The sequence below is a fragment of the Streptomyces sp. NPDC045846 genome, from assembly GCF_056431605.1.
The window spans coordinates 1-42,696 of sequence record NZ_JBWKKJ010000030.1 but is presented as its reverse complement, the minus strand read 5'-3'; the positions used below and the strand labels follow the sequence as shown (position 1 = coordinate 42,696).

General features: G+C 68.5%; 37 protein-coding genes and 2 pseudogenes. 22 read left to right on the top strand and 17 right to left on the bottom strand.

What is annotated here, in order from left to right; translation table 11 throughout:
- Window positions 1-36 precede the first annotated feature (36 nt).
- Both AC07F3_RS40590 and AC07F3_RS40585 read right to left on the bottom strand, forming a co-directional pair.
- The gene (locus AC07F3_RS40590) at window positions 37-1,689 is read right to left on the bottom strand and encodes a PfkB family carbohydrate kinase (RefSeq protein ID WP_479120018.1); all 1,653 of its coding nucleotides are present in this window, start codon (window positions 1,687-1,689) and stop codon (window positions 37-39) included.
- Entirely contained in the window at window positions 1,686-2,117 is a 432-nt protein-coding gene (locus tag AC07F3_RS40585; protein ID WP_479120017.1) for a VOC family protein, read from the bottom strand. The genes AC07F3_RS40590 and AC07F3_RS40585 overlap by 4 nt, the downstream gene beginning before the upstream one ends.
- Window positions 2,118-3,561: 1,444 nt before the next feature.
- Between AC07F3_RS40585 and AC07F3_RS40580 the strand changes: the two genes are divergently transcribed.
- Genes AC07F3_RS40580 through AC07F3_RS40560 form a run of 5 tightly spaced genes read left to right on the top strand, consistent with a single transcriptional unit; the run spans window position 3,562 to window position 8,230 of the window.
- Complete coding sequence (locus AC07F3_RS40580; protein WP_479120015.1) at window positions 3,562-5,058, top strand: GMC family oxidoreductase; 1,497 nt, start codon at window positions 3,562-3,564, stop codon at window positions 5,056-5,058.
- Window positions 5,055-5,783, top strand: coding sequence for an SDR family NAD(P)-dependent oxidoreductase (locus tag AC07F3_RS40575; RefSeq protein WP_479120014.1), 729 nt, complete (start codon window positions 5,055-5,057; stop codon window positions 5,781-5,783). Before AC07F3_RS40580 ends, AC07F3_RS40575 begins: the two co-directional genes overlap by 4 nt.
- Complete coding sequence (locus AC07F3_RS40570; RefSeq protein WP_479120013.1) at window positions 5,773-7,017, top strand: beta-ketoacyl-[acyl-carrier-protein] synthase family protein; 1,245 nt, start codon at window positions 5,773-5,775, stop codon at window positions 7,015-7,017. Before AC07F3_RS40575 ends, AC07F3_RS40570 begins: the two co-directional genes overlap by 11 nt.
- A 15-nt stretch (window positions 7,018-7,032) precedes the next feature.
- Window positions 7,033-7,947: an acyl-ACP desaturase gene (locus AC07F3_RS40565; RefSeq protein WP_479120012.1), complete on the top strand. Its 915-nt coding sequence runs from the start codon at window positions 7,033-7,035 to the stop codon at window positions 7,945-7,947.
- A gap of 31 nt (window positions 7,948-7,978) precedes the next feature.
- A complete protein-coding gene (locus AC07F3_RS40560) occupies window positions 7,979-8,230 on the top strand; it encodes an acyl carrier protein (RefSeq protein WP_479120011.1) in 252 nt (83 codons plus the stop codon).
- 179 nt (window positions 8,231-8,409) lie between these two features.
- Here AC07F3_RS40560 and AC07F3_RS40555 read toward each other — a convergent pair whose 3' ends face one another.
- Together AC07F3_RS40555 and AC07F3_RS40550 are read right to left on the bottom strand one after the other, a co-directional pair.
- Complete coding sequence (locus AC07F3_RS40555; protein ID WP_479120009.1) at window positions 8,410-9,249, bottom strand: AraC family transcriptional regulator; 840 nt, start codon at window positions 9,247-9,249, stop codon at window positions 8,410-8,412.
- Between the two features lie 867 nt (window positions 9,250-10,116).
- Window positions 10,117-10,665 (bottom strand): sigma-70 family RNA polymerase sigma factor, encoded by a 549-nt coding sequence (locus AC07F3_RS40550; RefSeq protein ID WP_479120007.1) that lies wholly within the window; start codon window positions 10,663-10,665, stop codon window positions 10,117-10,119.
- 739 nt (window positions 10,666-11,404) lie between these two features.
- Between AC07F3_RS40550 and AC07F3_RS40545 the strand changes: the two genes are divergently transcribed.
- From AC07F3_RS40545 to AC07F3_RS40525, 5 genes are all read left to right on the top strand, one after another.
- Window positions 11,405-12,166: a DeoR/GlpR family DNA-binding transcription regulator gene (locus AC07F3_RS40545; RefSeq protein ID WP_479120006.1), complete on the top strand. Its 762-nt coding sequence runs from the start codon at window positions 11,405-11,407 to the stop codon at window positions 12,164-12,166.
- A gap of 91 nt (window positions 12,167-12,257) precedes the next feature.
- Window positions 12,258-13,610, top strand: a complete 1,353-nt coding sequence (locus AC07F3_RS40540) for an ABC transporter substrate-binding protein (RefSeq protein WP_479120004.1) — start codon at window positions 12,258-12,260, stop codon at window positions 13,608-13,610.
- A gap of 1 nt (window position 13,611) precedes the next feature.
- Window positions 13,612-14,568 (top strand): carbohydrate ABC transporter permease, encoded by a 957-nt coding sequence (locus AC07F3_RS40535; RefSeq protein ID WP_479120003.1) that lies wholly within the window; start codon window positions 13,612-13,614, stop codon window positions 14,566-14,568.
- Window positions 14,565-15,401 (top strand): carbohydrate ABC transporter permease, encoded by an 837-nt coding sequence (locus AC07F3_RS40530; RefSeq protein ID WP_479120001.1) that lies wholly within the window; start codon window positions 14,565-14,567, stop codon window positions 15,399-15,401. Before AC07F3_RS40535 ends, AC07F3_RS40530 begins: the two co-directional genes overlap by 4 nt.
- Window positions 15,398-16,387 (top strand): zinc-dependent alcohol dehydrogenase family protein, encoded by a 990-nt coding sequence (locus tag AC07F3_RS40525; RefSeq protein ID WP_479120000.1) that lies wholly within the window; start codon window positions 15,398-15,400, stop codon window positions 16,385-16,387. The genes AC07F3_RS40530 and AC07F3_RS40525 overlap by 4 nt, the downstream gene beginning before the upstream one ends.
- Before the next feature lie 151 nt (window positions 16,388-16,538).
- On the opposite strand, the gene AC07F3_RS40520 is transcribed toward AC07F3_RS40525, so the two are convergent.
- Both AC07F3_RS40520 and AC07F3_RS40515 read right to left on the bottom strand, forming a co-directional pair.
- Window positions 16,539-17,294 (bottom strand): MBL fold metallo-hydrolase, encoded by a 756-nt coding sequence (locus AC07F3_RS40520; protein ID WP_479119998.1) that lies wholly within the window; start codon window positions 17,292-17,294, stop codon window positions 16,539-16,541.
- Between the two features lie 32 nt (window positions 17,295-17,326).
- Window positions 17,327-18,124, bottom strand: coding sequence for an alpha/beta fold hydrolase (locus AC07F3_RS40515; protein ID WP_479119996.1), 798 nt, complete (start codon window positions 18,122-18,124; stop codon window positions 17,327-17,329).
- 111 nt (window positions 18,125-18,235) lie between these two features.
- Between AC07F3_RS40515 and AC07F3_RS40510 the strand changes: the two genes are divergently transcribed.
- Both AC07F3_RS40510 and AC07F3_RS40505 read left to right on the top strand, forming a co-directional pair.
- A complete protein-coding gene (locus tag AC07F3_RS40510; protein WP_479119995.1) occupies window positions 18,236-18,658 on the top strand; it encodes a MarR family winged helix-turn-helix transcriptional regulator in 423 nt (140 codons plus the stop codon).
- Window positions 18,659-18,740: 82 nt separating this feature from the next.
- Window positions 18,741-18,866: a hypothetical protein gene (locus AC07F3_RS40505; RefSeq protein ID WP_479119993.1), complete on the top strand. Its 126-nt coding sequence runs from the start codon at window positions 18,741-18,743 to the stop codon at window positions 18,864-18,866.
- Between the two features lie 118 nt (window positions 18,867-18,984).
- On the opposite strand, the gene AC07F3_RS40500 is transcribed toward AC07F3_RS40505, so the two are convergent.
- Entirely contained in the window at window positions 18,985-19,548 is a 564-nt protein-coding gene (locus AC07F3_RS40500) for a ricin-type beta-trefoil lectin domain protein (RefSeq protein ID WP_479119991.1), read from the bottom strand.
- A 197-nt stretch (window positions 19,549-19,745) separates the two neighbouring features.
- Complete coding sequence (locus tag AC07F3_RS40495) at window positions 19,746-20,798, bottom strand: helix-turn-helix domain-containing protein (protein ID WP_479119989.1); 1,053 nt, start codon at window positions 20,796-20,798, stop codon at window positions 19,746-19,748.
- A 1,656-nt stretch (window positions 20,799-22,454) separates the two neighbouring features.
- On the opposite strand from AC07F3_RS40495, the gene AC07F3_RS40490 reads away from it, so the two are divergent.
- On the top strand, window positions 22,455-22,607 hold the full coding sequence (locus tag AC07F3_RS40490; RefSeq protein WP_479119987.1) for an alpha/beta fold hydrolase: 153 nt from the start codon (window positions 22,455-22,457) through the stop codon (window positions 22,605-22,607).
- Window positions 22,608-22,682: 75 nt separating this feature from the next.
- On the opposite strand, the gene AC07F3_RS40485 is transcribed toward AC07F3_RS40490, so the two are convergent.
- Entirely contained in the window at window positions 22,683-23,162 is a 480-nt protein-coding gene (locus tag AC07F3_RS40485) for a CGNR zinc finger domain-containing protein (protein ID WP_479119986.1), read from the bottom strand.
- Between the two features lie 106 nt (window positions 23,163-23,268).
- On the opposite strand from AC07F3_RS40485, the gene AC07F3_RS40480 reads away from it, so the two are divergent.
- Window positions 23,269-24,135 (top strand): alpha/beta fold hydrolase, encoded by an 867-nt coding sequence (locus AC07F3_RS40480; RefSeq protein ID WP_479119984.1) that lies wholly within the window; start codon window positions 23,269-23,271, stop codon window positions 24,133-24,135.
- A 1,368-nt stretch (window positions 24,136-25,503) separates the two neighbouring features.
- Here the strand turns inward: AC07F3_RS40480 and AC07F3_RS40475 are convergent.
- A complete protein-coding gene (locus AC07F3_RS40475; RefSeq protein ID WP_479119982.1) occupies window positions 25,504-25,938 on the bottom strand; it encodes a MarR family winged helix-turn-helix transcriptional regulator in 435 nt (144 codons plus the stop codon).
- Between the two features lie 87 nt (window positions 25,939-26,025).
- On the opposite strand from AC07F3_RS40475, the gene AC07F3_RS40470 reads away from it, so the two are divergent.
- Both AC07F3_RS40470 and AC07F3_RS40465 read left to right on the top strand, forming a co-directional pair.
- On the top strand, window positions 26,026-27,564 hold the full coding sequence (locus AC07F3_RS40470) for an MFS transporter (RefSeq protein WP_479119981.1): 1,539 nt from the start codon (window positions 26,026-26,028) through the stop codon (window positions 27,562-27,564).
- 393 nt (window positions 27,565-27,957) lie between these two features.
- The gene (locus tag AC07F3_RS40465; protein ID WP_479119979.1) at window positions 27,958-28,539 is read left to right on the top strand and encodes a fasciclin domain-containing protein; all 582 of its coding nucleotides are present in this window, start codon (window positions 27,958-27,960) and stop codon (window positions 28,537-28,539) included.
- Between the two features lie 1,332 nt (window positions 28,540-29,871).
- Here AC07F3_RS40465 and AC07F3_RS40460 read toward each other — a convergent pair.
- The 3 genes from AC07F3_RS40460 to AC07F3_RS40450 form a co-directional block, all read right to left on the bottom strand.
- Window positions 29,872-31,032, bottom strand: coding sequence for an acyltransferase family protein (locus tag AC07F3_RS40460; RefSeq protein ID WP_479119977.1), 1,161 nt, complete (start codon window positions 31,030-31,032; stop codon window positions 29,872-29,874).
- Between the two features lie 303 nt (window positions 31,033-31,335).
- Entirely contained in the window at window positions 31,336-32,238 is a 903-nt protein-coding gene (locus tag AC07F3_RS40455; RefSeq protein WP_479119975.1) for a hypothetical protein, read from the bottom strand.
- Window positions 32,235-32,573: a PadR family transcriptional regulator gene (locus AC07F3_RS40450; protein WP_479119973.1), complete on the bottom strand. Its 339-nt coding sequence runs from the start codon at window positions 32,571-32,573 to the stop codon at window positions 32,235-32,237. Before AC07F3_RS40450 ends, AC07F3_RS40455 begins: the two co-directional genes overlap by 4 nt.
- 285 nt (window positions 32,574-32,858) lie before the next feature.
- Between AC07F3_RS40450 and AC07F3_RS40445 the strand changes: the two are divergent.
- A pseudogene (locus AC07F3_RS40445) lies at window positions 32,859-33,424 on the top strand (YbaK/EbsC family protein).
- A gap of 908 nt (window positions 33,425-34,332) precedes the next feature.
- Window positions 34,333-34,662 carry a hypothetical protein gene (locus AC07F3_RS40440; protein WP_479119972.1) on the top strand — a complete coding sequence of 110 codons (330 nt, stop codon included), beginning with the start codon at window positions 34,333-34,335 and terminating at the stop codon, window positions 34,660-34,662.
- A 173-nt stretch (window positions 34,663-34,835) separates the two neighbouring features.
- Here AC07F3_RS40440 and AC07F3_RS40435 read toward each other — a convergent pair whose 3' ends face one another.
- Entirely contained in the window at window positions 34,836-35,012 is a 177-nt protein-coding gene (locus tag AC07F3_RS40435) for an N-acetyltransferase family protein (protein ID WP_479119971.1), read from the bottom strand.
- Between the two features lie 11 nt (window positions 35,013-35,023).
- Between AC07F3_RS40435 and AC07F3_RS40430 the strand changes: the two genes are divergently transcribed.
- Complete coding sequence (locus AC07F3_RS40430) at window positions 35,024-35,227, top strand: hypothetical protein (RefSeq protein ID WP_479119970.1); 204 nt, start codon at window positions 35,024-35,026, stop codon at window positions 35,225-35,227.
- 247 nt (window positions 35,228-35,474) lie between these two features.
- Here AC07F3_RS40430 and AC07F3_RS40425 read toward each other — a convergent pair whose 3' ends face one another.
- Window positions 35,475-36,116, bottom strand: coding sequence for a transglycosylase family protein (locus tag AC07F3_RS40425; protein ID WP_479119969.1), 642 nt, complete (start codon window positions 36,114-36,116; stop codon window positions 35,475-35,477).
- A 993-nt stretch (window positions 36,117-37,109) separates the two neighbouring features.
- On the opposite strand from AC07F3_RS40425, the gene AC07F3_RS40420 reads away from it, so the two are divergent.
- The 3 genes and pseudogenes from AC07F3_RS40420 to AC07F3_RS40410 all read left to right on the top strand — a co-directional run.
- Window positions 37,110-37,436 (top strand): hypothetical protein, encoded by a 327-nt coding sequence (locus tag AC07F3_RS40420; RefSeq protein WP_479119967.1) that lies wholly within the window; start codon window positions 37,110-37,112, stop codon window positions 37,434-37,436.
- Between the two features lie 259 nt (window positions 37,437-37,695).
- Window positions 37,696-38,013 carry a hypothetical protein gene (locus tag AC07F3_RS40415; protein ID WP_479119965.1) on the top strand — a complete coding sequence of 106 codons (318 nt, stop codon included), beginning with the start codon at window positions 37,696-37,698 and terminating at the stop codon, window positions 38,011-38,013.
- Window positions 38,014-38,357: 344 nt separating this feature from the next.
- Window positions 38,358-38,900 (top strand): annotated as a pseudogene (locus tag AC07F3_RS40410) (TipAS antibiotic-recognition domain-containing protein); the annotation flags it as partial.
- A 42-nt stretch (window positions 38,901-38,942) separates the two neighbouring features.
- Here the strand turns inward: AC07F3_RS40410 and AC07F3_RS40405 are convergent.
- Complete coding sequence (locus AC07F3_RS40405; RefSeq protein WP_479119964.1) at window positions 38,943-39,716, bottom strand: hypothetical protein; 774 nt, start codon at window positions 39,714-39,716, stop codon at window positions 38,943-38,945.
- 215 nt (window positions 39,717-39,931) lie between these two features.
- Window positions 39,932-42,145 carry a hypothetical protein gene (locus AC07F3_RS40400; protein ID WP_479119963.1) on the bottom strand — a complete coding sequence of 738 codons (2,214 nt, stop codon included), beginning with the start codon at window positions 42,143-42,145 and terminating at the stop codon, window positions 39,932-39,934.
- Window positions 42,146-42,696: the final 551 nt, after the last annotated feature.

Here is a 42,696-nt window from a genome sequence, read left to right as displayed (position 1 = left end):
AAACGCTCGGCTGGGAAACCCCAGCCGAGCGCCTCGCTAAGCTGCTCGCGGCTTGATCAACTCACCACGTGTTGCAACGACCCCTGGAATTCGCCGTGTGCTGTTGCTGTGGGGGCGGTCCAGGGACCGCGGGCCGCCGGCCGCGACGTACGCCGAGGCTGCCTCCACCGCCGACGCCACCGCCTCGCTGGGTAACTGGCCGCGGGCCAGCATGATGGCGAGGTGGCCGGCGAAGAAGTCGCCGGCCCCGCAGGGGTCGGCCTTCCCGCCCGCGGCAACCTTGGTGGGCACGACCAGCGGCGGCAGGTCCGCGTCGGCGAGCAGGACAGCGCCGTGCTCGTGCCGGGTGAGCGCCACCTGGACCGGCCCCCACGTGCGCCCTACCGCTCGTGCCGCTTCGACGTCGTCGGACAGGGTGTCGCCGCCCGTGAGGGAGGTGATCACGCGGGCTTCCCTGCTGTTGGGCGTCACCACGGTGGTGTGGGGGACCGGCGCCGCACCGCGCGGATGCGGGTCCCAGACCAGTGGGGATCGACGGGCGGCCTCGGCCAGTACGGTGCGTAGGCCGCTGTGCGCGGTAACGCCTCGACCGTAGTCGGACACCAGGACGCCGCCAGCCGCCATCAACACGCGCTGTGCCGCCTCCAGTGCGCTGTTGCCCTTGTGCCCGACCGGCAGGCAGACGTCCTGCTCGTCCAGCATCATCATGGTCCGGCCGGCGGCGCGGATCCGCGTTTTCACCGCGGTCGATCCGTCCAGGCCGAGATCGACCACCTCGACTCGGGCTTCGTCGAGCAGCGTGCGCAGCTGGTCGGCGACCGCGTCCTGGCCGAGCGCGGTGACGAGGGTGACGGGGGCGCCCTGCCGCGCGCTCAGGACAGCGGCGAGCGCGGCACCGCCGGGGCGCACGTGCGTGGTGCCACCGGACACGACCAGCGCGGGCTCGTCGGACGCCACCCGCTCCACACGGCCGAGGTGGTCGCGGTCGAGGAACGCGTCGCCGACCACCACCAGGTTCGTGCGGTCTCCGCGTGCCCCATCGGGCCGGCATTCCCCCTCCGGCTGCGGTGGCGAGGCAAAGGAGTTCGCCCCAACGGATGGGACGGAATCAGTGGCGTCCCTGGCGGCGACGACGGCGTCCATGGCAGCACACATCAGGTGGATCACCACGAGGTGGCATTCCTGCACCGTGGACACCGTTTTCGCCGCCACGGTGACCGCTTCGTCCACCAGCGTGGCCAGCGGGTTGGGTGCCGGTCCCGTCAGTGCCCAGGTCGCCGCGCCGACCTCACGCGCGGCCTCCGCGGCGCGCAACAGGTTGGCGCTGCGGCCGGAGCCGGACATGAGGAGCACGATGTCGCCCGGGCGCGCGTGCGCCCGGACCTGCCGGGCGAAGACCTGCTCGTAGCCATAGTCGTTGCTGATCGCGGTGACCGAGGACGTCTCGGCGTGCAGCGACAACGCGGATATCGGCGGGCGCTCCGTCTGGAATCGACCCACGAGCTCGGCCGTCAGGTGCTGGGCCTGCGCCGCGGACCCGCCGTTGCCGGCCACCAGCAGACGGCGGCCGTCGCTGCCCAGCTGAGCCAGCCGTGCCCCCCAGCCGGTGACCCGAGGCAGGTTGAGCTCGGGCAGGGCCGTAGTAAGCTGCTTCAGATACTCCGTAGCGGTTGAGGTGTCGGCCGTCATGCCGGTGCTCCTACTGTCGGGCGCCCCAGAAAGTCGTTGAGTTCGATGGTGTGGCGATCGGGGTCGGCGACGAACGCCACCGTCTCCTGCTTGATTCGGTGGGGCTCGGTGACCACTCGGTAGCCGAGGGCGCGTATGTGTTCCACCAGAGCCGGAACGTCGGCGACGCGAAACGCGACATGGTGAGTGGGGTGCGGGGCCGGCACGAGGTTTCGCTCCTGCCACAGTTCCACGCCGGCTGGTCTGCCGTCCGGCGCCATCTGCAGGATGACGCGATCGGCCAGCTCGTAGCGCACGACGGGGGACAGCCCGAGCGCGTCAGAATAGAACCGTTCGGCGGCGTCGATGTCCGCTACGTCCAGCCTGATGTGATCGAAGGCCGTGACCGAGGTCGCTGCGGTCACACGGTCCGGCGATGCGCTGCCCAAGCCGCGGTCCCCCTTGAGGAGTGACGGAGTTTCTCCACCTGATAGGGCCACATCCGCTTTCACGGATCCCGGTTTCTCGGAGTCCAAGGCGTCCCTCAGATACAGGCTGACTGGAGTAAAAAGACGACAGCCCCACGGGTGACCGCGTGCCGTGCGGATGCATCGGTCACCGCGGCGGTATCCCTGGGGGTATTCGGGTCGGCAGGCCGGATTCGGCTGTGACCGGACCCGGTGGAAAGAGTGGATTCCTTTTGCCATGTCAGCAGTCGGATAGAGGCGTCAGTGCACATCGCTTGATCCGGCGTTGCGTTGTTGAATCCTCCGATGCGGTGCCATGCCTGTCAACCGTGGCAGGCGAGCCCTTTGTCCGTTGCTGAGCGACAACTCTATGGGCTCAAGTGGTGTGCAGTTGACCGGACTTGCGCAGTCCATGACCGATGTTGCGTGTGCTGCTGTGGAGCCGTTCGAGAAATCGGATCTGTGCGTGCGAGGTTGAGTTGGTGATCCAGGTTGAGGTGCGCGAAATGTGCTCGCCGGCGCGACTGCTGGGGATGGCCTCCTGCGGGCCTAGCTGGTCATGGGGACCGTGTGCAGGGTGGCGGCGCTGGCGCTGCCGGTGGCGGTACCCCTTCACCTGGCCCGTGTGTCCCGCCCGTGGCTGTCGGTTGCGGTGTCAGTCATGTGGCGTGAGGCAGTGGCATCTCGGCGGACGATCCGCGCCACCTCTCGCAACATTTGCCATGGACTGCGCAAGTCCGGTCAACCGCGCTCCACTTGAGTCCCTAGGGTGAGGGGGCTGCGCCTGCGCTGGTGTTGTGGCGAGGAGTTCCCGTCGGGGAATTGGGCGGATTTCCCGCCGTCTCATCCGTACACGACACAGCCGGGTGACAGGAACAACGGAAGGCAAAGGGAATCGTAAGAGAAAGGCGATCGGGCGGGGTTGACAGGTAGGGCGCCGCATCGGAGGATTCCCGCAACACCACGCCGGATCAAGGGTATACGTAAACGCCGTCCTCACAACGTTGACGTAGAAAAGGTGCCCGTCCTGCGTCAAGGCTGATCTTCAGCCCTTCGTGTCCATCCGCAGAACCGGGGCAGGCTCGATATGTACCGCTTCACCTTTCTTTCGCGCCCTCAGGTGGAGAAAGCGCGTCCAGCCTGAAGCAATTTACGGCTACTCCAGCTCACCGCATTGCCACGGGCCTGCGTCACTCGCGACACAGTGCTGGCTGGGGACAGAGCGCCTTGCGCCTCAGGACTCTTTTGGAGGCGATCGGCGAGGCCCCATGCGTTCCGTTCGCCCAGCGGCCCTGATCCGCACGCCGCAACCCGGACCCGACGAACTCAATGGAGAACCACCGTGTCGACAGCCGATCGCCTCCCAGATCCCGCCCCATGGCAGTGGCCCGCGGCTCCGGACACCGATGACCCGCACTGTCGGGTGGTGATCGTCGGAGGAGGGCTCGCCGGCCTCGAAGTGGCCCGGCACCTGGCGGCCCTCGGTGTCGACGACGTTGTGGTCACCGAAGCTGGGCCCGCACAGGATCTGTTGCACATCAATGCCGCGCACGATCCTGATCAAGCGCTGCGCACCTTCCTCGATCCCGCTGGCGACCCGCACTTCCAGCGTTGCTGGACATCGGCATCCGCCCCGCATTACGCCGCCCATGCCGGCCTGCGCAAGCGCCTCGGCGGACGTTCGCTGTACTGGTACGGCGCATCGCTGCCGGTTGAGGACTGGGCACTGGGTGACTGGCCGGAGCCGATCGTGACCGACCTGCGCGACTCGTGGCAGGAGGGCGCACCCCTTTACGCGCAGGTCGCAGCAGACCTCGGGGTGAATCCGAACCGGCTCGACTCGCAGCAAACGGTGCTCAAGGTCGCAGGTTTCCGTCTGGTCCGCACTCCGCAGGCCGAAACCCGCTTTGGTGACGACGGCCGCTGGTACGCCTACTCCCCGCTGGATCATTGGCGTCACCCGGTGACGGGCGCCGCGCTGGACGGCCCGCGCGGCATCCGGTTCCTGTGCGGCACGGAAGTCCTTTCGGTCGAGATCCAGGGCGGGCGGGCCCGAGGCGTCCAGGTCCGGGGAACCGGCCCGAACGTCAGGGCCCGCCGGATTGCCGCGGACGCGGTGGTTCTGGCAGCCGGAACCATCGAAAGCAGCCGACTGGCAATCCAGGCGCTGCGCGAGATCGACCCCGGCCGCCCGCCCCGGCTGGACGGGCTGACCGACCACATCGTCCAGGGCTTCTTCCTGCGCGTGCGGGACTCGGACGATGCCGTGGCAAGGCGTGGCTTGTCGGATGTCGTTCCGGGCTCGTATGTGACCGCGTGCGAGGACAGTGTCCGGTCGAACCTGTTCATCACAGTCGAGCGGCCCGAACCCGGCGTCCTCCAGTTCGATGTTCGGCTCACCGGGGAGCAGGCGCCCGGCACCGGCAGTCACGTCACGTGCGAGCCGGCCCGCGAGTACCCGTGGCGCACCACCGTGACAGCGGATCTGGCCCCAGCCGACCGGCTCGTCATCGGACGTCAGCGCCAGGTGCTGGAGGAGGTATGGAGAGAGCTGGCCGCCGAGTTCGGTCTCACCGCGACGCCCCTGGACTTCGACGACTTCGACCGCCCGGTGCGCACCAACGCGTTCGTGCTGCCGGAGTCGATCGGCGCGGAGACGTCCGAAGGGCCCTTCACCTGGTCGAGCCCGCTGGGTACCGAGGACCACGAAGGCTGCACGCTACCGCTGGGGGACGTCCTCAACGACCGACACGAGTTCACCGTCATCCCCGACCTCTACGCCTGCGGGCCGGCGACCTTTCCCCGCATGGGCGCCGCCAACCCCTCGCTGACGACCCTGGCTCTGGCGCGACGACTGGCCCACGTCCTGGCCACCGCCCAGGGGCGCTTGGCACATCCGGCGGCATCGGAGGTGGAGGCATGACGCTCACCGACAAGCGTGTCCTGGTCACCGGAGCCTCGAAGGACATCGGCCGCGGCATCGCGCTTGACCTGGCCCGGCAGGGAGCAACCGTCGTCGGCACGTACAACACCGGCGTGGACGACGCGGAGGAACTCCTTGCCCTCGGCGTGAAGGAGATGGTCCATCTCAATCACCTGCACCGGGAGGAATCAGCGGCCACGCTCAGCCAACTGGCCGCCAGCGGCCCGTTCCACGGCATCGTGAACAACGCCGCGGTGATCGAGTTCACCTCCTGGGAGTCCAGTTTGGACTCCTGGGACAGGGTGTTGGACGTCAACCTGCGAGGTCCCCTGGCCACCACGATCGCGCTCGCCCCCGCCATGCCACCCGACAGCTCCATCATCAACATCTCCAGCACAGCGGGGACGCTGGGCTCCTTCGACTCACTCGCCTACGCGGCGAGCAAGTCCGCGCTCACCAACCTGACGAAGAGCCTCGCCAACGTGCTGGGGCCATCCGGCATCCGCGTCAACGCGGTCTCTCCCTGCTTCGTCGACCTAGACGCACCCGCGGAATCGGCCGGTTTGACTCCCCTGGGGCGCAACGCGTTCCCGGACGACATCGCCGCGGTGGTGGCCTTCCTGCTCACCGACGCCGCTCGCTTTGTCACCGGCACGGACATCACTGTGGACGGTGGCTACATGGCCGCGGACGCCCTCGCGAAGCGTGCCTACGATGCGCACTGACCGATCCCCTGGCCGCACTGCGAAAAGGACCGACGTCGCGGTCACCGGAATCGGTGCCACGACCCCGCTCGGTGGCGACGCGCCGTCGACCTGGTCCGCTCTCCTGGCCGGCGAGTCCGGCATCTCCCAACTGGAGACTCCCTGGGCCGACCGGCTGCCCGTCCGTATCGCAGGCGTCCTGAGGAAGGACCCGGCCGACGTCCTGGACCGTGTCCAGAGGCGGCGGCTGGATCGCAGCCAGGAAGTCGCACTCGTCGCCGCCCGCGAGGCGTGGGCGGACGCGGGCTCCCCGGACGTCGATCCGGTCCGGCTGGCCGTGGTGATGGGTACGGCGATCGGCGGCGCCCTGACGATGCTCGATCAGGACGATCGGCTCGAAGAGCTCGGGCCGCGGCTGCTGTCGCCGTTCACGATCCCGCGTCTGATGCCCAATGGTGCGGCCGCGGTCGTGAGCCTGGAACTCGGCGCGCGAGCGGGAACGCACGCGCCGTCCAGCGCCTGTGCTGCGGGGGCGGAGGCCCTGGCCCTGGGCGCGCTGCTGATCCGGGCAGGACGTGCCGACGTCGTCGTGGCCGGGGGCACGGACGCCTGCCTGCACCCTCTCTCGCTCGGTGGGTTCGCCCGCATGGGAGCACTCTCCACCCGCAACGACACGCCTGAGCAGGCGTCCAGGCCCTTCGACAAGGACCGTGACGGCTTCGTCATGGCCGAGGGTGCCGGCGTCCTGGTACTGGAGCGAGCCGAATTCGCGGCAGCCCGGGGCGCACGGTCCCGCGCCCTGCTCGCCGGCGCCGGCATCACGTCGGACGCGTACGACATGACGACACCCCACGCGGAGGGGCAGATCCGGGCCATCGAAGAAGCCCTGCGGGACGCGGACCTCACACCCCGGGACGTCGCCCACGTCAACGCGCACGCGACGGGCACGCCCACCGGTGACAACACTGAAGCGGAATCCCTGCGCCGAGCCGTCGGCACCCACCCCCTTGTCACCGCGACCAAGTCCTCCACAGGGCACTTGCTCGGCGCGGCAGGAGCGGTCGAAGCCGTCTTCACCGTGCTCGCCCTGCAGCACGCGGTGATCCCGGCGATCAACAACCTCCGTGAGGCGGCCCCCGAGATCGGGCTCGACCTCGTCACCGGCCAAGCCCGCCGGGCAGCGTCAGCGGCCGCACTGTCAACGTCATTCGGCTTCGGCGGGCACAACGTGGTGCTGTCCTTCACGAAGTCATGAACCCAGGAGACCGGCGTGACGATCGACTTGCTGGCCGAGCTGGAACCGGTGGTCGCCCAGAACCTCGACCGCCATCTGGCCATGGCCAAGGACTGGATGCCCCACGAGTACGTGCCCTGGGAGGAGGGCCGCGACTTCAGGGAGGTGCCGTGGCACCCTGATCAGTCGAGGCTCACCCCGCAGGCGCAGACAGCCTTTGAGGTCAACCTGCTCACCGAAGACAACCTGCCGAGCTACCACCGAGAGATCGCGCATCGCTTCGGCCTGGAGAGCGCCTGGGGCACCTGGATTGGCCGCTGGACCGCCGAAGAGGCACGCCATGCCATGTGCATACGGGACTACTTGCTGGTAACTCGGGCGCTCGACCCTGACCAGTTGGAAGCCCAACGCATGGCTGTGGTGCAGGCCGGCTATCAGAGCGGCCACCAGAGCCCGCTCGAAACGCTGGCATATGTGGCATTGCAGGAGCTGGCGACACGGATCGCGCATCGCAATACCGGCCGTTTCGTGAACGATCCCATCGCCGACCTCCTGCTCGCCCGGGTCGCCGCCGACGAGAACCTGCACATGGTGTTCTATCGGTCGCTGGTGAAGGCGAGCTTGGAGATAGAACCCTCCGCCACAGTCCGGGCCATCTGTAAAGAGATCATCGAATTCGCGATGCCGGGCTCCGTGATCCCGAACTTCAGACGCAAGTCCCTGGTGATTGCCCGGGCCGGCATCTACAACCTGCACATTCATCATGAGGAAGTGGTGCGTCCGCTGCTCAAGCACTGGCAGCTGTTCGAGCTGGAGGGGCTTGACGGTCCGGCGGAGCAGGAGCGAGAGCGCCTCGTGCTCCACCTGGACGCGCTGAACCTCCAGGCGGAGAGGCAGCAGGAGCACTTTGCCGACGCCGCCGGAGCGCACGGGAAGAAGGCTCTTCGATGAAGAACACGACCAACCAGCTGCGGAGGTGCACATGAGCCAGGAGAATAGGATCTTCAAGGCGGTGGCGGACATCATCGAGGACATCAGCGGCATAGCGGCGGACCAAGTGACTCCCGGGAGGCGACTGGTGGACGACCTCGAGATCGATTCGCTCGCCCTCATCGAGATAGCCGTCGCTGTGGGAGAGACCTTTGAGCTCGACATTCCCGACGAGGAGCTCAAAGAACTACACACGGTTCAGGACGTGGTCGACCACGTGGAGAAGGCCGCGATCAACGCCTGAGCAATCATTCGGCGACCGCCTCGTTCCCCCGGACACGCTCAATCAGCTTCGGTGGTGCCGCTGTCCGGCGCTCAGCGATGGGGGGCCGGCCCTTGGCCCAGGTATCCACCTCCCGCGGCCGTACGGGGCGCTCCGGGTCGGAGGCCAATAGCCCGGAGCGCGTCACGGTCACCGGCTGGTCAGGCCGGCTGGGATCGCTGCCGGTACTGGAGGGGTGAGCAGCCCAGGTGTTTTCTGAAGACGCGGGCGAAATTCTCCGGATTGGGGAAGCCGCAGCGGCCTCCGACCTGGGATATGAGTTCGTTCCCCGTGGTGAGGAGACGGCATGCGGCCTCGATGCGTAACTCGGTCAGGTACTGCACCGGCGTTTTTCCTGTGGCGGCGGCGAACTGACGTGAGAAGTGGTAGCGGCTGAGTAGGGCTTCCTTGGCCATGTCCTCAAGGGTGATATGCGTCGCCAGGTGTTCGTGCAGGTAGTCGGTCACCGCGAGCAGTCGCTCAGGATGCAGGCCAGCGGTGTCCGGCTGGACGTCGTGGTGCGGGTGGAGCAGATGGGCGGTGAGGTAGTGCGCCGCGCTGCACGCGTAGTGCTCGCTCGCTCCCGCTTCCTGGGCGCGCAGCAGCGTCGGGGCCATGGCCGCGGCTACGGGGTCGAAAACGCGCGGGGTCTCCAGGGCCGACAGGTCACGAACGGCGACTTCCGGGTGTTCGTCCACGTAGTACCGAAAATGGCGTGTGGGCAGGGCGATGAACGCCACCTCGACGCGCTGCTTGCCCGACGGTGGCCGCCGAAGACGTAGGGCGCTCTGGCCGACAAGGCGAGAGGTGTCTCCGGAGACGAGTGTGGTCCGATGCCAGCCGGATCCGTCCGGGTACTCCACCTGGCACAAGCCTTGCAGGAGAGCCACGATGGCGAATCGGTCTTGGGGCGGCTGATAGGTCATACGTCCCTGGGCAGGAATGATTCGCCTTTCTATCGTCAACGAATTCCACAGCGGGACATCACGAGCGTCGGCCATTTCCGTGTTGCCTTTCTGGGAGGTGCTGTGTGGGGCGCCCGCCGCCCTCAGGCTTCCGTCGCACTGTGCCGGCGGGGCGGAGTGCTTGGTGGGTGGGGGAGGGGGACAGGGAAGGGGGGCAGGGAAGGGCCCCTCGTCGGCGGCGTGGTGATTCAACTCGTCACGCCGTCAAGCGGGGCCCCATGGTTTCGTCCCCCTTCCATGCTCGATATCTCCTATGAGCAGTTCATGCATGTCTGGCTCGTCCGTGCTCGTTGGCGTGAACCAGGCGCTTGGTGACGGAAGTTGGGATGCTTCAAGGGAAATCGACTCGCCCTGGCTGATCCGCGCAGGGGCGAGAAGTTCGCAGAGGCCGTCTCGGTTCGGAGTGCCAGGGGCGACCGCGTGGTGCCATGCCGACGAGATGCATGACGTCCTGGCCGTTCGGGTGCCGGGGCTTGACGAGAGGTCCTCCCGTAGAGGGTGACGGACCTTGCCCGGGGGAGGTTCAAAGATTTCCCGCCATCATCCCCGCGCTCCACCGCCCTCCATCTCACCCCGCGCCCCGGGCTGTCCGGTCGGCTGACGTTCGGCTCAGCCCGCCCCCGGCCACGGGACCGGCCGGCGGGGGACAGGGAGGAGGGGGCGCTGAGCCACATGCTCCAGTCCATCAGTCGAGCGTTTCCGCGCCAGCGGACAGGCAGGGGCTCCGTCCCACCCCCACCCTGCGACCGGACCTCTCCTAGGCGGTGCGCATGTGAAGGTTGGGCATGCGTGCTGAACGAGCTCGAGTCCCGGGCGAGGGCGTACTCGGCCTGTCCGAGGGTCACGAACGCAGGTACGGCGCCGATGCCGTGGCTGTCGGCGACCTCGTCCCGCCCTTTCGCCTCAGTTGGTGTGCATTCCACGCTCGTTGAGTCCCGCGCGTAGAGCCTTGATCGCATAGTACGTACGTGACTTGACCGTTCCGGGCGGTACGCCGAGCACGCGGGCCGTCTGACTCACGCTGCGGCCCATGTAGTAGACGTGCAGCAGGACTTCGCGCTGGAAGGGGGCGAGGTCGTGCATCGCGTCGACCACGACATGCGCGGTGAGCGCGTGGTCCAAGCCGTCGGCCACCGGATGGTGCGCGGGGTCCGGCTCCCCGGTCTCCTGCGGCCGGGCCCGCCGACCTCGGTAACCGTCGATCACCAGATTCCGTACGACCTGGAACAGCCAGGGCCGCAGCGCCTCGCCCGTGGGGGCGAGTTCGGCGGCGTGCTGCCAGGCGCGGATCGCGGCTTCCTGGAGCAGGTCCTCGGCGCGGTGCCAGTCCCAGCCGAGCATCCGTGCCGCGAAGCGCAGCAGCGCGGAGCCGTGCCGTTCGTACAGAGTGCGCAGGAATTCCTCGGTGGGCTCAGCCGCTCGGCTCGCGGTGTGGGGGAGTAGTGCGGGCATGACGATGGGCCTCCATGCACTCCTGGTGCCAGGCATTGCTCGGAACCGACGGAATCCAGCTGTCACAGGAAGCGATGGGAGAAGTTCTAAGCCCAAATGGGCACACCGTGCGGGCCCGTTGTGGACCGCATCGCGACCGACTCTGACTGCTTGGGCACCGCTCGATCCCACTGTGCCCTTGTCCAGTCCCTCTGCCGCGGGCCGTTTCCGTGCCCGCACGGCCGATACGGGCGCCCGATTGGCGCCCGTTGCACTCGGATCACCGCGGGAAGCGGGCCCGGACCTCCGCCGGCCGCGGAGACCGGCCTCGTTCGGCCACTCCGCTGGGATCACCTGACGGGCTGATGCTTCGCTCGGTGCCGACTTGGCAGGTCTGGCACGCCAGCCACCAGCCACCAGCCCCCACCTTTCGCACTGCCGGTTCAGCGCGCTCTCCTGGGGCCTTATGGCACTACGGCTGTCCGCCGTGTGGCGGACGGGGCCGCGCCCTGAAGCGGCTCATCCGGCCATTCATAGCCGACCCCTGTCTGAGACCCGCTGGGCGGGGCCGGGCACTCACATTGCGCTCCTTCGTCCGTTCGCCCTGGCCACGGAGAGATGGAGCCGGTGAGAACGGGCAGAGACGGGCGAGGCCGGGTGCGAAACGGGCAGGGGCGCCGGTGCGCGGCGGCGGTATAAATCTTGGTGGGCCCGTTCGGGCGCCGGATGCCCGAACGGGCGGCGAAGGGCGGGAGGCGGCATGCGGGCGGAAGAGCGGCACCACAGACTCCTGACGCTGGCCCGCCGGGAAGGGCGGGTCGAAGTCGCCCTGGCGGCGGTGGACTTCGGGGTGGCCCCAGAGACGATCCGGCGCGATCTGAGCGAGCTGGAGCGGCGCGGGCTGGTGCGACGCACCCACGGCGGGGCCTACCCGGTGGAGAGCGCGGGATTCGAGACGAACCTCGCCCAACGGGTCACCCGTCACGTCGAGAGCAAGCGTCGCATAGCGGCCGAGGGCGTCAAAGTGCTCGGCGGGGCGGAGACGGTCTTCGTGGACGAGGGGTACACGCCCCAGATCCTCGCGAGCCTGTTACCGACCGACAGGCCGCTGACCGTCTTGACGGCCTCCCTGTCGACGGCCGCCGCCGTCGCCGACTCCGCCCACATCACCGTCCTGCTCCTCGGCGGGCGTGTGCGTGCCCGGACACTGGCAACCGTGGGGCCGTGGGCAGCCACGATGCTCGCCGGATTCGTGATCGAGCTGGCTTACCTCGGCTCCAACGGGATCTCGCGGGAGTTCGGCCTCACCACCCCCGACCCGGCCGTCGCCGAGATCAAGGCGCAGGCCCTGGCCGTGTCCCGCAGACGCGTCTTCATGGGACACCACAGCAAGTTCGGCGCGAGCAGCTTCTGCCGCTTCGCCGAGATCTCCGACTTCGAAACGATCATCACCGACACCGGCCTCTCGACCGCCGAGGCCCACCGCTACTCCCTCCTTGGCCCCCAGGTCGTCAGGGTCTGAGCCACCCGCCCGCGCATAACCCTGTGCGGCACTCCAGCGGTGGCTCTGGCATGGGCACTACAAGCCGCTGTGCAGGAAAGGACGATCCATCATGGCGACAACCAGGCGTATAGCAACCGTGACGGCCGTTGGCCTCTGCGGAGGGCTGCTCGCCGCATGCTCGGGTGCCGGAGGCGCGGGCGGCAGCAGCGGCTCGCACTCCATCAACATACTCATGGTCAACAACCCGCAGATGACCGACCTGCAAAAGCTCACCGCCGACCACTTCACCAAGTCCACCGGCATCAAGGTCAACTTCACCGTCCTGCCCGAGAACGACGTACGCGACAAGATCAGCCAAGACTTCGCCAGCCAGGCAGGCCAGTACGACGTGGCCACCATCAGCAACTACGAGGCGCCGATCTACGCCAAGAACGGCTGGCTCTCCCCGCTCACGGGAGACGCCAAGGGCGACACCGCCTTCGACCAGAGCGACATCCTGCCCAGCATCCAGCAGGCCCTGACCGCCGACGGGCAGATCTACGCCGAGCCCTTCTACGGCGAATCGTCCTTCCTCATGTACCGCAAGGACGTTCTCGCGGCCCAACACCTCACCATGCCCGCCCACCCCACCTGGACCCAGATCGCCGACCTCGCGGCCAAGGCAGACGGGGCACAGCCCGGCATGAAGGGGATCTGCCTGCGCGGTCAGCCCGGCTGGGGCGAGGTGATGGCACCGGTCACCACCGTCGTGAACACCATGGGCGGCACGTGGTTCGAGAAGGATTGGACGCCCAAGGTGAACAGCCCCGAATTCACCAAGGCCGTCGAGTTCTACGTCAACCTGGTGCGATCGCACGGCGAGGCCGGCGCCCCGCAGGCGGGCTTCACGGAGTGCCTCAACGACATGACGCAGGGCCAGGTGGCCATGTGGTACGACGCCACATCCGCCGCCGGCGCCCTCGAAGCCGCCGGCTCACCCGTCGCCGGGAAGATCGGCTACGCGCCTGCACCGGTCGACAAGACCAAGAGCTCCGGCTGGCTCTACACCTGGGCGTGGGGCCTCCAGAAGGCGAGCCAACATCAGCAAGACGCCTGGAAGTTCATCTCCTGGGCCTCCGGCAAGGACTACGAGAACCTGGTCGGCAAGCAACTCGGCTGGTCCAGGGTCCCGGCAGGCAAGCGCACCTCTACGTACGCCAACCCCCAGTACGTTGCCGCTGCCCAAGCCTTCGCCTCCGCCACTAAGGACGCCCTGACCAGTGCCGACCCGGCCAACCCCGGAGTGCAGCCGCGGCCCGCCCCCGGCATCCAGTTCGTCGGCATCCCCGAGTTCACCGACCTCGGCACCCAGGTCTCCCAGCAGATCAGCGCCGCCATCGCGGGGAAGACCAGCGTGGCCGACGCGCTCAAGAACGGCCAAGACCGCGCCCAGGCGGTCGCCGACAAGCACTACAGGCAGTGAGATGACCGCCCCCTCCCTCGCCCGGCCGGCCCGCCGTGTCCGGCACCCCGCGCAACACACCGGCGCGCGGCCGCGCAGTGCCTGGGCCCGCCGCGCACCCCTGCTGCCCGCCCTCGTCTTCCTCGTCGTGGTCACCCAACTTCCCTTCGTGGGAACCGTGGTGATCTCCTTCATGCGCTGGAACGCGCTCGAACCGGACCGGCGCGCCTTCGGCGGCCTCGCCAACTACAAGGCCGCCTTCACCGCCCCCGACCTGCGCTCCTCCGTCGTGACCACCGTCATCCTGACCGCCGTCGTCGTCCTGGTCAGCCTGCTCCTCGGTCTTGGCCTCGCCCTGCTCCTGGACCGGAAGTTCCTCGGCCGAGGCATTGTCCGCACCATGCTGATCGCCCCGTTCCTCGTCGTGCCGGTCGCCTCCGCACTGCTGTGGAAGCACGCCCTCTACAACGCCTCGTACGGCTTCATCAACGGCTCCCTGACCTGGCTGTGGCAACTCTTCGGCAGCCACAATGCCCCCCAGCCCGACTGGATGTCGTCGACCCCCCTTATCGCCGTCGAAGTGTCGCTGATCTGGCAGTGGACCCCGTTCATGATGCTCATCCTGCTCGCCGGGCTCCAGAGCCGCCCACCGGACATCGTCGAGGCCGCCCGTGTCGACGGAGCCAACAGCCGCCAGATCTTCCGCCACCTCACCTTCCCCCACCTGCGCCGCTACCTGGAGCTCGCCGCCCTGCTCGGCAGTATCTACGTGGTGCAGAACTTCGACGCCGTCTTCACCCTCACCTCCGGCGGCCTCGGCACCGCCAACCTGCCCTACACCGTGTACGCGACCTTCTACCAGGCGCACGATTACGGGCAAGCCTCTGCGGAAGGCGTCATCGTCGTCGTCTGCACCATGGCCGTGGCCACCTTTGCCCTGCGCACGGTGTCCTCCCTGTTCCGAGAGGAGACACGATGAGCGCCCTCCCTGGAGCCGTCCGGCGCGGCGCCTGGGGCCTCGCCGCCTGGACCTGCGGACTGCTCTTCTTCCTGCCGTTCGCCTGGATGGTGCTGACGTCCCTGCACACCGAACCGGACGCCGCGACCAACCCGCCAAGCCTCGGCGCAGACCTCACCCTTCAGGGGTACCGGGAGTTCTTCGGCTCGGGCGCCGCCACCAGCCCGTGGCCAGCGCTCGTCAACTCCCTTACCGCGAGTGTGATTTCGACCGTTCTCGTGCTCGCCCTCGCGACCCCCGCCGCGTATGCCCTCTCCATCAAACCCGTCCGCAAGTGGACCGACGTGCTGTTTTTCTTCCTGTGCACCAAGATGCTGCCCGCCGTCGCCGGACTGTTGCCGGTCTATGTCATCGCTCAGAACACCGGAATGCTCGACAACATCTGGCTCCTGGTCATCCTCTACACCTCGATGAACCTGCCGATCGCCGTGTGGATGATGCGATCCTTCCTGGCCGAGGTGCCGGTCGAGATCCTGGAAGCCGCCTCCATCGACGGCGCGGGACTGCCGACCGTCCTGATCCGTATCGTCGGCCCAGTGGCAGCTCCGGGCCTCGCCGCCACGGCACTGATCTCCTTCATCTTCAGCTGGAACGAGCTGCTGTTCGCCCGGGTCCTGACCGGCGTCGTCGCCGGTACGGCCCCCGTCTTCCTCACCGGCTTCGTCACCAGCCAGGGACTGTTCCTGGCCAAAGTGTGCGCAGCCGCCGTCTGTGTCTCACTGCCGGTGCTCTTCGCCGGGTTTGCCGCCCAGGACAAACTGGTCCAGGGCCTGTCCCTTGGAGCAGTCAAGTGAAAGTCGCTCTCATCAGCGCACCCGGAGTCGTGTCGATCGAGACCGTCGACGATCCGGCGCCGGGCCCCCGGGAGGTGGTGGTCCAGGTCGCCGCGTGCGGCCTGTGCGGAACAGATCTCCACATCCTTCAGGGCGAGTTCGCGCCTTTCCTTCCCCTGGTGCCGGGCCACGAATTCGCCGGAGAAGTCGTCGCTGTCGGCACCGCCGTCCACGAGCTGTCGGTCGGAGACCGGGTCGCGGTCGACCCTTCCCTCTACTGCAACGAATGCCACTACTGCCGCTTGGGCCGCAACAACCTGTGCGAACGCTACGCGGCCATCGGCGTCACCACCTCCGGCGCGGCCGCCGAGTTCGCCGTCGCGCCCGCCGCGAACTGCGTCAAACTGCCCGACCACATACGGACCGAGGACGCGGTGCTGATCGAACCGTTGTCCTGTGCGGTGCGCGGCTACGACGTGTTGCGCACCCCGATGGCCTCCCACGTACTGATCTACGGGTCCGGCACCATGGGTCTGATGATGCTGGAGCTCGCCAAGCGCACCGGCGCCGCCACCGTCGACATACTCGACACGAACCCCCAACGCCTCGCAACGGCGAGGAAATTGGGGTGTACTCGAGCCGCCGCGACGGCCGAAGGGATCGAGCGACCGCGCGGTTGGGACGTCGTCATCGATGCCACCGGCAGCGAGCAGGCCATCCAGGACGCCATCGGCAGAGTGGCCAGAGGCGGCACCTACCTCCAGTTCGGGGTGGCCGACTACGCCGCGCGCGCCACGATCGAGCCGTACCGCATCTACAACCAGGAGATCACCATCACCGGCTCGATGGCTGTGCTCCACAGTTTCGAGCGGGCGGCTGACCTCTTCGCGACCGGCGTCCTCGACCCGGAGATCTTCATCAGCGACCGGCTCCCGCTGACCGAGTACGCCGCCGCCCTCGGTCAGTTCGCGGCCGGGCGGGGCCGCAAAGTCCTGGTGACGCCGTGACGGGCGGGGCGGTGTCGTCCCCGCCACACCGCAGCCCCGGCGCAGTGTGAGCCAGGGCCGCTAGATATACCCCCCCGCTGTGGGGGAGGCGGGGCATGAAGTGTGCCTGTCGACCGTCGGCTCGTTCCCGGATGATGGTTCGGTGCGGGGTTCAGGGGATGGTGACCGCGACGCCCGGTAGGACCAGGCGGACGTCGATGTCGGGGGCGATCCGGGCGACGGCGTCGGCGTAGTGGCGGGGATCCTGTTCGGCCTTGGTGATCATCTGGTCGCCCAGCCTGCCGCTGTGGAACGCGTAGTGGTGCGGCACGGCCAGGGTGGGCCGGAGCACGGAGGTGAGTGCGGCGGCGTCCTCGGCGTTCATGACGACCTGAGCCAGGTTCATCGGCCGGATGCACAGGCCGTTGATCGGCACGATCGCCAGGTCGATGGGGCCGAATCGGTGCGGGATGGCGTCCATTTCCGGGACTCGCAGCGAGTCGCCGCCGAAGAAGACGGTGCGGTCGCCGGCCTGGATCACGAAGGTGACCTCGTGGATGCCGTGCGCGCCCGGGGTGGCCGTCACGGTGAGGCCCGCGACCGTGGTGGACTCCCAGGCCTCGATGGCGCGGATGTCGCGGAAGCCCTTTCCCTGGGCGATGGTCGCGACGGTGCCGGGCCCGATCAGAGGTGTGGTCAGGTCGAAGCCCGCGGCAACGAGGGCGTCGAGGTCGCAGTGGTCGTAGTGCTCGTGGCTGACCACGAGCGCGTCGATCGGGCCCAGGGCGCGGGCGGCCCGGTGGAGCGGCTCGCCCGGATAGTAGGTCGCGGTCTGGGTGAACCACGGGTCGGTGAGGATCCGGAGGTTCCCGATCTCAATCAGCTGGCAGGCGTGAGCGATCCGGGTCACGGTCAGGGCAGTGCGCATGCTGGACCTTCCCTTTCCTGGGGTGGATGTCATCACCGGCCGAGGTCGAGCAGTGCGCCGAGCAGTTCCTCGGGCGTCTCGACCTGCGGCAGGTGCCCAGTGCGGGAGAGCAGGGTGAACGTCGCCATCGGGATGGCTGCGGCATAGGCGCGCCCGTAGGCGGGGGTGACGATGCGATCGCTCTCACCCCACAGCACATGGACCGGCAGGTGCAGGTCGCCAAGCCGTCCGGCGAGCGTCGGGTCCGACATCGTGGGACCGGTGTAGCCGATCAGGGCGCGCACGTCCGGACCCGGACCGCTGCCGCCGGCGTTCGGCGGGACCGGTGCCTTGTTCGGATCGTGGAAGGAGAGGGCCTGGAGCTGCGCCGGGGTCAGGCCGGTGACGTCGGCCGGCGGGTGATCCTCAACCTGGATGCCGATGCCGTCGATGATGACCGCGCCGCTGACGCGGGGGCTGCGCAGCAGGGCTATCTCGGCCGCCAGCCAGCCTCCGAAGGAGTTGCCGACCAGCGTCACGTCCTGCAGATCGAGTTGGTCCAGCAGTGCAACGTAGGCGCGGGCCAGTGCGGTGACGTCGGTCAGTGTGTCGGGCTTCGGCGTGTCGTTGAAGCCGGGGTGGGTGGGCAGAAGGACGCGGGAGTGGGTCCGCTCGGCGAGCAGGTCGGCGAAGCCCGCCATGGTCGCCGGCCCGCCTCCGCCGTGCAGGAGCAGGAAGGGCCGTGTGCGGTCGCGGTCCTGGAGTGTGATCTCGGTCGGGCCGTCTGATCCGACGTCGACGGTGCGTGTGCGGGTGGGCCGGAGGGTGCCGGCCGGTACGGGTGCGCTCATCGTTCCAACTCTCTTCGCGAGGTTCACGGGTCCACAACGAGCTATATCAGGAACCTTATATCAGGATGCTTATATAAGCAACCTGAGTTCTCCCGGGTTACGATCTCCCCTATGAAGCACCGCCCAGCAGAGGTCGCCCTGGCAGTCAAGCGCCTGCAGTACCGTCACCATCGCGCGCTCAGCCGCGCCCTGGCCCCGCTCGGACTCTCCCTCGTGCAGTGGGACACCCTTCGGCACCTGCACCAGCAGCCGGATGCCTCACTGCACGACCTGGCCGTGCTGACCTTCCAGACCGACCAGTCCTTTGGCTCCCTTGCGGCCCGTATGGCCGACCGCGGCCTGATCGAACGCGTCCCGGGGCCCGGCAGGGCGGTCAGGCACCGGCTCACCCAGGAGGGCGAGCGCTTGCGCGCAGCAGGACAGGAGGTGGCCGAGGCCATCGTCGAGTCCTCGTTCAGTGCCCTCTCGCCTGCCCAGGTCGACCAACTCGGTGACCTGCTGGACGCCGCCCTCAGCCCCGACCCCACCGCGTAGCCACGCCCTCGGCGCGCAACGGGTCGATCTGTCTGCCGTGCCCGTAGCGGACCTTGGTCGTGGTCATGCAAGGAGTTCCCCGTTGCGATCGGTCCTCGACAACAAGACGCGCTGCCAGGACCTCGGCGTCGCCTACTTCACGCGCCGTGTCCGCGAACGCGATATCCGGCAGGTGAACCCCGGCAGGCCCTCTGAGCCGCTGCGCTGAGGGCTTCGAAGCGGGCGGTGAGGCCGAGGCGATTCGCTTCCTGGGCCATCCGGCACATGCCGCGAGGCGGCGTCCGCTGCTGACGCCGCCCTTTTGCTGCGATTGATCATCCAGGGGGCTATATTGTCCCGTTGTAGCCTACGATGCTCCAGTTCTGGTTGGCGTTCCCTCCGAAGTTGCAGTCCCAGACCTGGAGTTGTGCGACTTGGCCGGACGGGTCGTCGAGGCAACGTCCGGACTGCGGGTTGTAGAGCGACTGGCCGATGATCCGCCAGACCTGCGCGCCGGTGCCGTTGCAGTCCCAGATCTGGACCGGACTGCCATTGCTCGCGTGGTCCCCGCCGACGTCTATGCAGATCGGCCGGTAGCTCACCCATCCGCTCTGGATCGTGTTGCTGCTGATCTCGTAGGACCACTGCTGGTTGTCGGCGTTGTGGCAGGGGTACGCGAGGATGGCCTCGCCGTCGGGCGCGATGTTGCCCGCGAGGTCAACGCAGTTGGCCGGGTTGTTGGCGAGGGCGTAGATTTTCCCCCATTGCGGGGCGCCCGGCGGTACCACCTCGGCGCGGGCCGGGGTCGGGATCGCGGTCAGGAGCAGCGCGGCTAGCGCCGCGAGCAGCATGACGAGCCGGCTCGCTCTGCCGCTCGGTACCGACCAGGTCATTGTTGTGAGTGCTGGCATGTGTCACCTCTTGGATTGACCCGTGGCTTGGGCGGGTGATCGGTGCGGGCGGTGGCTGGGTGTTCCAGCGCCCTGGATGTCCGCTGCTCACGGTAGGGAGCCCGGTGTCCCCGGCGCTTGAACCACCGCGCCGTGCTGATGGAATATCAGCGCCACAGCATGGGCGAGACCGTCCTGGGCCCGGTGGCTGACAGCCATCAGGTCGCGGTGCGCGACGGCCTGTGGTCCTGTGGACAGGACTGGCGTGCGAACTCGCCGGGTGTCTGGCCGTACTGGGCCTTGAAGGCCCGGATGAAGTGGCTGCTGTCGGCGAACTGCCAGTAGGCGGCGAGTGCCGAGATGCTCGGCCTGCTGCCGGCAGGGGCGAGGAGTAGGAGCCGGGCGCGTTCAAGTCTGCGGCGGCGGATGTATCCGGCGATGGTGTCCTCCGCCATGGCGAACGCACGCTGCAAGGTCCGTGCCGACACGCTGAGTTCACGGGCGAGCAGCGCCGGCGAGAGGTCGCCGTCGGCGAGCCGACTGTCCGCGAGGTCCCGCGCAGCCTGGGCCAGCGCGAGCCCCAGCGCTGGCTCGGTGCCGTCGGCCCGCTGCCGCACGACCCCGTTGACCAGCTCGACCAGGGCACCCCTGGCGGCATTCATGCCGCCAGGGGTGAGCTCCTGTGCGGTCTGCTCCACCAGGTGGACGTGAGCCATGAGCAGACGCATCTCGGCCGAGGCCGCAGAGCCGGTGAAGAGCCGGTCGCGGACCGGTGGCCCAACGGCAGTGGCGGGCAGGATCAACACTGTTGCTGCCGTGCGGCGCGCCACCTCGAGCGTCGGCGGACCGGACCGCTGGAGCATGAAGCCCCCTGCCGCAATGACGAGTTCGCCATCCCGCTGCCGGGTGAACGTCCAGGAATTGCGCCGGACCACGTGCAGCAGTATCTGGTCGTCGGCATAATCGGATGCGGCTCTGTTGGTGCCGATGAGTGATTCGGCGTGAACGTCGGCGATCACCGAGTCGTGTGCCTTGACGGCACGCACGCTGATCCTGAAGTCACCCCCGGCACCCGGCGTGAAGGCGGGTGCCGGATAGGCTTCGCCGACCTGTGCCTCCCATCCACGCCGGAAGAGGGCGAAGCCCTGCTCAGCCGGGCCCGGCGCGGTGACGTCAGAGGTGAAGGTCCCATTGGGCTGGGGCTGGTCTGTCACCGTGTAGGTCGCCTCGCTTCCCCTCACGACGCTGATCGTCCTCCGGGCCGGCACCACAGTTCAACCCTACGCACCGCCTGTCCAGCGTGGGTGGAGCCGGAGAGACGTACAAGCCTGGTAACCAGACTTCCGGCCCGGCATTCTGCGTGACGCCGCTGCCGTCCGGCCTGCCGGTGGCGATCGCGCGGCGGCAGCGTGAAGGAGGAACAGCCTGGGCGCGAAAGGATCCTGAAAGCATCTTCTTCCTGAGGCGGCGTTGACCTGGAAGGCGGCTACGCGGAACTACGTTCAGGTCTGACGGAACGGACGCGAGGCTGTAACTCCTTACCGTCGCCATATTGCTCGCGGGCCCCGCCTTCACCGCCAGCACGGTGATCGCCGCGCACTAGGGTGGTGCGGCCGCCTGCCCTGCTGTATCGCTCCTCGACGCCTCGGTCGGCCAGACCATCGTCACCCCGCAGGTCAAGCAGGACCTCAAGCGGATGGCACTGCGCTCGCCATGGCCCGGTGTGGGGTGCGGGACACCGGCGCTCTGTCTGGAATGGGGGAGTCCGTAGCGTTGCTGCCTTGTCCCGGCCGTGTTGGGGTGGATTCCTTGGGGTGGGCGGTCGCCGTTCCGCTCGGGGTGCGGTACGACATGCGGGCCAGGAGTGTGTCCTGGGGTGCCGCCGCCTCGCTCTTCGCCGTCATGAGGAGTTCACCGCCATGTATGAAACCAAGGCGCGGCTCGTCGACTCGCTGGGGAAGGCTCCGGGTAGTTACGAGTTGAGTTGGCGGTCATTCCGTTGAACAGCGCCACGGTCGCCCAAATCAAGTCGGGGGCCGGTCACACGGTCCTGCCCCTCGACCTGGGGCAGCGCATGCCGGAGGAGGACGTTCAGACCGTCATCGGGGCGCGGGCCGAGTCGGCCCCGGTGGTGGTCCAAGATGTTCTCCGCGTGCGGTGGAGCGGGAAGCACCGGTGCGTGTGCGAGAGCGATGATTTCCCGCCGCATCTCCAGTCGTCGCGGACGGCCGGGGCTGCCTGACGGTCCAGTTGCGGCACGAACGTTGACCCGGTTCGGGAATGGCCGGGCCCCCTTGTACTCCTTCGAGGCGAATGTCGCCGGCCGGTCCGGACGGGGGTCGGTCCGGTCGGCGGCCGCCGCGTCTCGCCTTGACTTGAGGGCGCGTAATTGGCGGGCCTGGTGAGTCTGGGGGCAAGTGCGCGGGAGGCAGGGGTGCAGGTGCGGCTGAGTCGCTACGGGCTGCTCGCCGAGGGGCTGGTGGTGGACCAGGAGCATGAGCCCGGGGACGATTCTTCGACGCCCGTCATCGAGTTCACCGATCAGCAGGGCCGGCCCGTCAGGTTCCGGCCCCCCACGACGGCGACGGGGCTGGCCCTCGGAGCCCATGTACCGTTCGCCTACCTGCCTGGAAGGCCGAAAGCGCACGGGTGTTCACCTGGAAGTACCGCCTACACCGGATCTTCGGCCTGTTCTTTGGAGCCGTGATCTTCCTCGACGTCGCGGCTGGGTGCCTGCTCACCCAATGAGCCTGCTCTCCCTCCTCGTTGTCACCGACGGATCCACCACCAGACCTGCCACAGGGCCCATCGGACCAGCCCTGTTGAGGCACACCGGGCATCCGACCGCCGCCGTGCGTCCCGGTCCTCGACAACGGCCGGGGCTCATCCCGGCTCGTGCGGAGTCCTGGTGGGGCTACGAGTCGGCCATGAAGCTACTCGAAGACGACTTCGAGGTGTTCGTCGTGGACCTGCGCGGCCAGGGCCGCTTCACGCGCACACCAGGGCGCTACACCCGCAACAACATGGGCAACGACCTGGTCCGGTTCACTCCGGGTGCATCCAACACTCGGTCGTCGTAAGCGGCCTTTCCCTCCGGCGGCGTCATCGCGCCCTGGCTGTCCGCGTACGCGCCGCCCCGCATGCTCCGCGGGCGGTCAGCGGGTGCGTTCGTAGTGGCGGCGTGCTTTTTCGCGGTTGCCGCAGACGGCCATGGAGCACCAGCGGGCGCGGTTGGCGCGGCTGCGGTCGAGCAGGAACAGTCGGCACTCGTCGTTGGCGCAGGGGCGTAGCCGGCCGGGCATTTGCTTCTCGGTGGCGGCCCAGGCGAGGACCATCTCGACGGCGAGCCGGGCGTGCGGGGGACTCTTGACCGTCCACTGAAGACCATCCGAAGTGATCTCCGGGATCTGACGGACTCCTTCGAGCAGCGGCTTCAGCGCGTCGGGCGCGCGTTCCCCGCATACGACGTCCCGCAGGGCGTCCCGGGCCGCGCGCAGCAGCGCCAGTTCCGCGAGGCTGCCCTCGCCGCCGTGCTCCCGTGCCCAGCGTCTGCCTGTGGCCGGGTCGTCGAGCGCGTCCCGTTCCTCGCCGTTGACCAGTGGCCTGCTGTTGAGCAGGTCCAGCAGCGTGTCCATCAGACGCCACTCTCCCTCTAACCGGATCAAGTTGTTTGACAGGTTAGCCCATTCCGTGCTTGCGTGACGAGTAGCTAACCGGATAAAATAATCGAAGGGGTTAGAAATGAGCTCGGTGCACCACCGGACCGCCACCATCGACGGCCATGAGATCTTCTACCGCGAGGCCGGACCCTCTGACGCCCCCGCGATCGTCCTGCTGCACGGCTACCCGACCAGCTCGTTCATGTTCCGCGAGCTCATCCCGCTGCTGGCCGACGACTACCACGTCGTCGCCCCGGACCACCTCGGCTTCGGCCACTCCGACACCCCCCTCGTAGGGGAGTTCACCTACACCTTCGACACCCTCGCCGAACTCACCTCCGGACTGCTCGACCAACTGGGCCTGGACCGCTACGCCCTCTACGTCCAGGACTACGGCGCCCCCATCGGATGGCGCCTCGCGCTCAAGCACCCCGGACGAATCTCCGCCCTCGTCACCCAGAATGGCAACGGCTACGAGGACGGTTTCGTCGAGTCGTTCTGGACCGACGTCTGGGCCTACGGGGCGAACCCCGGCCCCGACACCGAACCTGCCGTCCGCGCCGCGCTGAGCGTCGACGCCATCCGCTGGCAGTACCTGCACGGCGTGCCCGACCCGAGCCTGGTCAGCCCGGACACCTGGGAGCACGACTTCGCCCTCGTCTCACGCGAGGGCAACGACGAGGTCCAGCTGGCGCTGTTCCGCGACTACCAGAACAACCGCCCGCTCTACCCGCTGCTCCACGAATTCCTACGCACCAGTGAAATCCCCGTGCTCGCCGTGTGGGGCCGCAACGACGAAATCTTCGGCCCGGCCGGCGCGCGAGCCTTCGCCCGTGACGCCAAGGACGCCGAAATCCATCTGATCGACGGCGGTCACTTCCTGCTGGAGAGCCACCTGGACGTCGTCGCGGGATACATGCGCGGCTTCCTCGGGCAGGTACTGGGCTGAAGCACAGTGATCGGTGCGCGCAGAGGCTCTCGGAAGGGTGCCTGATCACTGGTGAGGGCGGGCTACCGTCCACCGTGGCGAGGACGATGACGCAGGGCTGTGAACGACGCCGGGGCGGTCTCGTCGAGCCGAGCGAGCATCCCTGCGGCGGCATCGGTGGGAAGACCAGCATCCGCGCTGGGCCGTCCCCCCGCACAGCAGGGCAGTCACGCGCCACCCGTGCCGCTGACCCGCACGCGCCGGACGGGCCGTTCAGGGACCGTTATGGAGCCCGGCCGTTGGCCCGCGCGACCGCTCCGGGTGTACCGCTCAAGGCCCGCGAAGGCGTGGCGCGCGACCTCGGGCCGACCCTGGCAGCGTGACGGGGCATCCGTTGCCTCGACCACGGGCGGACTTGGCCGGTCAGGGCTGATGCGGTCACACGCGGTCGGCCTGTACTGCGCCCAAGTCAGCACGCTGGCGAATGGGGAGATCGACTCAGCAGGCCTGCCCCACCTCAGAGCGCGGGTGGGGATTTTCAGCGGTGGCACTGGTGTCCGGGCACGCGGTGAGGCGTTGGAATGGTGTTCCCGACCTACCACGCGGATCAGCGGTCGGCGCGGGCACGACTGCATCTGCTGTCGGACCAGTCGGTCCGGGCTCGCTCGCGTATCCGCGGTGGAACGGTTCTCATACACGCGTTGTTGTGCTCAACGAGGGGCACTGTCCACTGGTCACCGCGGCAGGGAGCGAGCCCAGTTGCGGACGTGGATGCCAATTGGCCAGCACGTGGCCGGTTGGCGACTTCGCCCGCGGGGTCCGGCGAGCGGGCCTGAGTGTCTGTCTGGGATTTCTGGGCCCCTGCGGACAGCGTCACCGCCGTGGTGTGCCCGTCACCTGCCCGATGAGGTCTCGTTTTCGTGGTGTGACTATCTCTCGCGTGGCCGTGCGTTGTGGTGTTGCAGCGTCGGCTGCTCTGCTTCCTCTGTCCCTTCCGGTCTCCGCGGGCGCGACGGACGTCATTGGCGTGGGGAACAGTGCCCACAACAACAGCTGCAGCAACCAGGGCGGGACTGCGGCCTCTGCTGCCACTGGATTCGCCTCGGGCACGGTGAGTGACCTTGTCGCGGCTGCTCCCGTCGTCATCCCCACCAACCAGTGCGGCAGCCTCGGATCCGCTCTCGCCGACTCCGCAGTGGAGAACGTCGCCAACTGCTCGGCCGTCATCGGGGCATCGACTTGTGCCGGCAACAACTCCCAGACCGGTGGTGCCTTTGCGGGCGGCACCGCAAGCGGAGGGGGTTCCATCGGATGAGCTTGAATCGCTGGCCTGCGGAAGACTGAACGCGGCATAACGGGCGTCCTTCGACGGCCGGCTGGCGGCTGGGCTCAGCGGCAGGCTTCGGAGATACCTGCGAGCCAGTCGCGGACCGCGCCTCGCTGCTCCGGTGTGAACAGGGCCTCCAGTTCGGCTTCGCGGCGGTCGACGGCGATGCGAGCCTCTGCCAAGCGCGCCCGTCCTGACTCGGTGACATGGATCTGATGGACACGCCGGTCAGCCGGATTCGGGCGCCGTTCGATCAGCCCCTCCCGTTCGAGACCGCCGAGCATCTCGTTGGCGGCCTGCCGGGAACTCGCCACCTCCCGAGCCACGTCCGCGACTGACATCCCGGGCTGCGCCTCGGCCATCATCAGGGTGGCGTACTGCGAGGTCGACAGCCCAAATTCCTTGAGCTCCGCTCCGATTACCGACCGCATGTTCAGCCAGGCCTTGCGGACCATGAAGGTCAGCGACCCGACCGCGTCCTGGTGGCAATCCAACACTCAGCCCTCCTCGGGGATCGACAGGTTCCTGACGATTGTGTCACGATGCAGAACGTCAGGTTCTTGACGATCGTACCGAAGGTTTCCATGACGACGCCTCCGACGTTGCCGAAGTCCCGGCAGCAGTTGATCCTTGCCGTACTCCTGTTGTCCTCGCTGCTGATCTGGCTGGACAACACCATCCTCACCACCACCTTCGAAACCCTCTCGGACCCGGTCCGCGGCCTGGGCGCCAGCCCCGGCCAACTGCAGTGGGCCACCGGCTCGTACACCCTGGTCTTCGCCACCTTGATGTTCACCTCCGGTGCGCTGGGGGACCGCTTCGGCCACCGGACGGTGCTCGCCACCGGGATGGCGGTCTTCGCCGGCGCCTCGGTGTGGGCGGCGTACGCGGGCGACGCGGACCAACTGATCGCCGCTCGGGCCGTGATGGGCATAGGCAGCGCGCTGATCATGCCCGCGCAGATGGCCATCCTCATGTGGACCTTCAGCGGTCCCGCCCGGGCGACCGCGATCGGTATCTCTTCGACGTCCGCCGGCGTCGGAATCGCCGCGGGCCCGCTGCTGGGCGGCGTCCTCCTTGGCCACTTCTGGTGGGGATCGGTCTTCCTGGTCAACATCCCGATCGCGGCGCTGTCGCTGATCGGGATCGCCACGCTGGTCCCGAACTTCCGCAGCCCCGCCCCGCGTCCACTGGACCCTGCCGGACTGCTGCTGTCGATCAGCGGGCTTGCCTTCCTGGCCTACGGGCTGATCCACGCGGGGCAGCTGGCCTCCTGGAGCCCGGTGTCGGTCTGGGGCTCGATCGCCGTCGGAGTAGTCCTGCTGACCGGCTTCGTGCTCGTCGAACTGCGCCATCGGCAGCCCAGCTTCGACCCCCGACTGCTAGCCCAGCGCATGTTCGGCCTCGCCAACGCGGCGCTCGGGCTGCTGATGTTGGCTCTGACCGCCGCCAGCTTCTACGGTGCCTTCTACCTGCAGGGCGCACGCGACTTCTCGCCACTGCAGGCGGGCCTGGCGTTCTCCCCGACCGCGCTCGGGGCGATCGTGGGGGCGCCGCTCGGCGTCCGGCTGGCCCGCCGCTCGACGCTCCGCGTAGTCACCGCGACGGCGCTGACTACGGCGGGGCTGGCCATGGGCTGCAATATGCTTTTCGGGCTGCATACCCCGCTGGCCTTCAACGAGACCGCCTACATGATCCAGGGCCTGTCCATCGGTATGGTGATCGGCCCGGTGACGGGGGGACTCATGAGCGCCCTGCCGCTGGAACGAGCCGGCTCCGGATCGGCCGTCCTCAACACCGTCCGCCAGAGCGGCAGTCTGCTGGGGATCGCGGTGGGCGGCACGATCACGTCGCTCGCCTACCAGCACGCGGTCGACGGCTCGCTGAGCGGGTACCCCGGGCAGGTACAGGCCCAGGCGCGCATTTCCGCCGAGCAGGCCCGGCACGCCGCCGCCGTGACCCACCAGCCTGACCTGGTACGCGTCGCCAACGACGCGTTCATCAAGGCCATGCACATCAGCGCCGCCTGGACCATGCTGATCGCCCTCAGCGGCGCGCTCCTGCTGGTGATCGCCCTGCGTCCGGACCGCCAACCCGCGGAGCCGGTACCGGAGCCGGTCTGACTTCCTCATCTCGGCGACGGAACACCGTTGCACCCGTCGCCGAGACCAACGAGATCCGTCACGAGACGGTGGCAGCGCGACCGTGCGCTGATCTGGGTGGCGCCCTACGACGGGATCGCTGCGCCAGGCGGGCCAGCAAGGCCGAGTCGACCAGACGGGCCTCGGCAGCATCGCCAGGCTGCCGATCCACGAGCGGTTCTCCCGCCGGGTATTTCGCCCCAACTCTGCAATTCGGCCAATCCGGCGTGCAGGGGGCATCGAATCTCCAGTGCGGCGTGTGATGGAACGTGAGCTTCAGCCCGCGCCACCGGGCGCCGGGCGCTTTGCGTGTCCGGTCCCCCGCACCTCCTTCCGAAGGAGGCGGTCCGCGCCGCGACGCTGGAGGAACGAGTCATGAACAGCATCCGGATCAGGCGCTCGGTGCTCGTCGGTGCCGTCGCCGTAGCGTTTCCGCTCTCCTTCGCCGTGATGCCGCTCGCGGCGTCCGCGGACACCATGCCGGGACCGTTTGGCCCGGCCTGCGCGAGCGTGCCCCAGCAGGGCGCCGGCAGCTTCGACGGCATGGCCAAGGACCCCGTCGCCACGGCCGCCTCCCACAACCCGGCCCTGTCTACCCTGGTCGCCGCGGTCAACAAGGCCGGCCTCGTGGACACCCTCAACAACGCGAAGAACATCACCGTCTTCGCCCCCACCAACGACGCGTTCAGCAAGATCCCGAAGAACACCCTCGACAAGGCCATGAACGACAAGGCACTACTCACCAAGATCCTCACCTACCACGTGGTGGGCCAGAAGATCACCCCGGACAAACTCGCCAAGGGCAGCTTCAAGACCCTTGAGGGAGCCACCCTTACCACCTCGGGCTCTGCCACCTCCTACAAGGTCAACGGCAGCGCCAGCATCGTGTGCGGCGACGTACCCACCGCCAACGCCACCGTCTACATCATCGACACCGTCCTCATGCCCTCTTCCTGACAACGCCCACGGGGCCGGCCTCCTGGAGTCCGGCCCCATACAGGCCGGCTGTCCTCGGTCGGCGAATGCGATCGGTCCGCTCAAGGCCGAGCCGTTGAAGCTCGACGGCCCTGGAATCCACTGTCCGGGCGTTCGCCAAGCCGAGCACGTCGGCCATTGCAACCATGGACGACCCCATGGAGATGAAAGTCGCGCCCTGCCTGTGTCAGGGTTGGCCTCCCTGAACCGGCCGGGCTCGGTGACGCACTCCCTACAACCCCGGGGGTGCGGCCACCCCCTGACCTGGAACCCGGGAGCCGAAGCGCCTTGGGAAGATCTGCCGGTTGCGCAGTCCGCGCTGCCGGCCGCGGCGCGAGGACGGTCGGCCGACGATGGCGAGACGGAGCAGATCGCATCCGCGCCAACCATGCACCCCATGAAGCAACGCAACGGTCCGCGCGCCCGAGCGCGGACTGCGGCCCACATGCCTGCGGGGTCACGTTGCGAGACACCGACAGCCTCGGCGGCGCAGGGGAACACCAGCTGTGCGCAGGCATCTGCGGACCATGTCGGAGCCACGTGTCCCGTGATGTGCAGGAGCCGTCGGTCAACTACACAGGCAAAGAACAGCGCATGGGCTCGTGCAACAAATACCCCCTCCTGGGTTCCGGCTGGGACGGGCCGGGGTCCTGGTACAACAACCAGACTAAGCCCTGGATGATCGCGTACATGTGGGACAAGCGCGGCAACTACGTCTACAGCGACCAGGGCCCGGACTCGCACGAAACCCATGGAAACGGGGCGCCGGTCTGGTCGGTCACCAACTGCTCACCGGCGGCGGGCCGGGGGATGGCAGGGGGGTGCTGGGTGAGGCTCCCCTGCCATGACGGCGGCCCACGTCCGGTGGTTCGCCGGCGCGGATGAGTTCATCCCGGACGGGGTTCGGGCCCGACTCGCAATGGTATGTGTGTTGTTGTGCCCGTATCCGAGCAAGCGGTAGCGGTGGGCGATGAGGGCTGCGGCAGCTAGCTTGCGGGAACGTGGTGGTGTCTGAGCGGTTGCGTGGATGCTCTGCGTGAGGTCACTGCCTGGCCCGGTTCAGTTGAGCCTTCCGGGACTTCCTCACGGCGGTGGCCAGGGGATGACGGTGACGAAGGTGGTGACAGCGCGAGCGAGGGCGCTCGGGCAGGTGGCACCGCCGAGGCCGGCTCGCAGTGGTGCCGGCCAGCAGCTCGACGTTGCAACGCGGATCGTCGTCGACGGGGCGGGCAAGGGGCGCATGTCGCCGCTGGTGCCTGCCCGTGGGCTACCCGGTCCGTGCCAGTCCGGGGTCCGATCACCGCGTTGCACCCGTCAGGCGGGGGTGGTCGGCCTGGAGGTGGGGTTGAGAGCGGTGGTGAGGTGGCGACGCAGCAGGGGGCCGAATTTGCGGTCGACCAATCGGTTCAGGAGGGCGGCCAGCAGGAAGGAGAGGAGGAGTCCGAGGGCAATGGAGGGGAGCAGGTCGAGGCCGGGGGTGGTTTTGAGGATGCCGCGGGTGAGGGGTATGCCCAGGCTTTGGTGGACGAGGTAGAAGGGGTAGGTCAGGGTGCCCGCGTAGACGAGGACGCGTCCTTGGAGGTGCCGCAGGGGGCCGGGGCCGGTCAGGATGAGCAGGAGAAGGAAGACGGTGAGGGCGCCTGCGCTGACCGTCCAGCTGGAACTGGCGTGTGCGGCGACACGGTTGTCGAGGACGGTGAGGGTGTAGCACCAGGCGAAGCCGGCCAGGAGCCACAGCAGCAGGTTGGGGCCGAAGCGGTGCATCAGGTAGAGCGCGATGCCGGTCACGAAGAGTCCGGCGTACTGGCTGAGCAGGATCTCCTCCAGCACGGTGGAGTGCAGTTCGCGGCCGATGGCGGCCAGGACGAGCCAGAGGAACCCGAAGGCGATGGCACGCTGGTAGGTCAGCCCGACGAGCAGCAGGGCGGCCATGAGCAGGTAGAACCGGGCTTCCACCCACAGGGTCCAGGCCACACCGGCCGTGAAGTCCACGTCCAGCGGGCTGGGAATCATCGTCAGGTTGCCGAGAGTGGTGCGCAGGTCGGTTGGTGCTCCGGAGCGCTGTCCCGCCAGTACGGTGACGGTGCCCAGGGCCACGATGATCAGAACGACCGCCCAGTAAAGAGGGAAGAGCCGGGCGATGCGGGAGACGGCGAACTGCGCGGGGCCACGGTCCCAGCAGCTCATGCAGATGACAAAGCCGCTGATGAGGAAGAACGCCTCGACGCCGAGCCAGCCGTAGCCGCTGACGGCGTGGAGCACGGGTGCCGCCTGCGGCAGGTCATAGGCTTCGCCCCAGAAGCGGGGGGTGGGGGTGCCGAGATAGTGGTAGGCCGCCACCGCCGCTGCCGCGAGCAGCCGTAGGCCGTCAACTCCGGCCAGCCGGCTGCCTCCCTCAGGCGCACGGGGTGTGCGTTTCCTCGCGGCGTCCGAGGGCCGGGGCAGGCCGTGAGCGGGGTCGGTGCGTACGGGCATGGCAGAAGAACTCCTGTGGGAAGGAAGCCGATCGAAGAAAAGCCGTGGGCAGGGCCTGCGTACTGATCTGTCCTGCAGGGCAGGAGCCGGGCGGTGTCCGCCGCTACCGGCCCACGACCGCACCGTCGCGGCCGGGCGGCATTCAGCAACCGGGGTCTGCCGGTGCCCGGGCTCCTCGGGCTTGGGCCCGGCTGCGGGACGGCGCAGCGTGTCTACAGCCATGGCCTGAAGGCCGTGGGCGCGTGCGCGGTTGACATCAGCCTGACTGTGGAGCTGGCGCCGCGGATGACAACTCCTGGAGGGTCAGGCCGGGTTCGCCGTGTTGGCGCCGCCGCGGCGGCGCAGCCGCAGGACCACGGCGGCGACGGCGACGGCACCGAGGGCCGTCACAACCTCCTCGGGCCGCACCCATCCGGAGAAGTGCATCGTGGCGACGAAGGGCGCTGCGGCGCATACGAGTTGAGCGCTGGTGCGGATCCCCGCGAAGGCGCGGGGGCCTGCCAGGTACAGCGCTGCCACCAGCGGGACGCCGTACCGCCAGGGGAGGAGCAGACCGATCCCCAGGGGGTCGATCACGGCGACGGCGGCGACCGCGAGAACGGCCCAGACCGCGATCGCGAACACGCCCGCACGGCCACGCACCCGACGGGCCGGACGCAGGTCGGGCGGACAGGCCAGGGGGAGCGCGGCGCTCACGACCGGAGCGAGCAGGAACCCCGCCACATTCCATGTCACAGCAGACGGGACGGGCCAGACCTGGATGAGGAACGCCACCGAGCTGCCCAGCGCCCCGGCCACCGCGCAGAGCACCCCCGATCGGTAGCTCCCAGCCAGCGCGACCACCGCGCCGATCAGGGTCAGCAGGTAGAAGCCGTCTATGAGGGTCACGAGCGGGCCCAGGCCGCCAGCGGTCCCCGCAGCGCGCATGACGTACCAATCGGCGATGCTCCCATGGAGATTGAAGGCGGCATACGAGGCGGTGGCCGCAAGGCCGAAGGGGGCGGCGGCAGCGAAGAGCCGGCCGCCCGGGTGCGCGGAGCCGACCCCGAGACGCAGGCGCAGGGCGTGGGCGGCCACGTCGGCGGCCTCCCGGATCCGGGCACCCCGGCCTGCCCCTTCGACCGCCTCCCGGTAGGACTCGGCTATCTCCTCACCGAACGCGCGGCGGAAGCCCGCTGGATACAGATACAGCAACACGGGGTTCACGCGGTGGCCGCCTTGCCGCCGGCACGCAGACGCCGGGCGGCCTCCCGCGCGGTGGCCGCGATGCGCTCCGCCTCGGCCGCCAGGCTCGCACGGCCGCAAGCCGTCAGCGAGTAGGTGCGCCGCAGGCGGCTGTCGACGACCTCTTCCTTGTGGACCTCGATCAGCCCCTGCTGCAAAAGACGCTCCAGCGCCCCGTAGAGCGTCCCGGTCCGCATCTTCACCCGTCCGCCCGAGATCAGTTCCACCTCCCGGGCCAGGGCGTACCCGTGACGCGGCTCGTCGGCGAGCGCGGTGAGGAGGAGCAGGGTCGGTTCCTGCATCGCACGATCAGTCATGACACCAGAGTATGCCGTTCACCGACGTATGCTGCCAACCGGCCCTCGCGCCGGGGCTCGCGCCGTGGGCAGGAACCGCAGCACCGCGCCTCGCCCCAAGGGCCCAGCCAGCACGCAAGATCAGGCAACCGGGCAAGGGGGGAGGCGGAGCGGACCGCCCTGTTACGGCATGCCCTGATCGCAAGGGGCCCCCTGGCCTGCCATCTTCGGGGGACGCCTTCAACCGGGTCTGGCCTCGGCGGGAGGACCGTGCTAAGCGACCGAATGCTGCCTGGGAGTCCGTCCATGGCCAGATCTGTTGCTGCCCCCTTGGGTAATTTCGGCGTCGCCCGCCTCGCGCTGGACGTCCTTGACGATCTCGCCTCGCCGGTGGCGGGCGCTCTCACGAGCTGGGGCGACCAAGAGGCGGCCCGGGCAGTCCTTTACGTGGACACTGATCCCGCCAAGGCCGACACCGCGGTCTTTGCCGAGGCGTACGGCGTCCCGCTCAATGCCTCTGCGAACTGTGTCGTGGTGGCCGCCAAGCGCGGTGGCGACACCACGCTCGCCGCGTGCCTCGTGCTCGCCGGCGCCCGGGTCGATGTGAACAACACCGTGCGCAAGTACCTCGGTTCCCCCGTACGGCATCGTTCGCGCCCACGGAGGTTGCCGTGACTCAGAGCGGAATGGATTACGGCGGCATCACACCCATCGGCCTGCCGTCGTCCTGGCCGCTGCTCATCGACGCGGCGGCGGTGGACACTCCGTTCGTCCTGGTCGGCAGCGGCCGGCGCCGCGGCAAGCTGATCGTCCCCGGCTGGGCCTTCGCACAACTTCCCAGAGCCGAGGTTCTCCAGAGCCTGGCCCTTTGACGCATCCCGCCGACGGATGGACCATGTCGCGGCCGCCGGGTGTGAGACCACGTTCGGCGGAGTTGTGGGTGTCAGCCGTTGGTGTCACGACCCTACGAAGTGACTGAAGCGCCGTTGAACCGGCGTTTTGTGGGCCTCTGGGGTGACCGCGGTCACGGCTTGCACGTGTAGAAGACGTACATGAGCCCCTCCGAGCCAATCCCGGTGCATGCCCACAGCATGAACTTCGTGAAGGGCGCCCCCGCTATGCCCCTGTCGCCATCCGCTGAACATGTTTCCGCCGCGGGTGACGCCCTGCCCGGAGACCCCGCTGCCGATCGTCTGCCTTCATCAGGCACGACCCCGAAGCCTGCGCACCTGAGTGGCCGGCCGGAGCGAGCGCTGGCGATGTCTGCGGAGTTCCTTCACCTCCCCGTGTTCGGCGGAGGGCTGGGCCCCGTGGGCACCGACCCTGGCCCACCTCCCGTGCGCCGCGCGCCCGTCGCTTCCCGGCAGGTTTGTGTCACAGAGGGCGGCGCTGGTCGGTCTCACCGGGGCCTTGAGCAGGATCCGGTATCTCGACGTCATTCACCCTCGCGGGGAGTCGAGCGCGATCTCGGACGTGGTCTTGTTTCCGCAGGGATCGAGTTCCACGGTGGCCGGTGTCTTCTCCCGGTTGCCGCCTGCCACTTGTGCTGGGTTGTCTGAGGAGAGGCCATAGGTGACGCGCACACGGTCGTGAGGCTGCAGTCCGGCCGCCGGCGCGTTGCGCTGGGTCGTGGCAAGGAGCTAGTTGGACTGGGGGATGGGGCAGGCAGGACGTCCTTGCCACTTGACCCGATGAACCCGTCGGCACCAAGCGCCGCCGCGGGGCGCCTGAAGTCCCGCCCACCTGTTACGTCAGGAGGCCCACCAGGTTGGATGGGTCCATGGTGAGACAGAAGCGGGCGAAGAAGAGGCGGCCTCCGCTCGGCATGCCGAGGGGCATCGTCCTGCTGGCGACGCCGGACGGCTGGCGCCACCGTGTCCTGACCGTGGACGGCGGGATGTATTGCGTGCGCCTCACCGGCGTTCCGGTCACCGCCGACCCGGCCGAGGCACGGATCGCCGCGGCGGCCATGGTTGTGGGACTTGCGCAGGATTTCCACGACGCGCGCGTCGACGTGTCCTGGGGCCCGCCTCGGGAGGACGGGGCATGGATCGCCCAGATCACCGTCGCCGCGCCCCCACCGGACGTCCTTGGTCGAACCGCAAGCTGAGAACGGGGCGGTCCAGAACGGCTGCGACGCTGTGATCACACCAGCCGCGCTGTGATCGTTTCACTGCGGCGGTTGGGCAGGAGGGCGTCATCCGCCCTCCTCTGCGTCGGCGAACCGGCAACGCCACCACAGGATGCGCTCCCGAGCGCGGGCCTGTCGCCAATCCAACGACGTCAGTCTGCCGTGGCCTTGCCTGTGTCCTTGCTCAACAGGGCCCCGCGGGGCCGGAACCCCGCCGCGGAGTAGAAGCGAATGGCTTGCTCGTTGTGCGCGAAGATGCCGGCGTACACCAGCACGACACCGCGGTTCGCGGCGGCTTCCTGCGCCGCGCTCAGCAGAGCGGCTCCCACCCTCGGCCGCGATGCTCATCCAGTACAACGGTGTGGAGCTCGGCCGCGCGCCGTGGAACCAGAATCTGATGGTCGGGGGATCCGCCAGCTCAACCACCGCCACCATGGCCGCCACCTCGCCCGCGACCTCGGCGACCAGGATCAACACGCCGGACTCGGCGGCCAGCGCCTCCTCGAAATGCCTGCGCACGGCCGCGTCGTCGGGCACGCGGTAGATAGCCGGGGCGAGTTGCACGTGCTGCTCAGCGTTGGCGAGACGCAAACGGACACCGCTGGCCTTGAGGGTAGGAGTGGTCGGACGGCTGGCAGAACATCCGGGCAGTCCAACGGAGCCTGCGGGCGACAAGCCGTCTTGGTCGACTGCTTGTGCCAGCGAGCTCCGTCGGTCTCCGCGTGGTGACCATCATCCCCTGCACGATCTGCAACATCGTGGACTATGGCCTTGAGGGAACAGTCGATGGCTCACAGCGAGAGACGCTGTCCGGGCAGGATGCGGTTCGGGTCAGTGCCGATGACGGACCTGTTGTTGTGGTAGAGCGTCTTCCAGAGGGTGTGGTGCGCCACGGCGATACTCATGAGTGTGTCACCGGGGCGCACCGTGTAGGCGCCGACTCCGGATGCGTTCGGGGCTGCGGCGTGCCGCGCCGCGGGCGCCCCCTGCGGCTTGGAGGGCTTGGCCTGTGCGGCGACAAGCGCCCCCGCCGCAGGGGCGCTGCCGTAGGCCCCCGCCTGGCGCGAGCAGACCGGCCAGGCGCCCCAGCCCTGCGAGTGCTGGACCTTGGTGGCGATGGCGATCTGCTGGGCCCTGCTGGCCCTGTCGGCGGTGGAGGCGTACGCCCCGCCGCCGTGCGCCCGCCAGGTCCTGGCGGCGAACTGGAGCCCGCCGTAGTAGCCGTTGCCGGTGTTGATGTGCCAGTTTCCGCCGCTCTCGCACTGGGCGATACGGTCCCACATATCACCACCATGAGCCTCGGACCGCTCTGCCGTCCCCAGACTCAGTGAGCCGACCGCTAAGGCGACAATGGCCAAACTGAAGCGGCGGGACCTCCCCCTTCCTGCAAGGCCGCCTCGGCCGGCCGTTTCTGCTGCCGCGGAACAAGTCATGTGAGCCCCCATCTGTTGCTAGTGGTGTCCCCTCACGTGGGCCCGGTGCAGTTCACAAGTTCTCTTCTGCCACGCACCTTGCGAGAGGGGATGGTTTTCATTTCGGTAGAGGCAACCACCCTTCCCGGCCTCCGGGACAGAGCGCGTCGGCCGCCCACCAGCTGCCGTCTGCACCATCGAGGCCGTACTGTTCCCCCGATCGAATGAACTGGCTGGCTGGCGGTTTAGCACAGGGAACGGACCTCAAAGGTCTTTGCGGGAGGTAGGTATTGGCCCGAAATCCAGCCAGGCCAGAGGCCTGGTGTCACCCAGTGCAGCCCTCCCTGGGTTGAACGCGTGCCTGTCAAGTGGGCATGCGAACCAAAGCACTTCCGTCTGAGGTGAGTCACAGACCACGGTCGAGTACATCCACCGGCATGGCTGCGCCACACGCGCCGCTGCTGCCGAGCGATCGAGGCGCACCGTCAGGCCGCGCCGCCTCCCCGGACTGACGAAGGAACTCGATTCCCGAGCGCGACGTCGTCGCGGGCGATGCGCCGGCCCCGATCGGGCAGGCCCGCGTCCAGCGTCGCCGCCTGGCCGCGGGCCATCGAGGCCGCCGCGCTGCGCCGGGCCGCCGGGCCTACGCCGAACGCGCCGGGGCGGCCATGCCCTCGGCGCCTCGCCCTCGGCAGGCAGCCGGTGAGGTGGCATGAGCGGGCCTCGTGATGAGGCGAACACCGATACCGTGAGCAGCAACTCTCGTGAAGGGAAGGTGACTTCGCTTCCCAGTTCACGCCCTGCGTGAGTCAGCTGCCCCGACCTCGACGACTGTCATCCCCAGCCCCTGCGGCCACCTACACCCGGGTATGTCCGGTTCCGTGCTGGTGCACGCCGTGCCCTGTCCGGGACGCTGACGGGACCAACCTCATGCCGAAAGGGGCATGACAAAACTCGTTGGGGGAGCCCATGAGGAGGAAAACGCGTCACGCCCTTGCAGTGGTGCTGGGGGCCGTGACGGCGGTTGTGATGACGGTCGGCCCTGCCCAGGCGAAGGCAGCCGACCCGTGGGCCAACTGCCCGGACGGAGCCGTCTGCCTGTACCCCGAGGGCCAGGACCCCGCTCAGTCGCCCAGCCAGGAGTTCTGGAGCTACGGTGCTCACAATCTCAGCGGCCAGTACAACTGGCACTGGATCCTCAACAACCAGTACGGCGGCGCACACGCGAAGCTGTGCGACGGCTACAACGGGACCGGATACTGCCACGGCGACATGGCACCACAGAACGGCTGGTGGGCCTACTTCACACCGATCAACTCGGTCGTGCTCTACCTGCCGTGAGCCGGCGGGGCCGCTCGTCCGCACGGGCGGCCCCCAGCCCGCGCGCTTTTTCACGCCGCCTGCAGGCCCTACACGAGCCGCCCGCGGGGGGAAGGGCGGAGATCCCACTGTCGGCGTGTCCAACGCGCAGCCCGGCTCCCGGGGTCACGGTCCTACCCCCGGGCGGTTCGCGCACGGGAGCAGGAGCGCTGGGCGGTGGCCAGTTCATCGGTCGGCGGGCCGGTGCCTGGGCAGACAGCGCGCTTTTGCTGTGCGGTCTGTGACTGGTGAAGACGAGCGCCTCCAGCAAGTGCGCCAGGCCTTGGAGACGGCGGGGTTCGAGCAGCTGGGCCAGGAAGCGAAGGGACTTGACCTGACGGTGGAAGACGACGCCGTGCTGCTGGACTGGCACGCCGATGAACTCCCGCGCCTGGCAGATCACCTGCACGGGCACGAGCCGGGCTTACACCCGAATCGCCTGCAGGGCGGCATCCGCGACGCCCTCTACATGGCCGTGACCGCAGTACTGGCCCCGACCGGCTACGACATCGGCGTACAGACGGATGGACAGCTGCGCATCACCCGCAGGGCCGCCTGACCAGGCTCGCCCCGCTCCCGGAATGTCAGCATGGTGGCGTTGTGGACGGAGTGCGGTCCCGGCCGCCGCTTCGAGGACGGCCCGCTCTGCAGACGGTGCGGGCGGGCCGCGTACGGCGGCCGGGACGCTGGGCCGGGGCGTGCAAGCCCGGTCAGGCCAGCGGCTGGCTCCGGCTGGGGGCACGCCCGGTGGGCCGGCCGTGTTCACGGTGGGCCGTCGAGCGGAGCCCGACCGGCAGCGGCCCGACCACCGTGCGTTGGACGAGCGCCTGAAGCGGGTGTGGCCAGGCTCCCCGTGTTCCTGAGTCTCGCCTGCGGGCGGCGTCCGTTCCGCTCGGGGTGCAGGAGCAGGTCGACGAGGTGGAAGCGCTGCGTGACCACCACCGGCGGCTGCTCGCCGAACGCGACTGCCTCAACGCCCTGCCCGGCACCGTCTCACACACGATCGCCGAACAGGAACAGTCCAGGAAGGACGGTCGAGCCGTGACGATCAACCGACCGGAGAACCTGTTCGAGGGAGCGACGCCCGCCCAATACCAGCAGACCGTGCGCGACTTTTCCGAGGACGCCCCGGCGGTAGCGCGCCGGGTCACCGCGATGAGCCCGCACGACATCGAGGCCGGACAGTGCCGGCGCACGGCACAGATGATCAAGCTGGCCGAACTCGTGGCTGGCGGGCACCGTGCCGACGCGGACCCGGTACAGGCCGAGATCCACGCCCAATATCAGCCCCTGACCGCGCTGCGCACCGTGACCGCCGGCGAGTACCGGGCCGTGCGCCGCTGCTGCGTGGACAACGAGGCCTGGCGCGCCGCGTACGAGGAGATCGCTCCGGGCCTGGCCGCGTTCCAGCGTGACGCCATCGAGGCCTGTGCCGCCACCTGGCTGAACCGACCACAGTGCGACTGCCGTTCGGCGGCTTTCGGCGGTTCATCGCGGTGGGCTCGGATCAGCTCCGAGTTTGAGGTCGTGGCAGTTGTGTTCGCCGGGTAGGAGCGGGCGGGTGTGCAGAAGGAACGTCGAGCCTTCGCTCGTCCACAGGGAGTCTGGCCGGGCGGAGGCCAGCAGATGGCGGGCGTGGTCGAGGTCGGCGCCACGCAGTACCGTGCAGGAGCCGCCGTTGACGTGCTCTCCGGCCGTCAGTGGATTGAGCGGCCACGGCCGGGCGCCCGGTGCTGTCCCGGTTCCCTGGACCGTCGCGGTCACGGCGAGCTCAGAGTAGGCGTACGGGGCGGGACCGCCCGTGCGGTCGGTGGCCGGGAGCTGGTCCGGGGTGAAGGCGGCGAGGCGTGCGATGTCGCCTCGGCGCCCCTTTTCGGCGGCGTCGGGCAGGACGACCTTGGTCACCACGTGCCGTTCCGCGACGCCGAGGACGACGACAAGACCTGGTGCGTCGGGCGCGGCCCTGTCGTAGGTGTGCGGCTGATCGAGGCCCGCCTTGAGAGCACTCCGGTAGAGCCGCTTGACGGCCCGTTCGGTGAGAAGCTGGACCTCAACTCCTCTCAGGGCGCCGGTGGTTGGGCCCGGAGTGTAAATCCTGCTGTCCCCGTACAGTGCGAAGTCCGGCAGCGGTGCGCCGGCGGGGGCCGGTGAGCTGGGATAGTGCTGGGCCCGCAAAACCAGAGCCTCGGCGCCGCGTGGCACGGGAGTGTCGGCGATTCGCGCACCCGTGCCGCAGCCCGTCAGCAGCAGGGCCAACGGCACAGCCGGAATCAGGAGACGGCGCGCGGTACGTGAGAAGGGGGACACGGGTTCGGACGTGCCGCGCCGAGGTCCGGTTCCCACTCTCGTCCCCCTTCTCTTCTGTTCTGTTCTCTTCCGTACGCGTGGGTGGGCCGTGGTGCGTACGGACCGATGGCCTCCCGCTCCGTACGCACCGATGACACTGACTGGAGCTACCAGTCAGCTGTGGCCCACAGTTATGACGTGGCCAGGGCGAGGGTGTAGGTCCCGCTTCCCGCCTTGTTGACCAGGACCACCCCGTAGCAGCCGGCGGCCGGTGCGGTGTAGGTGAACGACTCGGCCTTGCCCGGGCCCTGCCCGCCCGCCTTGGCCGCCGCGAAGGCGCGCGGCTGCACCCAGGTGCTCGACTGGGCCGGGTCCGACGCCATCAGGAACAGTTCGGCGTCCTGGCTCGGGTCCGACGGGGTCGCCGTGATCGTCGCCTTCGTGTTGGCCGGCACGCACAGGTCCCGGACCGTCACGATGCTGTCGGGCGCGGTCATGGCGATGGCCTCGCTCGGCTGCATCTGGCGGGCCCCCTGGGAAAGCTGGATCCTGTATTCGCCGGTGCTGCCCGTGGTGTCCACGCGGGGGTAGATCTCGCCGAGCGGCCGGTGGTTGGAATCGACGGCCACGAAGTCGACGACGTCCTGGCCGTCCGCGCTCTTGGCCAGAAGCTGCTTCTGGTCACGGTCTCCGTACATCTCCAGGGAGAGCGAACCGCCCGCAGGCGGCCGCACCGCCGTCACCGACCAGAAGACGACGTTTGTCGCGTAGTGGTAGTTCTGCTGTGCCGGGTTTGGCGCGGGCCGGGTCAGCGTCTGGTTGTCGGCGAGGGGGTTACGGAAGCCGTAGTCGATCGTGTTCTGGTAGAGGCTCCCCTGCACCGGGTCGGAGACGTTGTAGCCCTTCTGGCCGCGCAGGTTCCAGAAGTCGTGGAAGGTGGCGGAGAAGCCGGCCAGGAGTGTGTCCCAGATGTGGCCGGGCGCGCCCTCACCGTAGTCGTCCCAGTACTTCTCATAGCCGGTGTCGGCGATGTCGTTCAGTGCGCCCGCGACCCGGCCCTCCACGGTGTCGCCGTCCTGCCAGTTGGCGGTGCCCCACGTGTGGTTCTCCAGATCGAGCTTGATCTTGTTGTGCGTGTCCACGTACTCCGGGTCGTGGTAGACGGCCGCCTGGTACCAGTCGGCGAAGCCCTCGGTCCAGGCGCAGCCGGTGGAGGAGGTGGACGTGAGGTAGTGGGGGCCGCAGTTGGGGGCGGCCGGGAAGTGGTCGCCGTAGACGTCGTCCATCACGGCGTGCCCGGTTTCGTGGACGACCACGGAACGCGAGTCGGGGTCGGGTCCGGTCAGATAGACGTGCTTGTCGTCTGTGCTGTAGAAGGTGCCCTTGGTCGAGGTGGGGCTCCAGTTGTAGGGGATCTGCCGGCAATCGTGGTCGTGGGCGCTCCAGCAGGCGCCAGGCGTCCAGGACTTGGCGTCATTCGCCTCGTCGAAGATGTGCAGGGACGGCATCAGGTTGGCGTCGGCCGGTTGCAGGAACCCGACGTCCGTGGTTGTTCCGTCGCCGACGTTCGTGAAGGTCTGGCTCACGAACTGGTACACGTCGTCGTTCGTATTGCGGACGGACCACTGTCCGTTCTCGGCTACGAACCGGATGTAGTCGTCCTCGCCGCCCGCGCCGGAGGAGCAGACCTGGTAATGGCCGGTGCTGTCGGTGATCGTGGTACCGAGCGTCTCGTCGCCGTACCAGTGCTTGGCGCGCAGCTGTACCTGCAGGTTGATGGACGGGTGCGAGGTTCCCGCCGGGAAGTCGTAGTTGTAGCTGCCCTTGAAGCAGGTCAGTGCGCCCGCGCGGACGGTTCCGCTCCTGCTGTTGTCCGCGGCGTGCCGGGACGCGTCGGATATTTGGTCCCTCTTCGCCAACTCCACCTTCTTGTACGGAAGGTCTGGGGTAGCGCGTCGCGGGGTGATCCCAGCGGGCACCGTGGTGGAGTCCGAGATTCCCTTGGCGGGTGCGCGGTAGCCGAGCAGGGACTGCGACGGGGTGCGGCCAACGGTGACGAAGGTGCGGACGGCACCGGAGTCCGTGCCGTCCCCCTTGGTGCCGCTCACCCGCACGTCCACCGGCGCGGCTCCGGCCGCCTTGGCGCGTACCGTGCCCTCGAAGTGCCGGGTCGCGCCGGGGGTGAGAGTGACTTGGCCCTGCGCGCGGTCCAGCGGGCCGACCGGTAGCGGGGCCGCCGAGTCCAGATGTTGCACCGAGAGCCCTTCGGGGGCGGCTGCCCAGCTCAGCGTGCCCGGCAGGTCCGCCTCGATGCGGGCGTCGGACAGGGCGGCCTGCGCGGTGACGTCGATGGAGATTTTCGCTGTCCCGCCGACCGCGGGAGCACGGTCCAGCTTCGTGACCACACGTACGCAACGAGCCCATTCACCTTGTGCGAAGCTGCACTTGGGCGCCGCCGGCTTGGCCTTGCCGACATCCTGAGCGGCGGGGACGCCCGCCGCGGCAGTGCCGCCGAACACGAGCGTGAGTCCGGCCCCCAGGGCCACGGCCCCGCGCAGTCCGGTTAAGCCGTGTAAAGGTCTGCCTTTCATGTGTCTCCTCGCAGGGCACGGCCGTGAGACGCGCGCAGCCGTGCGGACGGGTGAGCCCAGAAGGAACAGACGAAGGCGGCCATGGTGTGCCGGCGCACCCCTGCCTCCCCCGAAGCACACAACATTGGTCCTGACTGACGACCCCCGAACGTAGCCACCAACACCACTCCCGACAACCCGTCCTTCCGGCGAAATCGAGACAGAAGCAAATCCCCCAACGTGCTTCACAGAAAAGGGAGTTGAGTGAATGATCGGTGGTGGACGTGAAGGGGGAGTGTCCAATAGACGGCGGATCCGATGATCAAGGAGACGCCTGATGAGTGAGACCATGACCGAGCACGGGGCCGTGGAGGAGCCGGTCGTCG

What these genes read in the sequence shown, in the direction of transcription:
- AC07F3_RS40560 (WP_479120011.1), top strand. Translation starts at nt 7,979, where the DNA reads ATGAGCCAGGAGAATAGGATCTTCAAGGCGGTGGCGGACATCATCGAG.
- AC07F3_RS40465 (WP_479119979.1), top strand. Translation starts at nt 27,958, where the DNA reads ATGAACAGCATCCGGATCAGGCGCTCGGTGCTCGTCGGTGCCGTCGCC.
- AC07F3_RS40425 (WP_479119969.1), bottom strand. Translation starts at nt 36,116, where the DNA reads ATGACTTGTTCCGCGGCAGCAGAAACGGCCGGCCGAGGCGGCCTTGCA.
- AC07F3_RS40480 (WP_479119984.1), top strand. Translation starts at nt 23,269, where the DNA reads ATGAGCTCGGTGCACCACCGGACCGCCACCATCGACGGCCATGAGATC.
- AC07F3_RS40485 (WP_479119986.1), bottom strand. Translation starts at nt 23,162, where the DNA reads ATGGACACGCTGCTGGACCTGCTCAACAGCAGGCCACTGGTCAACGGC.
- AC07F3_RS40570 (WP_479120013.1), top strand. Translation starts at nt 5,773, where the DNA reads ATGCGCACTGACCGATCCCCTGGCCGCACTGCGAAAAGGACCGACGTC.
- AC07F3_RS40470 (WP_479119981.1), top strand. Translation starts at nt 26,026, where the DNA reads ATGACGACGCCTCCGACGTTGCCGAAGTCCCGGCAGCAGTTGATCCTT.
- AC07F3_RS40550 (WP_479120007.1), bottom strand. Translation starts at nt 10,665, where the DNA reads ATGCCCGCACTACTCCCCCACACCGCGAGCCGAGCGGCTGAGCCCACC.
- AC07F3_RS40450 (WP_479119973.1), bottom strand. Translation starts at nt 32,573, where the DNA reads ATGACTGATCGTGCGATGCAGGAACCGACCCTGCTCCTCCTCACCGCG.
- AC07F3_RS40515 (WP_479119996.1), bottom strand. Translation starts at nt 18,124, where the DNA reads ATGAGCGCACCCGTACCGGCCGGCACCCTCCGGCCCACCCGCACACGC.
- AC07F3_RS40545 (WP_479120006.1), top strand. Translation starts at nt 11,405, where the DNA reads ATGCGGGCGGAAGAGCGGCACCACAGACTCCTGACGCTGGCCCGCCGG.
- AC07F3_RS40590 (WP_479120018.1), bottom strand. Translation starts at nt 1,689, where the DNA reads ATGACGGCCGACACCTCAACCGCTACGGAGTATCTGAAGCAGCTTACT.
- AC07F3_RS40575 (WP_479120014.1), top strand. Translation starts at nt 5,055, where the DNA reads ATGACGCTCACCGACAAGCGTGTCCTGGTCACCGGAGCCTCGAAGGAC.
- AC07F3_RS40535 (WP_479120003.1), top strand. Translation starts at nt 13,612, where the DNA reads ATGACCGCCCCCTCCCTCGCCCGGCCGGCCCGCCGTGTCCGGCACCCC.
- AC07F3_RS40530 (WP_479120001.1), top strand. Translation starts at nt 14,565, where the DNA reads ATGAGCGCCCTCCCTGGAGCCGTCCGGCGCGGCGCCTGGGGCCTCGCC.
- AC07F3_RS40555 (WP_479120009.1), bottom strand. Translation starts at nt 9,249, where the DNA reads ATGGCCGACGCTCGTGATGTCCCGCTGTGGAATTCGTTGACGATAGAA.
- AC07F3_RS40520 (WP_479119998.1), bottom strand. Translation starts at nt 17,294, where the DNA reads ATGCGCACTGCCCTGACCGTGACCCGGATCGCTCACGCCTGCCAGCTG.
- AC07F3_RS40440 (WP_479119972.1), top strand. Translation starts at nt 34,333, where the DNA reads ATGGTGAGACAGAAGCGGGCGAAGAAGAGGCGGCCTCCGCTCGGCATG.
- AC07F3_RS40430 (WP_479119970.1), top strand. Translation starts at nt 35,024, where the DNA reads ATGCTCATCCAGTACAACGGTGTGGAGCTCGGCCGCGCGCCGTGGAAC.
- AC07F3_RS40540 (WP_479120004.1), top strand. Translation starts at nt 12,258, where the DNA reads ATGGCGACAACCAGGCGTATAGCAACCGTGACGGCCGTTGGCCTCTGC.
- AC07F3_RS40500 (WP_479119991.1), bottom strand. Translation starts at nt 19,548, where the DNA reads ATGCCAGCACTCACAACAATGACCTGGTCGGTACCGAGCGGCAGAGCG.
- AC07F3_RS40490 (WP_479119987.1), top strand. Translation starts at nt 22,455, where the DNA reads ATGAAGCTACTCGAAGACGACTTCGAGGTGTTCGTCGTGGACCTGCGC.
- AC07F3_RS40460 (WP_479119977.1), bottom strand. Translation starts at nt 31,032, where the DNA reads ATGCCCGTACGCACCGACCCCGCTCACGGCCTGCCCCGGCCCTCGGAC.
- AC07F3_RS40510 (WP_479119995.1), top strand. Translation starts at nt 18,236, where the DNA reads ATGAAGCACCGCCCAGCAGAGGTCGCCCTGGCAGTCAAGCGCCTGCAG.